Annotated in this window: 42 protein-coding genes; 23 read left to right on the top strand and 19 right to left on the bottom strand. The window is 61.7% G+C overall.

The window, feature by feature from the left end; genetic code table 11:
- The 4 genes from ACILRN_RS01475 to ACILRN_RS01460 all read left to right on the top strand — a co-directional run.
- A partial coding sequence (locus ACILRN_RS01475; protein WP_395684847.1) for a hypothetical protein occupies nucleotides 1–322 on the top strand: 322 nt, incomplete at its 5' end.
- 84 nt (nucleotides 323–406) lie between these two features.
- Nucleotides 407–799, top strand: coding sequence for an NADH:ubiquinone oxidoreductase subunit NDUFA12 (locus tag ACILRN_RS01470; RefSeq protein ID WP_395684846.1), 393 nt, complete (start codon nucleotides 407–409; stop codon nucleotides 797–799).
- Between the two features lie 44 nt (nucleotides 800–843).
- Nucleotides 844–1332 carry an outer membrane lipid asymmetry maintenance protein MlaD gene (gene mlaD / locus ACILRN_RS01465; protein ID WP_395684844.1) on the top strand — a complete coding sequence of 163 codons (489 nt, stop codon included), beginning with the start codon at nucleotides 844–846 and terminating at the stop codon, nucleotides 1330–1332.
- A 112-nt stretch (nucleotides 1333–1444) separates the two neighbouring features.
- Nucleotides 1445–1906 (top strand): DUF2155 domain-containing protein, encoded by a 462-nt coding sequence (locus ACILRN_RS01460; protein WP_395684843.1) that lies wholly within the window; start codon nucleotides 1445–1447, stop codon nucleotides 1904–1906.
- A gap of 137 nt (nucleotides 1907–2043) precedes the next feature.
- Here ACILRN_RS01460 and aat read toward each other — a convergent pair whose 3' ends face one another.
- From aat to ACILRN_RS01425, 7 genes are all read right to left on the bottom strand, one after another.
- Nucleotides 2044–2697 (bottom strand): leucyl/phenylalanyl-tRNA--protein transferase, encoded by a 654-nt coding sequence (gene aat / locus ACILRN_RS01455; RefSeq protein WP_395684841.1) that lies wholly within the window; start codon nucleotides 2695–2697, stop codon nucleotides 2044–2046.
- Entirely contained in the window at nucleotides 2697–4040 is a 1344-nt protein-coding gene (gene accC, locus ACILRN_RS01450) for an acetyl-CoA carboxylase biotin carboxylase subunit (RefSeq protein WP_395684839.1), read from the bottom strand. The genes aat and accC overlap by 1 nt, the downstream gene beginning before the upstream one ends.
- A 6-nt stretch (nucleotides 4041–4046) precedes the next feature.
- Nucleotides 4047–4562, bottom strand: coding sequence for an acetyl-CoA carboxylase biotin carboxyl carrier protein (accB, locus tag ACILRN_RS01445; RefSeq protein ID WP_395684837.1), 516 nt, complete (start codon nucleotides 4560–4562; stop codon nucleotides 4047–4049).
- Nucleotides 4563–4565: 3 nt separating this feature from the next.
- Nucleotides 4566–5021, bottom strand: a complete 456-nt coding sequence (gene aroQ / locus ACILRN_RS01440) for a type II 3-dehydroquinate dehydratase (protein WP_395684836.1) — start codon at nucleotides 5019–5021, stop codon at nucleotides 4566–4568.
- A gap of 91 nt (nucleotides 5022–5112) precedes the next feature.
- Nucleotides 5113–5874 carry a DsbA family protein gene (locus ACILRN_RS01435; RefSeq protein WP_395684834.1) on the bottom strand — a complete coding sequence of 254 codons (762 nt, stop codon included), beginning with the start codon at nucleotides 5872–5874 and terminating at the stop codon, nucleotides 5113–5115.
- A 62-nt stretch (nucleotides 5875–5936) separates the two neighbouring features.
- The gene (locus tag ACILRN_RS01430; RefSeq protein ID WP_395684832.1) at nucleotides 5937–7325 is read right to left on the bottom strand and encodes a M48 family metalloprotease; all 1389 of its coding nucleotides are present in this window, start codon (nucleotides 7323–7325) and stop codon (nucleotides 5937–5939) included.
- 83 nt (nucleotides 7326–7408) lie between these two features.
- Nucleotides 7409–10135: an Rne/Rng family ribonuclease gene (locus ACILRN_RS01425; protein WP_395684831.1), complete on the bottom strand. Its 2727-nt coding sequence runs from the start codon at nucleotides 10133–10135 to the stop codon at nucleotides 7409–7411.
- 567 nt (nucleotides 10136–10702) lie between these two features.
- On the opposite strand from ACILRN_RS01425, the gene ACILRN_RS01420 reads away from it, so the two are divergent.
- The 4 genes from ACILRN_RS01420 to ACILRN_RS01405 all read left to right on the top strand — a co-directional run bounded on the left by ACILRN_RS01420 (nucleotide 10703) and on the right by ACILRN_RS01405 (nucleotide 16775).
- Nucleotides 10703–11917, top strand: a complete 1215-nt coding sequence (locus ACILRN_RS01420; protein ID WP_395684829.1) for an N-acetylmuramoyl-L-alanine amidase — start codon at nucleotides 10703–10705, stop codon at nucleotides 11915–11917.
- An 82-nt stretch (nucleotides 11918–11999) separates the two neighbouring features.
- Nucleotides 12000–14558 carry a penicillin-binding protein 1A gene (locus ACILRN_RS01415; protein WP_395684827.1) on the top strand — a complete coding sequence of 853 codons (2559 nt, stop codon included), beginning with the start codon at nucleotides 12000–12002 and terminating at the stop codon, nucleotides 14556–14558.
- 34 nt (nucleotides 14559–14592) lie between these two features.
- A protein-coding gene (gene prfB / locus ACILRN_RS01410; RefSeq protein WP_395684825.1) for a peptide chain release factor 2 occupies nucleotides 14593–15724 on the top strand; the annotation gives its coding sequence in 2 pieces (ribosomal slippage) (nucleotides 14593–14661 and nucleotides 14663–15724; 1131 coding nt in all).
- A 46-nt stretch (nucleotides 15725–15770) separates the two neighbouring features.
- Nucleotides 15771–16775 (top strand): aromatic ring-hydroxylating dioxygenase subunit alpha, encoded by a 1005-nt coding sequence (locus tag ACILRN_RS01405; protein WP_395684855.1) that lies wholly within the window; start codon nucleotides 15771–15773, stop codon nucleotides 16773–16775.
- A 4-nt stretch (nucleotides 16776–16779) separates the two neighbouring features.
- On the opposite strand, the gene ACILRN_RS01400 is transcribed toward ACILRN_RS01405, so the two are convergent.
- The 3 genes from ACILRN_RS01400 to ACILRN_RS01390 form a co-directional block, all read right to left on the bottom strand.
- The gene (locus ACILRN_RS01400) at nucleotides 16780–17397 is read right to left on the bottom strand and encodes a 2,3-bisphosphoglycerate-dependent phosphoglycerate mutase (RefSeq protein ID WP_395684824.1); all 618 of its coding nucleotides are present in this window, start codon (nucleotides 17395–17397) and stop codon (nucleotides 16780–16782) included.
- A gap of 3 nt (nucleotides 17398–17400) precedes the next feature.
- Nucleotides 17401–18201 (bottom strand): 4-hydroxy-tetrahydrodipicolinate reductase, encoded by an 801-nt coding sequence (gene dapB / locus ACILRN_RS01395; protein WP_395684822.1) that lies wholly within the window; start codon nucleotides 18199–18201, stop codon nucleotides 17401–17403.
- 155 nt (nucleotides 18202–18356) lie between these two features.
- Nucleotides 18357–18644, bottom strand: coding sequence for a DUF1330 domain-containing protein (locus tag ACILRN_RS01390; protein ID WP_395684820.1), 288 nt, complete (start codon nucleotides 18642–18644; stop codon nucleotides 18357–18359).
- 179 nt (nucleotides 18645–18823) lie between these two features.
- On the opposite strand from ACILRN_RS01390, the gene ACILRN_RS01385 reads away from it, so the two are divergent.
- Entirely contained in the window at nucleotides 18824–22270 is a 3447-nt protein-coding gene (locus ACILRN_RS01385) for a DUF3971 domain-containing protein (protein WP_395684818.1), read from the top strand.
- Nucleotides 22271–22304: 34 nt separating this feature from the next.
- Here the strand turns inward: ACILRN_RS01385 and tyrS are convergent, their stop codons facing one another.
- Complete coding sequence (gene tyrS / locus ACILRN_RS01380; RefSeq protein ID WP_395684816.1) at nucleotides 22305–23546, bottom strand: tyrosine--tRNA ligase; 1242 nt, start codon at nucleotides 23544–23546, stop codon at nucleotides 22305–22307.
- Nucleotides 23547–23597: 51 nt separating this feature from the next.
- Here tyrS and ACILRN_RS01375 point away from each other — a divergent pair, with 51 nt between their 5' ends.
- Nucleotides 23598–24704: an anhydro-N-acetylmuramic acid kinase gene (locus tag ACILRN_RS01375; protein WP_395684814.1), complete on the top strand. Its 1107-nt coding sequence runs from the start codon at nucleotides 23598–23600 to the stop codon at nucleotides 24702–24704.
- Here the strand turns inward: ACILRN_RS01375 and ACILRN_RS01370 are convergent.
- Both ACILRN_RS01370 and ACILRN_RS01365 read right to left on the bottom strand, forming a co-directional pair.
- A complete protein-coding gene (locus tag ACILRN_RS01370; protein WP_395684812.1) occupies nucleotides 24675–25598 on the bottom strand; it encodes a DMT family transporter in 924 nt (307 codons plus the stop codon). The two genes, ACILRN_RS01375 and ACILRN_RS01370, sit on opposite strands and share 30 nt — an antisense overlap.
- A 58-nt stretch (nucleotides 25599–25656) precedes the next feature.
- Nucleotides 25657–26310, bottom strand: a complete 654-nt coding sequence (locus ACILRN_RS01365; RefSeq protein WP_395684810.1) for an alpha/beta hydrolase — start codon at nucleotides 26308–26310, stop codon at nucleotides 25657–25659.
- A gap of 207 nt (nucleotides 26311–26517) precedes the next feature.
- Here ACILRN_RS01365 and ACILRN_RS01360 point away from each other — a divergent pair, with 207 nt between their 5' ends.
- The 11 genes from ACILRN_RS01360 (at nucleotide 26518) to ACILRN_RS01310 (ending at nucleotide 35799) form a co-directional block, all read left to right on the top strand.
- On the top strand, nucleotides 26518–26988 hold the full coding sequence (locus ACILRN_RS01360; RefSeq protein ID WP_395684808.1) for an Rrf2 family transcriptional regulator: 471 nt from the start codon (nucleotides 26518–26520) through the stop codon (nucleotides 26986–26988).
- A 56-nt stretch (nucleotides 26989–27044) separates the two neighbouring features.
- Nucleotides 27045–28073 carry a cysteine desulfurase family protein gene (locus ACILRN_RS01355; RefSeq protein WP_395684853.1) on the top strand — a complete coding sequence of 343 codons (1029 nt, stop codon included), beginning with the start codon at nucleotides 27045–27047 and terminating at the stop codon, nucleotides 28071–28073.
- A 7-nt stretch (nucleotides 28074–28080) separates the two neighbouring features.
- Nucleotides 28081–29595 carry a Fe-S cluster assembly protein SufB gene (sufB, locus tag ACILRN_RS01350; protein ID WP_395684806.1) on the top strand — a complete coding sequence of 505 codons (1515 nt, stop codon included), beginning with the start codon at nucleotides 28081–28083 and terminating at the stop codon, nucleotides 29593–29595.
- Nucleotides 29596–29641: 46 nt separating this feature from the next.
- Nucleotides 29642–30397: a Fe-S cluster assembly ATPase SufC gene (sufC, locus tag ACILRN_RS01345; RefSeq protein WP_395684851.1), complete on the top strand. Its 756-nt coding sequence runs from the start codon at nucleotides 29642–29644 to the stop codon at nucleotides 30395–30397.
- A complete protein-coding gene (sufD, locus tag ACILRN_RS01340) occupies nucleotides 30394–31566 on the top strand; it encodes a Fe-S cluster assembly protein SufD (RefSeq protein ID WP_395684804.1) in 1173 nt (390 codons plus the stop codon). The genes sufC and sufD overlap by 4 nt, the downstream gene beginning before the upstream one ends.
- Nucleotides 31566–32786: a cysteine desulfurase gene (locus ACILRN_RS01335; RefSeq protein WP_395684802.1), complete on the top strand. Its 1221-nt coding sequence runs from the start codon at nucleotides 31566–31568 to the stop codon at nucleotides 32784–32786. Before sufD ends, ACILRN_RS01335 begins: the two co-directional genes overlap by 1 nt.
- Nucleotides 32787–32794: 8 nt before the next feature.
- Complete coding sequence (locus ACILRN_RS01330; protein WP_395684849.1) at nucleotides 32795–33163, top strand: SUF system Fe-S cluster assembly protein; 369 nt, start codon at nucleotides 32795–32797, stop codon at nucleotides 33161–33163.
- Nucleotides 33164–33175: 12 nt separating this feature from the next.
- Nucleotides 33176–33547, top strand: coding sequence for a Fe-S cluster assembly scaffold SufA (gene sufA / locus ACILRN_RS01325; RefSeq protein ID WP_395684800.1), 372 nt, complete (start codon nucleotides 33176–33178; stop codon nucleotides 33545–33547).
- A 194-nt stretch (nucleotides 33548–33741) separates the two neighbouring features.
- A complete protein-coding gene (locus tag ACILRN_RS01320; RefSeq protein ID WP_395684798.1) occupies nucleotides 33742–34167 on the top strand; it encodes a c-type cytochrome in 426 nt (141 codons plus the stop codon).
- A gap of 444 nt (nucleotides 34168–34611) precedes the next feature.
- Nucleotides 34612–35187 carry a hypothetical protein gene (locus ACILRN_RS01315; RefSeq protein WP_395684796.1) on the top strand — a complete coding sequence of 192 codons (576 nt, stop codon included), beginning with the start codon at nucleotides 34612–34614 and terminating at the stop codon, nucleotides 35185–35187.
- A 63-nt stretch (nucleotides 35188–35250) separates the two neighbouring features.
- Nucleotides 35251–35799, top strand: a complete 549-nt coding sequence (locus ACILRN_RS01310; RefSeq protein WP_395684793.1) for an HdeD family acid-resistance protein — start codon at nucleotides 35251–35253, stop codon at nucleotides 35797–35799.
- 30 nt (nucleotides 35800–35829) lie between these two features.
- Here ACILRN_RS01310 and ACILRN_RS01305 read toward each other — a convergent pair whose 3' ends face one another.
- The 6 genes from ACILRN_RS01305 to ACILRN_RS01280 form a co-directional block, all read right to left on the bottom strand.
- Complete coding sequence (locus ACILRN_RS01305; protein ID WP_395684792.1) at nucleotides 35830–36819, bottom strand: sugar-binding transcriptional regulator; 990 nt, start codon at nucleotides 36817–36819, stop codon at nucleotides 35830–35832.
- A 16-nt stretch (nucleotides 36820–36835) separates the two neighbouring features.
- A complete protein-coding gene (locus ACILRN_RS01300) occupies nucleotides 36836–37906 on the bottom strand; it encodes an E3 binding domain-containing protein (protein WP_395684790.1) in 1071 nt (356 codons plus the stop codon).
- A 1-nt stretch (nucleotide 37907) separates the two neighbouring features.
- A complete protein-coding gene (locus ACILRN_RS01295; protein ID WP_395684788.1) occupies nucleotides 37908–38900 on the bottom strand; it encodes an alpha-ketoacid dehydrogenase subunit beta in 993 nt (330 codons plus the stop codon).
- On the bottom strand, nucleotides 38900–39916 hold the full coding sequence (locus ACILRN_RS01290; protein WP_395684787.1) for a thiamine pyrophosphate-dependent dehydrogenase E1 component subunit alpha: 1017 nt from the start codon (nucleotides 39914–39916) through the stop codon (nucleotides 38900–38902). The genes ACILRN_RS01295 and ACILRN_RS01290 overlap by 1 nt, the downstream gene beginning before the upstream one ends.
- 406 nt (nucleotides 39917–40322) lie before the next feature.
- Complete coding sequence (locus ACILRN_RS01285) at nucleotides 40323–40667, bottom strand: Lin0512 family protein (protein ID WP_395684786.1); 345 nt, start codon at nucleotides 40665–40667, stop codon at nucleotides 40323–40325.
- Complete coding sequence (locus ACILRN_RS01280) at nucleotides 40667–41017, bottom strand: Lin0512 family protein (RefSeq protein ID WP_395684785.1); 351 nt, start codon at nucleotides 41015–41017, stop codon at nucleotides 40667–40669. The genes ACILRN_RS01285 and ACILRN_RS01280 overlap by 1 nt, the downstream gene beginning before the upstream one ends.
- A 277-nt stretch (nucleotides 41018–41294) precedes the next feature.
- Between ACILRN_RS01280 and ACILRN_RS01275 the strand changes: the two genes are divergently transcribed.
- Nucleotides 41295–42326, top strand: a complete 1032-nt coding sequence (locus ACILRN_RS01275) for an ATP-NAD kinase family protein (protein WP_395684784.1) — start codon at nucleotides 41295–41297, stop codon at nucleotides 42324–42326.
- A gap of 18 nt (nucleotides 42327–42344) precedes the next feature.
- On the top strand, nucleotides 42345–43343 hold the full coding sequence (locus tag ACILRN_RS01270) for a thiamine pyrophosphate-dependent dehydrogenase E1 component subunit alpha (protein ID WP_395684783.1): 999 nt from the start codon (nucleotides 42345–42347) through the stop codon (nucleotides 43341–43343).
- Nucleotides 43344–43365 lie beyond the last annotated feature (22 nt).

Below are 43365 nucleotides of genomic sequence, written 5' to 3'. Positions count from 1 at the left end.
GCTGCATGAGGGTCTGAAGGCGAAGCTGACGCTCACCCGTCCCGTGGCGGGTGACGATGCCGCGCGCCTCGTGCTGCGCTTCTATCAGACGCCGCTGGCCCTGGCGCAGGCCGATGTCTTCCGCCCGATCTATCTGGTCAGTCTCGGCCGCGAGGTGAGCAGCCATGGCCTCGGTCTCTATGCCATCCCCGCTGCGGTTGCCGCCACGCCGGAAGACGAGGCGCTGTTCCGCGCCTGGCTCAGGGATGCGGGCGGCCTGCGGAGCCTGGCATCGCGCCAGCGCGACGGAGCCGAACTCGACCTCATCACCGCCGCGCCCTAGCCCCGTGCTGCCGGCTGCCAATTCGGCACTGGACGGCACGCAGGGCTTCCGCCATATTCCACCGCAATTTCAAGGCAGGGTGACATGGTGTTCCTGAAACAGCTCTTTACCTGGTGGAACGGCCAGACGCTCAACACGCGCTTCTACACGTGGCGCAAGGGCGAATTCGTTGGTACCGATGAATTAGGCAACAAGTACTACCGTGCGCCGTCCGCCTTGCCCGAATCGATCGCCGAGCGGCGCTGGGTCATCTACAACGGCTATTCAGAGGCCTCGTCCATTCCCCCCGGCTGGCATGGCTGGATGCATCATCGCACGGATGTGCCGCCCTCCGGCGAGGTCTATGTGCCGCGTGAGTGGCAGAAGCCGCATCGTCCCAACATGACGGGAACGCCGGGTGCCTACCGTCCCAGGGGTTCGATTGTCTCGGGCCCGGCGCCGCAAGCGCCGGATTATTCTGCATGGCGGCCGGACTAGCGCTCCCGCGACGCATCCGCTGACGGCTCACAGGAGGTTCAGGCGTGAAGACTTCGATGGTGGAAACCCTGATCGGCGCGGCGGTAATCGTGATTGCCGCGGCGTTCTTCCTCTTTGCCTATCAGTCCTCCGGCAAGACGCATGCCACCGGCTCCTACCGCCTCAACGCCGAATTCGATAATGCGGAGGGCGTGAGCATCGGCACTGATGTGCGCGCGGCGGGTGTGAAGATCGGCTCTGTCGTCGACTTCACTCTCAACCCCGAGAATTTCATGGCCATGGTTGTCATGGAAATCGATCCGAAGGTGCAACTCACGGAGGATGCCACCGCCAAGGTCACGGCCGAGGGCCTGCTGGGGTCGAAATTCATCTCCCTCGAACAGGGCGGTGCTGACACGCAGCTGGCTGATGGCGGCGTCATCTCCAACACGCAAGGCGCAGTCGACATCTGGTCGCTGATCAGCGAGGCCATGTTTGCCAACAAGGGCGGCGGGGCCAAGGATGGTGCCGCCCCTGAAACGCAGATGCCGTGATGGCCGGGGAGGCACTGGCCGAAACCGTGGATTTGCTCAAGCCGCTGCTCTGTGATGCCGGGGGCCAGCGGACGTCCGATTATGTGCGCTTGCGGGTCGAGGCGGTGAAACCGTGAGATGTTCTGTTTTTGCACTCGGGTTTGCCGCGCTTGCCGCCTGCACCTGCAGTCCTGCCTGGGCTGAGCGCATCAGCAATCCCATTGCCGTGTTCGCTGGTCTCGACAAGATCAGCGGCGTCACCACCACCTTCGAGGTTCCGATCGGTGAAGAGCGCCGCTTCGGAAGCGTGATCGTTCGGCCAAAGGTTTGCTACACGCGGCCCGCCACCGAGGAACCGAAGACCACGAGCTTTGTTGAAATTGATCAGATCGAGTTCGGCAATACCCGCAAGACGATCTTCATTGGCTGGATGTTTGCCGAAAGTCCGGGGCTGAATGCGCTCGAGCATGCGACGTACGATGTCTGGCTGACGGGCTGCCGAGATCCAAATGCGCCGCCACCACCGGTGGAGACGGCGCCTGAAGTCGACGTGCCCCAGGATCAGATCAAGAAGGAAGGCGAACCGGAGGATTAGGGAAAGAAGCGCCCTGTCTCTTGATGGCCGCCGTAACGTCTGGCCTCCTCCCGGCGATGCCGAATCGAAACTGGCTCCGCCTGAAGTGGCCTTGCTCTTGGGTTGTCTTTGCCCGCTGGCTGAGGGGCCAGGTCGCGTCAGCGCCTGCCGCCTGAAGCCCAGTCCAGCACCGTTGCCGGATCGCTGTCAGTCCTGAACGCGTGGAAATCGGCCTCTTGCCCGAGAAGCGGTTCCATCATCCGTTGATAGGCCTCCCTGGCCACGGCATGCGCTCCGAGGCTTTCAAGGTGCGGGTTCAGGAACTGCGCATCGAGCAGCTTGAAGCCACCGAAATTCAGCCGTGCCACCAGATGCACGAGTGCCACCTTGCTCGCATCCGTTGCGCGTGAAAACATGCTTTCGCCAAAAAATACCGCGCCGATGCGCACGCCATAAAGTCCGCCTGCCAGTTGTCCGTCCTGCCAGCATTCGATGCTGTGGCAGCATCCCATGCGGTGGAGTTGGGTATAGAGCGCGGTGATGCGGCCATTGATCCAGGTGGAGCGCCGCTCCGGCGTCTTGGCGGCGCAGGCGGCGATCACGGCAGGAAAGTCATGGTCGATCTTGATCACGAAGTCGCGGTGGCGCAGGCGCTTGCGCAGCGAACGCGAGATCTGCAGCCCGTCCAGCGGTATGATGCCACGCTCCTCAGGCTCCACCCAGTACAGGGCGCTGTCTTCCGCGCTCTCCGCCATCGGGAATATGCCGGCCGCATAGGCGCGCAGCAGAACCTGAGGCGTGATGCTGCTCATCACGCCTGGCGGGCGAGGAAGTGCTCCAGCCAGTGGATGTCGTATCGGCCGTCGATGATGTCAGGCTCGGCCAGAAGCTGCTGGAACAGAGGAATGGTGGTCTCGATTCCTTCGATGACGAATTCGCCCAACGCACGCTTCAGCCGCATCATGCACTCGGTGCGGCTCTTGCCGGAAACGATGAGTTTGCCGATCAGGCTGTCGTAGTAGGGTGGAATGCGATATCCCGCGTAAAGGGCTGAATCCACCCGGCAGCCAAGGCCGCCCGGAAAATGAACCGCATCGACCCTGCCCGGTGAGGGCGCGAAGGTGGTCGGGTTCTCCGCGTTGATGCGGCACTCGATGGCGTGGCCGGAGAAGGATATGTCCTGCTGGTTGTAGGCGAGGTCGGCGCCGGAGGCGACACGCAGTTGCTCTTGCACCAGGTCAAGCCCGGTAATGGCCTCGGTGACCGGGTGCTCGACCTGCAGACGCGTGTTCATCTCGATGAAATAGAACTCGCCATTCTCGTAGAGGAACTCGATCGTACCCACGCCCTCGTAGCCCAACGTTTGCATGGCCTTTGCCACGCGGCTGCCGATTGCCTCGCGCTGTGTGGCGTTGAGGGCGGGTGAATGCGCCTCCTCCCAGATCTTCTGGTGGCGGCGCTGCAGCGAACAGTCGCGCTCGCCCAGATGGATCGCACGCCCCTTGCCGTCACCCAGCACCTGGATTTCGATGTGGCGCGGCTTTCCGAGATATTTCTCGATATAGACATCGCCGTTGCCGAAGGCTGCCTTGGCCTCGGCCTGGGCAGTGCTCATGGCAAGCTCGAGTTCGGCCTCGCTTCGCGCCACCTTCATGCCGCGTCCGCCGCCGCCGGCCGTTGCCTTGATGATCACCGGATAACCGATGTCGCGGGCAACCCGGCGGCCGTCCTCGATCGTGGCAATGCCGCCTTCCGAGCCCGGCACCACCGGAATCCCGAGGTCTTTCGCTGTCAGCTTCGCCGTGATCTTGTCACCCATGATGCGGATGTGTTCCGCCGAGGGGCCGATGAACTTGATGCCGTGTTCGGTCAGGATGTCGGCGAAGCGCGCATTTTCCGACAGGAAGCCGTAACCTGGATGCACGGCCTCGGCACCGGTGATCTCGCAGGCCGAGACGATTGCCGGAATGTTCAGGTAGCTGTCGCGGGCAGGCGGTGGCCCGATGCACACGCTCTCGTCAGCCAGCCTGACATGCATGGCATCAGCATCCGCGGTGGAATGCACGGCAACCGTCTGGATGCCAAGCTCGCGGCAGGCGCGCAAGACGCGCAGAGCGATTTCTCCGCGATTGGCGATGAGGACCTTATCGAACATATGTCCTCACTCGATCGCCACGAGGGCTTCGCCGAATTCCACGGGCTGGCCATTTCCCACGAAGATCTGGGTGATCCTGCCAGGTCGTGGCGCGTTGATCTGGTTCATCGTCTTCATCGCCTCGATGATGAGAAGGGTCTGGCCTTCCTTGACCACCGCACCGATCTCCACGAACGCGGGCGCCTCGGGTGAGGGAGCAAGATACACGGTCCCCACCATCGGCGATTTCACCGTGTTCGCAGCCTCCGAGGCAGGCCGTGCAGGCGCTGCGGCAGGTGGCTCTGTTGCCGGGGCCGCCACCGGCTGATGCTGGGGCGCATGGCCGTGGGCTGGCGCAGCTGCCGCCACCATCGTGGTGGTCGCCGCAGTCTTGGAGACGCGCACCCGGGTTCCCTTGCGATCCAGTTCGATGTCGGTAAGTCCGGTGGCGTTGAGGATTCCTGCAAGGCTCTGGATCAGCTCGAGGTCGGGGTCTTTGTGAGCGGGAGCAGGGGACTGTTTGGCGGACTTCTTGGTTGGCATGGGTCAACCCTTCTTGTTGGCCGAAATGAGGGCGGATAGCGCGGAGATGGCAAGCACGTAGCTGTCAACGCCAAACCCGCAGATCACGCCGTTCACCACCGGAGCGATGAAGCTCGTATGGCGGAACGCCTCGCGCTTGTAGACATTCGAGAGATGGACCTCAACGGACGGCAGGTTGACTGCCCGCAGGGCGTCATGCAGCGCAACTGAGGTATGTGTGTAGGCTCCGGCGTTGATAGCAATGCCGGAGGCTTTATCGCGGGCCTCGTGCACCCACCCGATCAGTTCACCCTCGGAGTTGCTCTGGTGGAACACGATCTCGAGGCCCAGCGTTGCCGCATGAGCGCGGCACCGCGTTTCAAGGTCCTGCAGCGTTGCTTCGCCATAGATGGCGCTTTCCCGCTGCCCCAGCAGATTGAGGTTGGGACCGTTCAGAACATACAGGGCTTTGCCGGACAACTTGCGATTCCCCCACCGTTTCCGGGAGTTATAAGGGTTAAGTGCGGCCGGTGGAAGCTCTGGCCTCCGGCTTTTAGCGTTCCGGCCTGCCTCAGCAGAGCTTGCAGCCGCCCTGGCTGCGCACATCCTGTATCATGCTGGCCAGGCCATCGGCGGGGAGGTAGCCCGGCGACACCGCCTGATCGACGATGAAGGCCGGCGTGCCGTTGATGGCCAGCGTCTGGGCAAGCGCGTGGGTTTGTGCGAGTGCGGCCGTCACCTCCGACGACTCCATGTCCGCCTTGAGCTTGGTCATGTCGAGCCCCAGCTTGGCGGCCAGCTCGTCGACGACTTCGGCAGTGACCTTGCCATCATGCTCGAACAGGGCGCTGTGCAACTCCCAGTACTTGCCCTGCTTCTTTGCAGCCAGGGCCGCCTTGGCGGCATGGTCAGAGTCGCCTCCGAAGATCGGGAATTCCTTGAGTACCACGCGCAGGTTCTTGTCGTCGGCGATAAGCTTGGTGAGTTCGGGGAAGCTCTTCTTGCACCAGCCGCAGTTGTAGTCGAAGAATTCCACGATTGTTACGTCGCCCTCCGGGTTTCCTGCTACGAAATCATTGGCTGAACGGAACACCTGGTCGGCATTTGCCGTCAGCGCGGCGATGCGCAGCTCGGATTCTGCTGCCTGCTGCTTGGCCTCGAGGGCCTTGCTCACCTCGAGAAGCACCTCTGGGTTGTCGAGCAGATACTGGCGGACGATCTCGCCAATCTCCTTCTTGCGAGCCTCCGAGAAGCCATCGTCGGCGGCGGCGAGGCTGGTCATGGCCAGCAGGCTTGCGGCTAAGGCGGCGGCGAGGCGGTTGCGGCGTATCATGAAGCTTATGTCCTGTGTCGTGGGTTCGGGTTTTCTGTGGCGTCTGTCAGGCGGTCATCCATTCAGTCACGGCCGGCGAAGGTGAGCACGTCATTGGCGCGGATCCATTCCGGCGTACCGGTCTTGAACTGGGCCTGGGCAGCCTTGGCCTTTTCCAGTGCCAGTTTCTTGTCGCCCCTGAGCAGCGCGGCCTCGGCCGTGGCCAGTTCGGCGCGGGCGAAGTCGCCGGTCTGGGCATAGGCGCGGGCAAGCAGCAGGTAGGTTTGCGGCGTGTCACCCTCCGAGCGCTGCGCCTGACGCAGAAGCTTGATCGCCTTCTTGGCATTGGCTGGTTTTTCAGTATCGACCAGCGCCTGCGCTGCAAGGATCTGGATCAGTCCATTGTTGGGCAGCAGCTTCTGCGCCTTCTCGAGCGGCGCGGCGGCCTCGGCGGCGCGGCCATTCTCGAGCAGGGCCTGGCCCTTGAGTTCCCAGAAATAGGGATTTTCCGGAAGCTCTGCCGTCAGGCTGTCGATGATTGGCAGGGCATTGCTGATATCACCCTTGCGGAACATGGCAATGGCGCGCGCATACCGGGCCGGCATCGACTGGTCCGTGGACGGATAATTTTGTGCCACTGCCTGCGACCCGCCGATGAAGCCGATCAGCTTGGCCTGTACCAGCTTGTGGCGAAGCACCAGGGCGGCAGGATCCTTCGTGTCGTAATAGGGAGACTTCTTGGCCGCGGTCTCGAGCGTCCGGATGCGCTCCATCGGCATCGGATGCGACATCACATAGGGGTCGACGTTGGCAAGCGTGGCGATATTCTCGCGCGCCAGCTTCTCAAACACCTCGATCATGCCACGGGCTGACTGCTTGGTGGCATAGAGATATTTGAGCGCTGCCTGGTCAGCCGAGGATTCCATGCCGCGTGCATAGGTGAGGAAGTTGCGCTGCGCCAGACTCTGCGAACCGGCCATGATGCCTTGGCCGGCCTGGGCGGCCTCTGCGCTGCCTGCCGCGATGCCTCCGGCGATCGCTGCCAGCCCCACCAGCATGCCGATGATGGTGGTGTAGTTTGCGGAATCGATCTCGACGCCCATCCGCGCCAGATGTCCGCCCGCGATATGGCCGGTTTCATGGGCCAGCACGCCGATCACCTGATTGGGCGTGGTCGATTGCAGCAGCAGGCCGGTATTGACGAAGATGCGCTGCCCGCCGGCCACGAACGCGTTGATGCGCCGGTCGTTGATGATGTAGACCTTCACCGACTTCGGGTTGATGCCCGCGGCCTTGAAGATGGGGCGGGTGTAAAGCCGCAGCAGCCCCTCGATCTCGGCGTCGCGGATCAGCGGCAGGCCGCGGCCTGGCGCAGTCTGCGCCAGCGCCGGTGCCAGCCAGATGCTCATCGCTGCGGTGAGCACGGCCATGAACCGCGCCGTTGCGCGAAACAGGACACTGGTTCTCTTCATCGGGTCATCGGCCTTTCGACCGTTCATTCATGCCAGAATGAGGCAGGTTTGAGGCCTGCCCCCGTCTGTCATGGCTTCCGCTGTCAGCCGCGCTTGCTCCACCAGCCGGCCTTGCGCTCGGAAGGCTCCACGCTCACCGTGGGCGCAGGCGGCTGCCAGCGCCGCGCCGGCTCGGCTGGCGAAGCGTCCGCCTCGGCGGGCGTGGGCTGCACCGCCGCCGGCGGTGTCGGAACGCTTGATGGCGATGGCTCGGCGTGCGTGGCCTCCGGCGCCGCATCTTCGCGTGGCGCGCGCGCCTCGTTGCGGTTGCGCTCGCGGCTGCGGCCCCAGCGGTCGCGCCGCGGCCGTCCGCTGCGTGGCTCGCGCTCGCTGGCTGCCGATTCGTCGGCAGGTGCAGGCCCGTCCTCGACTACCGCCGTCTCGGCTGGGGGCTGGTGCTCGGTGTCTTCGCCCACTGCTCCGGCAAAGCCGATCTCCGGCTGGTCGCCCAGTCCGGCCACGGTCTCGCCCGGCTGTCCCTCGCGGCCGCGGCCGCCCCGACGGCCCCGCCGGCGCCGCCTGCGGCGCCCGCCCTCCGGCCGCTCGCCCTGGCCGTGAGCCTGATCTTCCTCGCCGCCCTCCTGTTCGTCCTCGGCCTCTGCCTCGGATTCCTCGTCGGGCACGGCTTCGGCGCTTGGGGCTTCACCGGCATCGGCGCTGTCGTCGCTGGCGAAGGCGGAGTCGATCCGCACTGGCGCGGCAATTGCCCTGCGCGGCGGCAGGCTGCGGTCGGGCGCGCGCTCGATCAGGGCCTGAGAGCCCTTGAGATCGTCGCTCGGCACGATGAACACCGAGATGCCATAGGCGGTCTCGATGGCCAGCAGGTTGTCGCGCTTTTCGTTGAGGATGTAGAAGGCGATCTCGCGCGTGCACTTGACGGTGAGGTTCTCCGGCTTGCGGGCCATGAGATGCTCCTCGATCGCGCGCAGCACGGACAGCCCGCAGGAAGAGACCGAGCGCACGATGCCGCGGCCCTCGCAATGCGGGCAGGTGCGCGAGGAGCCCTCGAGCAGCCCCGGTCGCAGCCGCTGGCGCGACATTTCGAGAAGCCCGAAATGGCTGATGTGGCCGACCTGGATCCGCGCCCGGTCGTTCTTCAGCGCATCCTTGAGGCGGCGCTCGACGTTGCGGTTGTTGCGCTTCTCCTCCATGTCGATGAAGTCGATGACGATCAGTCCGGCAAGGTCGCGCAGGCGCAGCTGCCGGGCGATCTCGTCGGCGGCCTCGAGGTTGGTGCGCAGCGCCGTGTCCTCGATGTTGTGCTCGCGCGTCGAGCGGCCCGAGTTGATGTCGACCGAGACCAGCGCTTCCGTCTGGTTGATCACCATGTAGCCGCCAGACGGCAGGGTGACGGTGGGCGAATAGAGCCCGTCGAGCTGGCCTTCCGCCTGGTAGCGCGAGAACAGCGGCCGCGGCTCCTTGTAGAGCTTCACGTTCTTGGCGTGGCTCGGCATGAGCATCTTCATGAAGTCCTTGGCTTCACGGTAGGCGTCATCGCCCTCGACGATCACCTCGTCCACGTCCTTGGTGTAGAGATCGCGGATGGCGCGCTTGACGAGGCTTCCCTCCTCATAGACCAGCGCCGGCGCCTGCGATTGCAGGGTCAGGTCGCGCACGCTCTCCCACAGGCGCAGCAGGTAGTCGTAGTCACGCTTGATTTCGGTCTTGGTGCGCTGCGCGCCGGCCGTGCGCACGATGAGGCCCATGCCCTGCGGCACCTCGATCTCCTTGACCATCTCTTTCAGACGGCGGCGGTCGCCGGCTTCGGTGATCTTGCGGGAAATGCCGCCGCCGCGGGCGGTGTTGGGCATCAGCACGCAATAGCGGCCTGCGAGCGAGAGATAGGTGGTGAGCGCCGCACCCTTGTTGCCGCGCTCTTCCTTGACCACCTGCACCAGGATCACCTGGCGGCGCTTGATCACTTCCTGGATCTTGTACTGGCGGCGCTGCACCTTCCGGCGGCGCTGCGGCACCTCTTCCATCGCGTCCTCGGCGCCGATTGATTCGACCGGCGTTGACTCGGGATCTTCGCTGACTTCCTCGACGCCGTTGCCGAGTTCGCCCGGCATGCCGTGGGTGATGGCCGGAGCCGCGCTCAGCGGCGCCTCCTCGCTGTCCGGCGGTCTGGACGATTTGTCATCGCCGGTTTCCGGCGCGGCATCTTCCGAAAGGGTGGGAATGTCGTGGCTCACCACCATGGGCTCGGCCCGGGGCGGACGGGCCTTGTCTTCCGTCTCCGTGTCCGCCTCGGCCTCGGCCTCCATCATCTCCGGGTCTTCGCCGCCGTCATAAGGCTGCCCCGGTTGCTCTGGGTGCTCCGCGGTGTCCGGCTGTTCTCCAGCCTCGGAGGCAGGCTGGGAGTCCTCCCCGCTTGCGGCCTGATCCCTGCGGCGGTCGCGGTCGCGGCCACGGCCACGCCGCTCACGGCGTCGGCCGTGCCCGGACTCCTCATCCTCGTCCTCGTCATCGGCCTCGCGGGCCTGTTCTTCCTCCTCCGCCTGGATCAGCGCCATGCGGTCGGCAAGCGGGATCTGGTAATAGTCGGGATGGATTTCAGAGAAGGCAAGGAAGCCATGGCGATTGCCGCCATATTCTATGAAGGCCGCCTGGAGCGAGGGCTCCACGCGGGTCACCTTGGCGAGATAGATATTGCCTTTTAGCTGGCGGCGCGCCGCACTCTCGAAGTCGAATTCCTCGATCCGGTTGCCTTTGATGACAACAACCCGTGTCTCTTCGGCATGGCTGGCATCGATGAGCATCTTGCTGCCCATGGGTCAATTCCCCTGCGCAGGCATGCCGGCCCCGGTGGCCTCTCCGCTCCGGTGCGGAAACGCTGAATGGTGCTCGGTGTGCGGCTGCGCGCAAGGGGCATGTCGTTCAAGCCAGGAGACGGAGGCAAACAAGTGCCGCGAACCGGTCTCGTCCGGTCTGCGATCAGCGCGCTCGTCTTGGCTTGGGACATGCCCGTGATTTCCTTTGTGTTCCGGGTACCGGAACGGTTCCTCTCGGCGGACCCCCACCTTGGGGGTGCCGCACTCTACCGCGCCGGGCGGGGGGCGGCTTTACGCCTCCGGACCTCCGCTTCACGCGAAATTCTCCCGCCCGGTCAGGAGAGCCGCAGAATCATGGCTCTGACACTCGGGTGACGACACTGTCATATGGGCGGGGGTGTCAAAATGCAAGCTTTCCCTGCATGTGAGCCCCGCGGCAACCATTGATTAACTCTGCCCGTCCTAGCTTCAGCCATTGCCGAGCAACCAGGCCAGCCCTTCTGAACAATGCCCAATCAACCCGCCAGTAGCATTTTTGCGGCTGCCGCCCGCCTGTTGGCGGGGTTTGTGCTAGTGCTTGTGTGTCTGCTTGCGGGCCAGGCGCCTGCCGCGCTCGCCGGTGAGCTTCCCGCCGCAACCGCCATGCAGCTCTCCGGCGATGACAGCCAGACGCGGTTCGTCGCCGAGCTCTCGGCGCCGGTGGGCTACAGTGTCTATGTTCTTTCCAGTCCCTATCGGGTGGTGATCGACCTGCCGCAAGTTGATTTCGCGCTCCCCGTTTCCTCCGGGCAGGCGCCACACGGGCTGGTGCGGGCCTACCGCTTTGGTCCGGTTGACCAGGGGCGGGCACGGATCGTCCTTGATACCGAGGGGCCCGCGCTGATCGGGCAGGCCGCCATTCTGCCCGGTGCTGAGGGGCAGTCCGCAAGGCTTGTTGTTGATCTTGTTCGGGTGGGAGAGGAGGCCTTTGCCGCCAGGCTGAAGGCTGCGGGTGATGATCCCGGCGCCATGCCACTCGCGCCTCCTGTTTCCGATGCTGCTGCTGCAACGCCCGTGGGTGAAGGCCGCAAGCGCGTGGTGATCGATCCGGGCCATGGCGGCATTGATCCCGGCGCGATTGGCGTGAGCAAGACGCGTGAGAAGGACGTGGTTCTGGCCTTCGGCCTCAAGTTGAAGCGCATTCTGGAAGAGTCTGGCGCCGTTGACGTGGTCATGACGCGTTCGGATGATCGCTTCCTCAGCCTCAAGGAGCGCGTCCAGGTGGCCCGCGACAACAAGGCGGATCTGTTCATCGCCATCCATGCGGATATCGTGCGCGGGCAGGCGGCGCGGGGCGCCACCATATACACCCTGTCTGAAAAGGCCTCCGATGCGGAGGCTGAGGCCCTGGCCCACAAGGAAAATCGTGCCGATATCATCGCCGGAATTGATCTCGAGGCCGAAAATGAGGATGTGACCGATATTCTCATCGAGCTCACCCAGCGCGAATCGAAGATCCATTCGCTGGTCTTCGCCAAGAAGGCGGTTGCCTCGATGAAGACAGTCACCACCTTCACCGGCAAGCCCATGCGTTCGGCTGGTTTCGTAGTCCTGAAGGCCCCGGACGTCCCCTCCGTTCTCGTTGAGCTCGGCTACCTCTCCAGCCGAGAGGATGAGCGCCAGTTGACCTCGCCTGCCTGGCAGGAAAAGGTGGCGGCAGCCATGGCCAGGGCAGTCGAGTCCTATTTCGCTCAGCAACTTGCGGCAAAATCGGCTCAGGATCTTGCCACCGCAGGGCCATAATCGGGCGCTAGCGAATTCACTGTCCCTTGGCTGGCCGTCCGTGTTATCGGGCGGGCCTCAATAGACGGGTGTTGCGTTCGCAATGGTGCGATTTCTCGGTTATATCGTTGGCGTAGGATTTCTGGTGTTCGTGGTCGGTGCATTTGCCGCCGGCTATCTGATCCAGATGGCGTCGAAGGATCTTCCGGATTACACGCAGCTCGCCACCTACGAGCCGCCGGTGATGACGCGCATCTATGCCGCCGACGGGTCTTTGCTTGCCGAATATGCCGAGCAGCGTCGCCTGTTCGTTCCAGTCAGCCAGATGCCCAAGCGCCTGATCGAGGCTTTCATCTCGGCGGAGGACAAGACTTTCTTCAAGCACGGCGGTTTGGATTGGATCGGGATCGCCGCTGCTGCCTATCGCTATGCCCAGGTCAAACTCACCGGGCGTGGTCAGATTGTCGGAGCCTCGACCATCACCCAGCAGGTTGCCAAGAACTTCCTGCTCACCAATGAGCGTTCGCTCGAACGTAAGCTGAAGGAGGCGCTGCTGGTTCTGCGCATCGAGCAGACCTTCAGCAAGGACCAGATCCTTGACCTTTATCTCAACGAGATCTTCCTTGGCCTGAATTCCTACGGGGTTGCTGCGGCATCGCTCAATTACTTCGGCAAGTCGCTTGACGAGTTGACGCTGCAGGAGATGGCCTATCTTGCCGCCCTTCCCAAGGGACCAAACAATTACCACCCGGTGCGCCAGAAGGAGCGGGCCATAGAGCGCCGCAACTGGGTGCTGCGCCAGATGTATGAGAATGGCTACATCACCGAAGAGGAAATGAAGGAGGCCCAGGAAAAGCCTCTTGAAGTCAGCCCGCGTCCGTTTGGCGCGCAGCTCTTCGCTGCCGAAAGCTTTGCCGAGGAAGTGCGCCGTGAATTGGTTGCCATGTACGGCAAGTCGAAGCTCGAGCGCGGCGGACTGTCGGTGCGCACGACCCTCGATCCAAAGCTTCAGCTCTATGCACGCCAGTCCTTGGCGCGCGGCCTCATCAATCTCGACCGCAAGCGCGGCTATCGCGGAGCTATCGCCAACCGCAATCTGGCTTCTGCTCCGGACTGGGCTCTGCTGCTGAAGGATCAGCGCAGTCCGGAGGATATCGCACCATGGCGTCTCGCGATTGTTCTCGAGGTCGGTGATGGCGAGGCCACGCTTGGCCTGCAACCCAAGCTGCTGCCGGATGGCAAGCTGGGGCCGGAGCGGGAAAAGGCGAAGGTGCCGCTTGCTCTCATGTCCTGGGCCAGGGCCTATGTTGACGGAACGGAACTGGGGCCGGAAATCGCGAAGGTCTCGGACGTTCTCAAGCCAGGCGACATTGTCTACGTGGCGCCCAGCAAGGATCCGCTGCAATACCATCTGATGCAGATGCCGGACGTCGACGGCGCACTGGTGGCGATGGACCCGCATACCGGCCGCGTCTTGGCCATGGTGGGCGGCTTCTCCTATGGGCGCAGCCAGTTCAACCGTGCCGTCCAGGCGCTTCGCCAGCCGGGTTCGTCCTTCAAGCCCATCGTCTATGCCGCCGCTCTGGACAATGGCTATTCGCCCGCATCCGTGGTGCTGGATGCGCCCATCGAATTCAAGATGCCCGATGGCTCGATGTGGAAGCCGAAGAACTACCAGAACAAGTTTTTTGGTCCCTCGACGCTGCGGCGCGGCGTCGAGCAGTCGCGCAACGGCATGACCGTGAGGTTGGCTGACGAACTGGGCATGACCAAGATCATCGACCTCGCCACGCGGCTTGGCATTTATGACAAGCTGCCGCGCCAGCTCGCCATGGCCCTGGGGGCAGGTGAGACCACGCTGATGAAGATGGTCACTGCCTACGCCATGATCGACAATGGCGGCAAGCGCATCGAACCCTCCCTGATTGACCGCGTGCAGGATCGCTATGGCCGTACCGTCTTCCGCCATGACAAGCGTGACTGTGCGGGTTGTTCTGGCGTCGAATGGGCGCCAGACCTGCCGGAGCCGGAGCTTCTGGATGTGCGCGAACAGGTCATGAGCCCCTACACGGCCTATCAGATCACCTCGATGATGGAAGGCGTCATCGACCGCGGCACCGGACGGAAGATGAAGGTCCTCGGCAAGCCTGTGGCCGGCAAGACCGGCACATCCAACGAGGAGAGGGATGCCTGGTTCATTGGCTATACGCCCGATCTCGTTGTGGGAACCTACATTGGCTATGACAATCCCAGGCCGATGGGCAAGGGCCGTACCGGTGGCGAGCTTGCCGCGCCCATCGTGGCGGACTTCATGCGCCTTGCGCTGCGTGACAAGCCGGCTGCTCCGTTCCGCGTGCCGCGCGCCATCGAGCTCATCCCGATCGATGCCAAGACGGGCAAGCGGGCCATCTTCGGTCAGGAGGGCGTCATACTCGAAGCCTTCAAGCCTGGTGATGAGCCACCGGATTCGACCAAGATCATCGGCGAGGGCACGGTCACGGCATCCGCCCAGGATCAGGCTGAGGCTGAGGGTCTGGTTCTGGTTCCGCCAGCGGCCAGCGGCCAGGCTGCCTTTCCGCAGGCTCCCGCCGTTCCTGTCTCCCCCGAGGCGCCGCCCGCCACCGGCGGCGGGTTGACGGACGGCGGCAGCGGCCTCTATTGACACCTTCTGGTCACTGAAGAGTTGAGCATCCATTATGCGCGCTGAAATCTCGTCGCTGGTTGACGACATGAAGCAGTCCATCGGACTGCTGAGGAGGCATCTTTGACTGGGACAATGCGCTGCGTCGCCTTGCCGAGCTGAATGCCCGCTCCGAAGACCCCTCGATCTGGAATGATCCGCAGAAGGCGCAGGACATCATGCGCAAGCGCCAGGATCTGGACAACCGCATCAAGATGGTGCTCGAGCTTGAGCAGGCGATTTCCGACAACACCGAACTCATCGAACTGGGCGAGATCGACTCCGACCAGTCGATCATCGCGGAGGCCGAGAAGTCGCTTCTCGCGCTGAAGCCCAAGGTCGCCGAATACGAGATCGAAACCCTGCTGTCCGGCGAGGCCGACGGCAACGACACCTATCTCCAGATCAATGCCGGGGCCGGTGGAACCGAAAGCCAGGACTGGGCTTCGATGCTGATGCGCATGTACATGCGCTACGCCAACAAATACGGCTTCAAGGCGGAGGTGCTGGACGAGCACCCGGGCGAGGAGGCCGGCATCAAGTCCTGCACGCTGCAGATCAAGGGCCACAATGCCTATGGCAAGCTCAAGACCGAATCCGGCGTGCACCGGCTGGTGCGCATTTCGCCCTATGATTCGAATGCCCGGCGGCACACATCCTTTGCATCCGTCTGGGTCTATCCGGTTGTTGATGACAACATCGACATCGTGGTCGTCGACAGCGATCTGAAGGTCGATACCTACCGCGCCTCCGGTGCGGGTGGCCAGCACGTCAACACCACTGATTCCGCCGTGCGCATCACCCACATTCCTACCGGCATCATCGTCGCCTGCCAGGCCGAGCGCTCGCAGCACAAGAACCGCGCCACTGCGCTCAAGATGCTGAAGGCAAGGCTCTATGAAATGGAGCTGCAGAAGCAGCAGGAGAAGATCGACGCCGCCAATGCCAAGAAGACTGACATCGGCTGGGGCCACCAGATCCGCTCCTACGTCCTGCAGCCCTATCAGCTGGTGAAGGATCTGCGCACCGGCCATACCTCGACTGCGCCCGGCGATGTTCTCGACGGCGACCTTGAGGAGTTCATCCAGGCCTCGCTCGCCCACAAGGTGAAGGGCGGTGGCGATGGTGTCATCGAGGATATTGAATGAGCCCTGTCTCTGAGGCACTCTGCGGTGCTGAGGAGGTAGGTCCGTGATGCTCAATCTCGATCCCCGGCTCTATGTCGATCCCGCCGTTCTGCTGCGCGAGCGCGAGGAGATCTTCACCCGCACCTGGCAGCTCCTGGGGCCTGCCTCGCAGGTGGCCGAGCGCGGCGCCTATGTCGCAGCCGACCTTGCTGGCATCAAGGTCTTCGCCATTCGCGGCCGTGACGGAAAGCTGCGCGCCTTCCGCAATGTCTGCCGTCACCGCGGCGCCCGGCTCCTCGAGGATGGCGCCGGCCGCTGCGCCACCATCCGCTGTCCCTATCACCAGTGGGTGTTTGGCGATGATGGGCGGCTGCTCAATGCCCCCTGGTTCGGCGAGGAGCAGGGCTTCCGCATGGAGGACTGGCCGCTCGAGCAGATCCACGCTGCCGAGTGGCGGGGCCTCCTCTTCGTGGCGGTGAGCCCGGCCGAGGATTTGCTCTCCCAGCTCGGCGATCTTGTCGGCGAACTTGCCGGGGAGCCGATAGAGACCTATCAGCCGGTACGCGCCGAAACCGTCAACTTCGACGCCAACTGGAAGATCTACACCGACAATTTCGTCGAAGGTTATCACATACCGGGCATTCACCCGAAGTTCTTCGCCGCCATTGATTTTGAGGCCTTCGAAACAACGGCCCACAAGGGCTTCGTGCGCATGACCGCGCCGCCGCGCGAGGGTCTGTTCTATCGTGGCAAGTGGCTGTGGATGTGGCCCAACTGGACGCTCTCGCTGTTCGCGGGCGGCATGAACACCTCGCGCATCAACCCGCTGGCGGTTGACCGCACCGAGCAGCTCTATCACTTCTACTTTGCCGATCTGGCATCCTCGCTCGACGACACGCGCAGCGACACCATCGCGCGCAACCTTGCCGTGGTGCGCGAGGATTACGGTATCTGCGTGGCCACCCACAGGAACTACGAGGCGGGCAACTACCGCGCCGGCCCCCTGTCACCTCGCCACGAGCAGGGCGTCCACTACTTCCAGAAGCGGGTGAGGGAAAGTCTCGGCTCGTGAGGCCTCAGGCAAGCACCTCGGCCGAGGTGGGCCGCGAGTCCGCGCCCAGCCGGTAGACCACCGGCACGCCGGTGTCGAGCTCGCGCTTCAGGATCTGCTCAGGTGTCAGCCCCTCTATGGCCATGATCAGTGAACGGATCGAATTGCCATGCGCCGCCACCAGCACCCGCTTGCCTGACAGCACGTCGGGCAGGATGTGCGCCACGTAATAGGGCAGGGCGCGGGCCAGCGTGTCCTTCAGGCTTTCGCCGCCGGGCGGGGCCACGTCGTAGGAGCGGCGCCAGATGTGCACCTGTTCCTCTCCCCATTTCTTGCGCGCATCATCCTTGTTGAGGCCGGTGAGGTCGCCGTAGTCGCGCTCGTTCAGCGCCTTGTCGCGGGTGGTTTCGAGCCCGGCCTGCCCGAGTTCGTCCAGCATGATGGCAAGCGTATGCTGGGCGCGGGTCAATGCGCTCGTGTAGGCCTTGTCGAACTGGAAGCCCCTGGACTTGAGCTTGCGGCCCGCGTCATGCGCCTCGCGGATGCCCTGGTCGGTGAGCCCGGGGTCCTTCCAGCCGGTGAACAGGTTCTTCAGGTTCCATTCGCTCTGTCCGTGGCGGACGAGCACGAGAAGGCGATCCATGGCTTACTCCAGTCCGAGAACGTCGGCCATCGAATAGAGGCCGGGTGGCTTGTCCTTGCCCCACAGGGCCGCCCTGACCGCGCCGCGCGCGAACATGTCGCGGCTCGAGGCCTTGTGGGTGAGTTCGATCCGCTCGGTCTCGCCGGCGAACATCACCGTATGCTCGCCAACAACCGATCCGCCGCGCAGCGTCGCGAAGCCGATGTCGCCGGCCGCGCGGGCGCCCGTATGTCCGTCGCGCGTTCGCACCGCGCGCGAATGGAGCTCGACGCCGCGGCCCCGGGCAGCGGCCTCGCCCAGCATCAGTGCGGTGCCCGAGGGCGCGTCGATCTTGTGACGGTGATGCATTTCCACGATCTCGATGTCGTAGTCCTCGCCCAGCGTGGCGGCCACCTGCCGCACCAGCGAGGCGAGCAGGTTGACTCCGAGGCTCATGTTGCCGGACTTGATGATGCGCGCGTGCCGGGCGGCAGCCTTGATCTTGGCTTCGCCCGCCTGGTCGATGCCGGTTGTGCCGATCACGTGCACGATGCGTGCCTGGGCGGCGAGTTCGGCCAGAGCCAGCGTGGCGGCAGGCACGGTGAAGTCGATGATGCCGTCGATCCGGGTGAGCAGGCTCAGCGGATCATCGCTGATCGCCACGTCGAGCCGGCCGATGCCTGCAAGCTCACCCAAGTCGGCGCCCACATGCGGCGAGCCCTCCGGCTCAAGCCCGCCCGCCACCTCGGTGCCCGGCGTTTCATTGACGATGCGCGTCAGCACGCGGCCCATGCGGCCGGCGGCTCCGGCGATGGCGAGTTTCATTGTGTCATGTCCCTTGCGTTGGAGGTGGTCTTAGCAATGCGGCCGGGTTGTGCAAAGTGCCTGGAGCGCAATGAGCCCCGATGTGGCCAGTCGAGTCCTCCTCGCGACAGGGGCGAGGGAAACCTGAGCATGGCGAGAGCCAACGTCATCTTGCTCTAGACACCCTCCACCAGAACGATCTCGGCAACGCCGGCCCCCTCGCGCTTTGCCTTGGCGGCCTGGTACTCGGGTGAGGCATAACAGGCGCGCGCAGCCTCAAGGCTGGGGAATTCGATCACCACATTGCGTGGCCGCCCTTCGCCTTCCATCTGGTGGTGCGTGCCGCCCCGCGCCAGGATGCTGCCCCCGAATCTCTCGAATGCCTCGCGGGCGGCGCTGGCATAGTGCTGGTACCGGTCCGGGTCGGTGACCGTGACGCGGGCGATCCAATATCCCTTTGGCATTTCTCAACTCCTTGATAACCCACACTATAGCGGGCTTTGTGCCAGGGTCCAGCGCGGTGCGTCATGGCCATGCTTTGGCCCTGTTTGGCAGACAAGAGCGCTTGTGCCGCTTGCGCATTGCCTGAGGCGCGGCTTGATGGCACATGTGAACCCAGATTTATTGGTGAATCGGACAGATTTTGCGTCGAGTTGCTCGAATTGGCGGTGTTGGCCTGCTGGCGGTCCTGGCTGTTGTCCTGATCGTCGCCGGCTCATTTTACGTGCGGCTGGCACAGGGCCCTGTTTCGCTTGATTTCATGCGGGCGACGATCGAGAGCCGCATCAACCGGAGCCTCCCCGACATGGTGGTGAGCCTGGGCGGCGTGGTGCTGGAGCGGTCCGAGGAGACAGGCGTGCCCAACGTGCGCCTGCGCGACGTGGTGCTGCGGGACCGGCAGGGAAATCTGGTCGCCCGCGCCCCGCGCGCCGCCATTGGCGTGCGCGAGGGGGCGCTGTTGCGCGGCAGCCTCGTGCCCTCATCCATTGAGCTGATTGGTCCGCGCATGCGCCTGATGCGCAAGCTTGATGGCAGTCTCGAACTGGGTTTTGGCGATGCTGCACCAGAGACCGAGGCAGTCGCCATCGACTCCTTGTCGCCGGAGAGCCCTGACACTCCCGATGTTGCGGAGCAGTCTGGCGAGGCGGGTTTGTCGGGCTCCGTCCTTCTCCAGCTCCTGAGCGGCAGTGCCGAACATTCGGCGTCTTCGATCTCGGCGATCGAGACAATCCGCATCGCCGATGCGCAGATCACCATTCTCGATCAGGTCAATGACGCCGTCTGGGACATTCCGCAGGCTGAACTGGTGTTCCAGCGCATGCCCTACGGCTTTGCCATTGCCGCCAACGCCGCGGTCCTCAACGGCGAGGAAGCCGGCCGCTGGACGGCCGATCTTGCCGCCAATTACCGGCGGGATTCGCGCAGTTTCGCGATCAGCGTGCGCATCAATGACCTGGTGCCAGCCAACGTTTCGGATGAGATCTTCGCGCTCTCCAAGCTGGCGCGGGTCAAGGTGCCGTTGGCCGGGCACGTCGAACTCGAAGTGACCGATGCCGGCCTCGTGACCAAGGCCACGGGTGAATTCACGGCTGCCGCGGGTGAAATTGATCTGCCGGATTACCTCGCAGATCCGCTGGTGATCGACGAGGGTTCGTTGCGGGCTGACTATGATCCGGTAACAGGCAGCATCATCATCACCGACTCGAGCCTGCTGATTGGCAGGTCGCGCGCCCAGGTCAGGGGTAGTTTCCTGCCCGTGCGCAACGGCGAGGGCCGGCTTGCGGCCCTGAAGATCGGGCTGCAGGCAAAGAATGTGGCGATTGACACGCAAGGGCCGAGCCAGGATCCGGCTGCCGTTGATCGTGTCGAGTTCATGGGCAATGCCGCGATCGAGGAGGCCCGCCTCGATATCGACGATCTGATGATCATGTCGGGCAGTGCTGGCATCAGGCTGCGCGGTGCGATCACGGGTGGCAACGACTCGGCGGGCATCCTGCTGTCTGGCCGCATCAAGGATCTGTCGGCGCCCCTGCTCAAGCAGCTCTGGCCGCCGATCGTCACGCCGCGCACGCGAAATTGGGTGAATGAAAATGTGAGCGCAGGCGTCATCACCGATGGCGAACTCGTCATCAACCTGCCCGTCGATGCTATGGCCAAGGCCCAGCAGGCGCGCCGCCTGCCGCCAGGCTCGTTCAGCCTGTCCTTCAGGATGAAGGATGTGACGAGCGGCTATTTCAAGGATCTGCCGCCGGTGCGGGGAGCCTCGGGCGAGGCGAGGCTTACTGACAATGACTTTTTCCTCAGGATCGACGGCGCTGACATTGACTTGCCGTCCGGCGGAAAGGCCCGGTTGAAATCGGCGACAATGCGCAACACTGGCATTCTTGCGGTCGAGACCCAGGCCAACATCGATCTGGATGTGGCGACCGGCGTTCAGCCGTTGCTGGAGTATCTCGACCTTCCTGCGCTGAACCTGATTCAGAACAATGGTCTTGAAACCAAAGGCCTCAAGGGCGAGGTCGAGGCAGATGTGACGCTTGCCTTCCCGATGATCAAGAACCTGCCGAGAGACCGCCTCAAGATAGAAGCCACGGCCAGGCTCACGGAGATGTCGCTCAAGGGGGCGTTGACGGATGCCGATATCACCGACGGCACCTTCGACCTGAAGCTGGCTGATGGCGTGATCGTGGCAACAGGCCCGGCGAAGATCGACGGCATCGCGGCCACGCTCGAATGGACACGCGGCCCTGCGCCGCAATTCACTCAGTCTGCCGTTGTCAGGATCACGCTCGATGGTGAGCAGCGCCAGGCGCTTGGAATTGATCTTGGAACCTTCGCGCGCGGCCCAATCGCGGTCACGGCCAGTATTGCCGATCTTTCCGATCCCCAGGGCAAGCTCGCTGTCTCGGCCGATTTGAGCGAGGTTCAGCTCCGCATTCAGTCGCTTGGCTGGGTGAGGCCGGCAGTGGCCAGGACGTCGGCCCGCTTCACCTATTTCAGCAAGGGCGAGGGCGCGCCCCGCCTCGAAGACCTCGAGATCAAGGGCCAGGATCTGATGATCAAGGGCAGGCTGTCCCTGTTGCCTGGCCGACAGGGGCTGAGATCCGCGAAATTCAGCGAGATCAAGCTTTCGGAGGAAAACCGCTTCGCCGTGGCGATCAAGCCTGATAAGGGCGGTCTGAACATTGATGTGACCGGAAGCAGCCTTGATGCCAGGCCGTTGATCCGCGGCATGTTTGGAGCTCGCAACCGCGACGAGGCCGCGCAGCAGAAGGCAGCGATGGCTGGTGCGAGCGGGCCTGTCCGCATCAATCTTGATCTGGCCAAGGTGTATGCCAATCGTGGCGAGATCATCAAAGGCGTCAGTGGCTTTTTCACAACGCGCAAGTCTCTTCTCGAGCAGGCTGAGGTTTCCGGCACATTCCTCAGTGGTCAGCCGATCGTCTTCCGGGTTCAGCCGGTAGAAGGTGGGCGCGAGATGCGCATCAATGGCCGTGATGGCGGTGCCGCCATGCGTGCTGCAAATCTTTACTCCAAGGTGGCGGGTGGTCAGATCGAATTTTATGCGCTGCTGAGCAAGGATGGCGCATCGGTGCCACAAGGCAGGCTGGTGCTGCGAAATTTCGAGGTCCGCAATGAGGCGGCCCTGGCCGAGCTCGACTCCCGCGGCAAGCCGAAGCGTGACGGGCCGCGGCGCGAATCTCTGTCCTTTGCCAGGCTCAAGCTTCCGTTCTCGGCTGACAGCGAGTTCATCTGCATTGGTGAAAGCCTGGTGCGCGGCCCCGAGCTTGGCGCCAGTGCTGCCGGTCTCATCCGGAAATCGGATGGCGCCATCGACATCGCAGGCACGATCATCCCCGCCTATGCCATCAACGCTGCGGTGGGCGATATTCCACTCTTCGGCGACCTTCTCACGGGCGGGCGCGGTCAGGGGCTGATCGGCGTCACCTTCGCGCTCGGCGGCACCATCGACAAGCCGCAATTCCAGATGAACCCGATGTCTGCGGTGGCGCCCGGCTTCCTGCGCAAGTTCTTTGAGTACAGCAGCCGGTGTGAGCCGCGAAAAGCCGAAGCCGCCTCTGGCGACTAGGGCCGGAGCGGGCTCGACCCGGATATCTTCTTCGTCACTCTGCCTTCACCAGCACGTGCTTCTTTTTGCCCATCGACAGCTTGATCGCGCCATCGGCCAGCAGGGCCCGTGTCAGCACCAGTTTCTCGTCGGCGACGGGCTCGTCATTGACGCGCACTGCCCCGCCCTGGATTGAACGGCGCGCCTCGCCATTGGAAGATGCAAAGCCGGCCGCCACCAGTGCCGCCAGAAGCCCTGTGCCGCCGTCAAGATCTAGCGTCACCGTGGGAAGCCCGGCGGCACTCTGGCCCTCCTCGAATGTGCGGCGCGCGGTTTCGGCCGCGGCCAGGGCCGCCTCCCGGCCGTGCAGCATGGCGGCGGCTTCGGTGGCCAGCACCTTCTTGGCCTCGTTGATCTCGGAGCCTTCGAGCGCGCCCAGTCGCGCGATCTCATCCATCGGCAATTCGGTATAGAGCTTGAGGAAGCGCGTCACGTCGGCGTCTTCGGCATTGCGCCAGTACTGCCAGTAGTCATAGGGCGAGAGCATGTCGGCGTTGAGCCATACGGCGCCTGCTGCCGTCTTGCCCATCTTTGCGCCCGATGAGGTGGTGAGCAGCGGCGAGGTCAGCGCATAGAGCTGGCGCTGGTCACAGCGGCGTCCCAGTTCGATGCCGTTGACGATATTGCCCCACTGGTCGGAGCCGCCCATCTGCAGCACGCAAGCCTCGCGGCGCGAGAGTTCGAGAAAGTCATAGGCCTGCAGGATCATGTAATTGAATTCGAGGAAGGTCAGCGGCTGCTCGCGCTCCAGCCGCAGCTTCACGGAATCGAAGCTCAGCATGCGGTTGATGGTGAAGTGCACGCCATAATCGCGCAGGAAGTCGATGTAGTTCAGATGATCGAGCCAGTCGGCATTGTTCACCATGCGGGCATCGCCCGGTCCCTCGCCGAAGCTCAGGAACTTGCCGAACACCTGGCGGATGCCAGCAAGATTGGCGGAGATCTGTTCAACCGAGAGAAGCTTGCGCGATTCATCCTTGAACGACGGGTCGCCGATCTTGGTGGTGCCCCCGCCCATCAGCGCGATCGGGCGGTGGCCGGTCTTCTGCATCCAGCGCAGCATCATGATCTGCACCAGCGAGCCCGCGTGAAGGGAGCTGGCGGTGGCGTCAAACCCGATGTAACCCGTTATGGCGCCCGCTTTGGCGGCGGCGTCCAGTCCTTCGGGGTCGGAGATCTGGTGAATGAAGCCCCGCTCTGACAGGATGGCGAGGAAGTCGGACTTGAACTGGCTCATGAAACGGCAACTTTCGCGAAGGGCTGCGGGCTCTTACCACGGAGCATTCTGGTGTCAAAACCGCTGACCGCGCTGGGCCTGATGTCGGGCACCTCGCTTGACGGCATCGACGTGGCGCTGCTCCGCACCGATGGTGAGGACGTGGTGGAACGCGGGACCGCTGCCACCTATCCCTATCGGCCAGATCAGCAGGCCATGCTCCAGGAGGCGCTCGAAGTGGCCAGCACGCTCGAAACTCGCGAGGCCCGGCCTGGCGCGCTGGCCGAGACCGAGCGGCAGCTCACGGAGTGGCACGCCGAGGCCGTTACGCGGTTCCTCGCCTCACACGGCCTCGCGCCGTCTCAGGTCGATGTGATCGGCTTTCATGGGCAGACGGTCATTCATCGTCCGGAGCGCCGCCTCACGGTCCAGCTTGGTCTTGGCGCGCTGCTTGCCCGGCGCGTTGGCGTGCAGGTCGTGCATGACTTGCGCGCCGCCGATGTGGCGGCGGGTGGGCAGGGGGCGCCGCTCGTCCCGGTCTACCACCGGGCGCTCGCGGCCGGGCTTCCTGAGCGGCCGGTCGCCTTTCTGAACATCGGAGGGGTCGCCAATCTGACCTGGGTCGGGTCGGACGGCAGTCTCCTTGCCTTCGATACCGGGCCTGGCAACGCCCTCATCAATGACTGGTGCGCGCGACATACGGGGGTGTCATTCGATCATGACGGGGTTTTGGCGTCTCGCGGCCAGGTCAACGCGGATGTGCTCGGGCAGCTACTAAAAAACAACTTTTTTGCAACCGCAGCACCGAAGTCGCTCGACCGCAACACGTTCAGGACAACCTTGCTGGATGGCCTGTCACCTGCTGATGGTGCGGCAACGCTGACGCGTTTTACGGCAGCTGCCGTTGCGGCCGGCCTCGGGCTGCTACCGGAGCAACCGAAACGGCTGATCATTTGTGGCGGCGGTCGGCACAATCCTGTGCTCATGCAGGAGTTGAGAAAAAGTGTTCAAGAAACTGTAATAAAATCAGAAAATATAGGAATTGACGGTGACTCTCTGGAGGCCGAGGCATGGGCCTATCTCGCGGTCCGCAGCCTCAGGGGTTTGCCCATCAGCTTCCCCGGCACCACTGGGGTGCCTGCGCCGCTGTCAGGCGGCGTTCTTGCGACGCCTGAATAGCTGAAGCGCCCGGCCGTCGATGATGACGAGGGCAAAAACGATTACAATCGCGCCTGCAATCTCCCGGGGCTGAACAGTTTCACCGAGGAAAATCAGACCCAGGGCGATGGCGCAGGGAGGAATCATCATGGTTGCGAGCAGTACATTGGCGGCACCGGCCTGTTCGACGATTCGGAAAAAAACGATATAGGCCAATGACGTACAGACCAGTGCCAGCACCAGGATTGCCAACCAGCCCATCCATGGCGCGTGCAGCAGTTGGATTGGCTGGTCAAAGCTGAAGGCCAGCACCAGCATGATGCCGGATGACACCAGGAGCTGGCCGGTTGCCATGCTGAGAGGCGCCACGCCCCGGATCATGCGTTTTGCCCAGAGGCTGCCCATCCCGTAACTTGCGGCGGCGGCCAAACAAAGAAGGATTCCAATGCTTTGGCTTCCCTCTCCCAAAAGAGTTGCACCCTTCAGTATGGCCACCCCCAGAATGCCGATGGCGATGCCGAGCACCTTGCGCAGGATCAGCGGCTCCAGCCCTGCTGCAGCGATGAAGGCAACCCCGAACATCGGTGAGGTGGCATTGATCACGGAGGCCAGCCCGGCCGTGATCATGGTTTGGCCCGTGACGATCAACGTGAATGGTATCACATTGTTTAGAATGGACATTCCGACGATAGCCAGCCATGTCGACCGGTCCCGCGGAAGTCTGCCGATCAAGATCAGATGCACCGGCAGGAGTGCGATGGCGGCGAGTACGATCCGCGACATCACGATGAGCAGCGGCGAGAGGGACTGCACTGCAATCCCGATGAACAGATACGAGCAGCTCCAGATCAGCGAAAGCAGTACCAGCAGTCCCCAGTCGCGTAGATGAATGTGAGAAGCGGCAGCAGCCGGCATCTACTTATCCCTCTCGCGGTGCTGAAAAACACACCATTTCAATAAAATACCTGTCCGCCTACAACTGCCCTTCCGCCGCCAGCCGCTTGTCGAGGTAGGTCGAGCAGATCTTCGAGAGTTCGTCGATCTTGTCCTGGAAGAAGTGGTTGGCGCCGGTGATCACCTTGTGCTCGACGGCGATACCCTTCTGTGTCTTCAGCTTGGAAACCAGCGTATGCACCGCTTCCGGCGGGGTCACCGTGTCCTTCTCGCCGTTCACGAACAGCCCCGAGGCCGGGCAGGGCGCTAGGAAGGAAAAGTCATAATGTTTTGCCAGTGGTGCCACCGAGATGAAGCCCGAGATCTCAGGCCGCCGCATCAACAACTGCATCGAGATCCAGGCGCCGAATGAAATGCCGCCGATCCAACAGATCTTGGCCTCGCGGTTGAAGGACTGCAGCCAGTCCAGCGCGGAGGCGGCGTCGGAAAGCTCGCCGGCGCCATTTTCGAACACGCCCTGGCTTCGCCCAACTCCCCGGAAATTGAACCGCAGCACTGAAAATCCTCGGCTTTGGAACATCTGGTACATCGCATGAACGATGGGATTGTTCATGGTGCCACCAAAACTTGGGTGCGGGTGCAGAAGAATGGCTATTGGCGACCCGGGTGCTTTGGAGTGGTGGTAACGGGCCTCGATGCGGCCCGCTGGGCCGCCGAAAATCACTTCCGGCATAAAGCTTTAATCCTCATCGGAGCAACCGCGATGGAGTTATCCGGCAAAACCCAGTGCCGAATAATTGACTCCTGTACTCGGGTTTTCTATATCCTTGTTTAGAATTGTTCGAAACTTACCGGCCACAGCCATTCCTGAGCTTTGCCTTAGCACGGGAGAGGGGTGGAAAATCAAGGATTTCCTGCGCTTGGATTTGGACGGCGAATCATGAAGATGAGCACCAAGGGTCGGTATGCGGTGATGGCGATGATCGATATTGCCGTCCATTCCGGAGGCGAACCCGTTTCGCTTGCCGAGATCGCAGAGCGGCAGGACATAAGCCACGAATATCTCGAGCAATTATTCGGCCGTCTGCGCAAGGCGAAGTTGGTGGAGAGTGCCAGGGGGCCGGGTGGTGGCTACCGCCTTGCACGCGACAAAAGCATGATTCCGGTTGCCGAAATCATTGCTGCCGTTGACGAGGAGTTGCAGTTCACACGTTGTGAAGGTGATGCCGTCGAGGGCTGTGTAAAGGGCGAGCGCTGCAACGCCCATGACCTTTGGTCAAGCCTGGGCCGCCAGATGATGTATTTCCTGTCATCGATTTCACTCGAAGACGTGGTGGAGAAGCGCAACCTGGCGCTCGCCGCCACCATCAAGCAGGCCAAGGACCGCCACCCCGAGGGGACGGCGGCGTGAGAGTTTACCTCGACCATAACGCAACGGCGCCGCTGCGGCCCGAAGCCAAGGCAGCGATGCTGGCCGCCATGGCGGTGACCGGCAACGCCTCCTCGGTGCATGGCGAGGGCCGCGCCGCCCGCCAGCTGGCGGAGGAGGCACGCGAGCAGGTGGCCCGTGCGGTGGGCGTGATAGCGCCCATGGTGGTGTTCACGTCAGGCGGCAGCGAAGCCAATAATCTGGCGCTCAAGGGTGCCCCTGTGGAGCGGCTGATCGTTTCGGCGGTGGAGCACCCATCGGTGCTGGAGGCGGCCAGAGCCTCGGGCAAGCCGGTGGAAGTGCTGCGTGTGGATGGCCAAGGTGTTGCGGATCTGGCGGCGCTCGAACGGCTGCTGGCCAATGGCCCGCGCGCTCTGGTGAGCCTGATGCTCGCCAATAATGAAACCGGCGTCATCCAGCCGGTGGCCGAGGCCGCGCGCTTGGCCCAGGCCCATGGCGCGCTGATGCATTGTGACGCCGTGCAGGGGCTGGGCCGGATGCCGGTCAATTTCGCGCTGCTGGGTGTGGACATGATGACGCTGTCCGCCCACAAGCCGGGCGGTCCGGTGGGGGCCGGCGCGCTCATCGTGCGCGATGGCCTGGCGCTGACCCCGCTGATCGATGGCGGCGGCCAGGAATCGCGCCGCCGGGCGGGCACCGAGAATCTCATCGCGCTGGCGGGCTTCGGCGCCGTGGCGCAGGCGAAACTGCCCGATATGACCCTGTTGCGTGACCAGCTGGAGACGGGGCTCGATGGCGCCATGATCCTCGGCGCCGCCGCGCCACGCCTTCCCAACACCACCTGTTTCGCGCATCCCGGCATGAATGCGGAGACGTTGCTCATGGCCTTCGATCTTGAAGGCATCGCCGTTTCATCCGGTTCGGCATGCTCGTCGGGCAAGGTGGCGAAATCGCATGTGCTTGCCGCAATGGGGATGTCGCCTGAGATCTCTCATGCGGCAATCCGCGTATCACTAGGCTGGACAAGCACTCATCAAGACGTTGACCAATTCATCGCTGCGTGGCGCAAGATTATCGCGCGCCACAAGGCAAGGGCCGCCGCCTGAGGGAACCATGGCAGACACCGAGACCATCGAACTCGTCAAGGACATCGACGTCGACAAGTATAAGTACGGCTTCACCACCGATATCGAAGCCGAGTTCGCGCCGAAGGGCCTGAGCGAGGATATCGTCCGCTTCATCTCGGCGAAGAAGAACGAACCTGCCTGGATGCTGGAGGCGCGGCTTGAGGCCTATCGCCGCTGGCTCACCATGGAGGAGCCAACTTGGGCCAAGGTGAGCTACCCCAAGATCGACTTCCAAGACCTTTATTACTACGCCGCGCCCAAGGGCACCGCCGCGCCCAAGAGCCTGGACGAGGTCGATCCGAAGCTGCTCGAGACCTATGCCAAGCTCGGCATTCCGCTCAAGGAGCAGGAAATCCTGGCCGGAGTGCGCAAGCAGGGCGAAAAGAGCGAGCTCGACGAAGCAGGCGGCGAATATGCCTCCGGCAAGGTGGCGGTTGACGCGGTGTTCGATTCCGTCTCGGTCGTCACCACCTTCAAAGCGGAGCTCGCCAAGGCCGGCGTCATCTTCTGCGCGATCTCGGAAGCTTTGCGTGAGCACCCGGAACTGGTGAAGAAATATCTGTTCTCGGTGGTGCCGCAGGCCGACAACTATTACGCCGCGCTCAATGCGGCGGTGTTCTCCGACGGCTCGTTTGTTTATGTGCCGCCGGGCGTGCGCTGCCCGATGGAGCTGTCCACCTACTTCCGCATGAACGCCAAGAACACCGGCCAGTTCGAGCGCACGCTGATCATCGCCGACAAGGGCTCCTATGTGTCCTATCTCGAAGGCTGCACCGCGCCGATGCGCGAGGAAAGCCAGTTGCATGCCGCGGTGGTCGAACTGATCGCGCTCGACGACGCGGAGATCAAATATTCCACCGTGCAGAACTGGTATCCGGGCGATGCCGAGGGCAAGGGCGGAGTCTACAACTTTGTCACCAAGCGCGGCGATTGCCGCGGTGCGCGCTCCAAGATTTCCTGGACGCAGGTCGAAACCGGCTCGGCCATCACCTGGAAATATCCAAGCTGCATCCTGCGTGGCGAGGAATCGCGCGGCGAATTCTACTCGATCGCCATTTCCAATGGCCGCCAGCAGGTCGATTCCGGTACCAAGATGATCCACCTCGGGCGCAACACCTCAAGCCGCATCATCTCCAAGGGCATCGCCGCGGGCCGCTCGGACAACACTTACCGCGGCCTGGTCTCGGCGCATCGCAAGGCCACCAATGCGCGGAACTTCACGCAATGCGATTCGCTGCTGATCGGCGACAAATGTGGCGCCCACACTGTGCCCTATATCGAGGCCAAGACCTCGACCGCCCAGTTCGAGCACGAGGCGACGACATCGAAGATTTCTGATGACCAGATGTTCTACTGCATGTCGCGCGGGCTTTCGCAGGAGGAGGCGGTGGCCCTCATCGTCAACGGCTTCGTGCGCGACGTGATCCAGCAGCTGCCGATGGAATTCATGGCCGAGACGCAGAAGCTGATCGGCATTTCGCTGGAAGGAAGCGTGGGGTGATGCCCGCACCGAATTCCTCAAGACAAGGTGAGACAAAACCGTGAACCTGCTCGATATCCAGAACCTGCACGTCAAGCTCGAAGACGAAGACCGCGAAATCCTCCGTGGGCTGACGCTCTCCGTGAAGCCCGGCGAGGTGCATGCCATCATGGGCCCCAATGGCTCCGGCAAGTCGACGCTGTCCTATGTGCTGTCGGGCCGCGAGGGCTATGAGGTGACGGAAGGCTCCGTCACCTATAGGGGCGAGGACCTGCTGGCCATGCCGCCCGAGGAGCGCGCGGCCAAGGGCGTTTTCCTCGCCTTCCAGTATCCGATCGAGATTCCGGGTGTGGCCACCATGCAGTTCCTGAAAGTGGCGCTCAACGCCCAGCGCAAAGCGCGCGGCGAGAAGGAGCTCTCGACGCCTGATTTCATGCGGCTCGTGAAGGACAAGGCGGCGAAGCTCAATGTCAGCCAGGACATGCTGAAGCGCCCGGTGAACGTGGGCTTTTCGGGCGGCGAGAAGAAGCGCGCCGAAATCCTGCAGATGGCGGTGCTGGAGCCGTCCCTTTGCATTCTCGACGAGACCGATTCCGGCCTCGACATTGACGCCCTGCGAGTGGTGGCGGACGGCGTCAACGCGCTGCGCTCGCCCGACCGGGCGATGATCGTGATCACGCACTACCAACGGCTGCTGGAGTATATTGTGCCGGATTATGTGCATGTGCTTTCCGCCGGGCGCATCGTGAAGTCGGGCGACAAGAGCCTGGCGCTTGAGCTTGAAGAGAAGGGCTATGCCGGCTTCACGAAGGATGCGGCATGAGCCAGGCCATCGCCAGGACGGAGGCTGAACGGGCGCTGGGACTTTCCCTGCCGCACCGGCGCATGGAGGACTGGCGCTGGACCGACCTGCGCCAGCTGATCGACCAGCCCTATCCGCCGCGCCAGCAGGTCAGCGCCGCTCCCGCCGATGTCGAACGCCTCATGGCGCGATCGCCTTTCAAAGGCATTCCCGCTAGTCGCATGGTGTTTGTCAACGGCCACTATGATGCCCAGCACTCGAAGCTCGCCAATGGCTGGGTCGAGTCGAAGGCCGAAGCCGATGATCCGCTGCTGCAGATGAACCTGGCCTTCGCCACCGATGGTGCAAGGCTGAGGCTTCAGGGCAATGAGGGTCGGCCGCTGGAACTTCTGTTCATCGCCACCGATGCCGCGCCGCGCACCACCGCCACTCACAATGTGATCGAGGTCGTGGATGATTCCTCGGCCACCATCATCGAAACCCACATTGGCGAGGGCAGCTATCTGTCGAGCAGCGTCACCGAAATCCGCATTGGTCACAACGCCAGGCTGGACCGCGTGAAGGCCGAGATCGAGGCCCCGGGCGCCACTCATCTGGCCCATGCGCATGTGACGCTCGCCCACAGCGCCACGCTCAGGGACTTCACGGTGACGGCGGGCGCGCGCCTCAACCGCCAGAACGGCACCTATCGCCTGAACGGCGAGTTCGCCGATGCGCGGGTGTCGGGCGCCTATCTGCTCGGCGGCCGCCAGCATGCCGACACCCGCCTCGTGGTCGATCACCAGCTTGCCAATTGCGTGAGCCGGGAACTGTTCAAATGCGTGATGGACGGCCAGGCGCGCGGCATCTTCCAGGGCAAGGTGATCGTCCGGCCCGGCGCCCAGAAAACCGACGGCAAGCAATCAAGCCATGCGCTGCTGCTGTCTCCCACGGCTGAATTCGATGCCAAGCCGGAACTCGAAATCTACGCCGATGACGTGGTGTGCGGCCATGGCGCCACGGCGGGAGAGCTGAACCACGATCATATGTTCTATCTCATGTCGCGCGGCATTCCGGAGGCCGAGGCCAAGGCGTTGCTGATTTCAGCTTTCGTGGGCGAGGCCTTCGAGGCCATTCACGACGAGGGCATCCGGGCCGCACTCGCCGACTATGCCGAGGCGTGGCTTCTGCGCCAGGGGAGGGCAGGCTGATGTCCCTCGATGTTGCCGCCATCCGCCGCGATTTTCCGATCCTGTCGCGCGAGGTTTATGGCAAGCCGCTGGTCTATCTCGACAACGCCGCCTCGGCGCAGAAGGCGCAGCCGGTGCTCGATGCGATGATGAAGGCCTATACGGAGGACTATGCCAACGTCCACCGCGGCCTGCACTATCTCTCGAACGCCGCCACCCAGGCCTTCGAGGACGCGCGCGAGAGCGTGCGCCGCTTTCTCAACGCCGCCTCCACCGAGGAGATCATTTTCACCCGCAACGCCACTGAGGCCATCAACCTGGTGGCGCAGAGCTTTGGTGGCATGGTGCTGGGCGAGGGCGATGAGGTGGTGCTGTCGATCATGGAGCACCACTCCAACATCGTGCCGTGGCATTTCCACCGCGAGCGGCGGGGCGTGGTGCTGAAGTGGGCGCCCATCGACGAGGATGGCAATTTCCTGATCGAGGAATTCGAGAAGCTGCTGACGCCGCGCACCAGGATCGTGGCCATAACCCAGATGTCGAATGCGCTCGGCACCGTCGTGCCGGTGGCGGAGGTGATCCGGCTGGCGCATGCGCGTGGCATTCCGGTGCTGGTCGACGGCTCGCAGGCGGCTGTCCACATGGCGGTGGACGTGAGTGCGCTGGATGCCGACTTCTATGTCTTCACCGGCCACAAGACCTACGGGCCCACCGGCATCGGCGTGCTCTATGGAAAGAAGGCGTTGCTCGACCGCATGCCGCCCTATCAGGGTGGTGGCGAGATGATCTCCGAGGTCACCACCGAGGCCGTCACCTACAATGAGCCGCCGCATCGCTTCGAAGCAGGAACGCCGGCGATCGTGCAGGCGATCGGCCTTGGCGCGGCGCTGGATTACATGCGCGGCATCGGGCTTGAGAACATTGCCGCGCATGAGGCGAAGCTGCGCGACTACGCCACCGAGCGGCTTTCGGCGATCAATTCGCTGCGGATCTTCGGCCGTGCCCGGAACAAGGGCGCCATCGTCTCCTTCACCATGGAAGGGGCGCATGCCCATGACGTGGCGACCGTGATCGACCGGGCGGGTGTGGCGGTGCGCGCCGGTACTCATTGCACGCAGCCGCTGCTGCAGCGCTTCGGCGTCACTGCCACTTGCCGTGCGTCATTTGCCATGTACAACACGCTTGAAGAAGTGGATGCACTGGCTGAAGCGCTGATTTCCGCCCGGAGGATATTCGGATGAGCGAGGCTATGACCGAAACCCCGGCCGAGGCCGGAACCGCGCCCAACCCGTCAGCCATTCCGCCGGACGAACTGGCGCGGCTCACGGATGACATCGTGGCGGCGCTTAAGACCGTTTATGACCCCGAAATCCCGGTCGACATCTATGAGCTGGGCCTGGTCTACAAGGTCGACATCGACGATGAGCGCAACGTGGCGATCGAGATGACGCTGACGGCACCCGGCTGCCCGGTGGCCGGCGACATGCCAGGCTGGGTGGAGAACGCCGTCTCCGCTGTGCCCGGCGTCAAGAGCGCCAAGGCCACCATCGTCTTCGATCCGCCGTGGGACCACAGCCGCATGTCGGATGAGGCCCGCGTTGCCATGAACATGTGGTAAGGAGGCTTTGTGATGACATCCGCCGCAGCACGTCCGCGCCCGCAGATCATGAAACTTACCGACGCCGCCGCAGACCGCGTGCGCGAGATCATGGCCAATGCAGGGAAGCCGGTGGCGGGCCTGCGCATCGGGGTCAAGAACGGCGGCTGTGCGGGCATGGAATACACGCTGGAATGGGCCGAGGACCAGAAGCCCTTCGACGAGGTCGTCGAAGACAAGGGCGTGAAGATCCTGATTGACGCCAAGGCGATGATGTTCCTGCTCGGCACCGAGATGGATTTCCAGACCTCGACGCTGAAATCCGGCTTCGTGTTCAATAACCCGAACCAGGTCTCGGCCTGCGGCTGCGGCGAGAGTGTGCAGCTGAAGCCTGCGTCAGCGTAGGGCCGGGTAAGCGGTTGACGTTCCTCTCATCCACCCCCGGGCTTGACCCGGGGGTCCTCTTTGATGGCTGGCAAGAAAGAGGATGCCCAGATCAAATCCGGGCATGATGACTATGTGCGTGGAACATGATCTTGCGGATCAGCGCCCCGCCGCCCTAAGCTCGTTTCCGGCGCAAGATCGAAAGTGAGGTTCGCATGGTCAAGTCACGCATCTCTGCGGTCATCCTGGCATTGGCGTTGGCTGCCGGCTCCGCGCAGGCCGCCGATGTTTCCAACGGGCTTATCTCCGGCGAGGCTGATTTCAAGATGTATTGCGCCAGCTGCCATGGCGAGACCGGCAAGGGCGATGGCCCCAAGTCCTTCGGCCTCAGCACGCCCGCGCCGGACCTCACCACCCTTACCGCCCGCTACGGCGCATTCCCGCGCGAGCGGCTGGCCGAGCTGGTCGACGGGCGCGCGCCGCTTGCCGGCCACGGCACCCGCGAAATGCCGGTGTGGGGCGTGTGGTTCAAAGAAGAGGCCGCTGACGGGCTCGGCGGCGCTGAGGGCGATGACAGCACGGTGGCCCGCCGGGTGGCGAACCTGATCGACTATATCGCGACGCTTCAGGGCCTCAACTGACCAGAATGATAGCGGCAGGGTGACCCTCCCGCGGCGTAATGAATTTCGACGTGCGTGGTGACTATTGGCTGATATGCCAGTGTCCTCTATGGGATTCGATGACACCGCGTCATGGACATTGCAGCTTGTTCACTTATGTGGGGAGAGTTTGACGGTCCCGCGGTTCGCCGCCTTCCGGCGGGACGTTGCCGGAAGACACGGGAGGTGCATGCCGCGAAACGCTTCTGCGCTGGCCACTAAAGGCCTTGCCAGTGAACTGGATGTCTCGGGTTGAATCAGGCCCGATCCCGGGGGTTGGCTGCAGACTAATCTTCCTTCTTCTCTGGGCAGATGAACGTATCAATCATCGTTGCGAAGCGCAAAAACACCCAAAAGCGCCGGCACTGCGTGTCTTTACGGATGCCGCCACAGGTGTCGCCTGTGCTCAGATCAACTGGTGATTGGGTGATTCACGAAAAAGGTGTTGGGATGCTGGCAAGGGTGTGGATGGTGGGTATCGTCGTTGCGTTCGGTCTGGCTCTGGCCGGCTGTGCGGGCGTGGCTGTCGAGGGAGCCAGCATAGCGCGCGACAAGGCAGAGGCCGAGATGAACATGGCAGCTGCAGAGTCTGGAAACGCCGAAGCCCAGTACAAGGTCGGAAAGTCGATGTGCTGCGCCTTGGACAACGATGGACCAAGCTTTTACAATACTCAGCAATCGGTTGCATGGTTGTGCCGGTCAGCTGCTCAGAATTATGGTCCAGCTGCTTTGAAGCTGGCGGAGATCTATTCCGGCGACATCGTGTCGGGGCCTCGCATGATGCGGCGGGTGGCAGCCAAGGTTGCGGATCCCCGCACCAATCTGCCGGTATCCTATGCATGGTATCAGCGTGCGGCCGCGCTGGGTGAGGTCGACGGGGGCAAGGCGGCGGCCAAGATCTGGACACAGATGACGCCGACCCAGCAGGCGGAAGCTGAAGGGCTTGCCAAGGGACAATCGCCGCTTGCCTGTGAGTGGTCACAGGTGATCGGTGCCAGTTGATAGGATTTCCCGGACCGTCGGGTTTCTGCTAGCCTGAGTTCATCGAGACGGGAGACCGAAGCCATGGCCATGCGAACCTTCTTCACATCCTTGTGGCGAACCATTCTGCTCCGGGGATTGGCCAGCCTTGCCTTTGGCATCTTGGCGTTTATCTATCCCGGCATTACGCTTGGGATTGTTGTCACGATTTTCGGTATCTATGCGCTGGTTGACGGGGCGCTCGCCTTGTGGGGCTTGTTCAGGGGGCAGGCGGCGGAACGCTCGGTGACCGGTCTGCTCACGGCCCTTGCAGGCATAGCGGCGGGCTTGGTTTGCCTGTTGTTCCCTGGCTTCGCCGTTGTCTACGTGGTGTTGCTCATCGGTCTGTGGAACGTTGCTGCTGGTCTGCTGCAGCTGATTGGCGCGATCGCGCTCCGGAAAGACATAGAACACGCAGGGCTTCTCGCGTTGTCTGGCGTGATCGGAGCCGTGCTGGGTCTGCTGATTGTCTTCTATCCGGCAGATGCAACGATCAGCATCATCTGGATTATTGCTGGCACTGCCGTCATCGTTGGGATGGTGTTGCTGGTCTTCGGCTGGAAGCTGCGGGCTGCAGCGAAGCGCATTGGCTGAGCCGACCCGTAGCTCAATGGTGACGTCGACCTATCGCTTGAGAAGTTCCTGTGCAGTCCCCTCGTCGGTGATGAGAACGTTGCAGTCAATGAGCTTGATGGCGCCCATCAGGCTTTCGACCTTTTCGAGGCCGCCTGAAGCGATGATGCGGATTGGAGTCTTGCGCAACTGCTCGATTGGCACCGACATCACCCGCCGGTTTACGGGATGATCAACGAGGTGCCCCTCAGCATCGAAAAAATTGTACAGAAGGTCGCCAACCGCCCCAAGATCGAGAAGCTCTTGCCGTTCCTCCGCGCTGATCAGATCAAATCGGAATGCCGTTGACGTTGGCGACATAGTTCCCACGCTCAGCAGGGCAAGATCGAGACGTTCGGCGCGGCGCAGAATGTCATACAGGCCGCATCGCTCTATCAGCGTTTCCCGAGTAGTGGCTGAGTCTACGACGGCTGGCGCCTGAAACAAATAACAATCCGCATCCATCAGGCGCGCGAATTGCCAGGCGAACTCGGCTGGATTGAATCGCCTGGCCTGAACAATGCCGCCAAGCAGCGAAATCACTTCCATGTCAGAGGTTTCGCGCGGCGCAAGGGTGGCGAGCGATTCATAGAGGGTTGCTCCCCAACCCACACCAACCGTCATGCCGTTTTCGATGATATCGGAAACATGGATTCCGGTGGCCACACCGATTGATTTCGTCGCGTTATCGGAGTTCACCGGGCTTGGAACAACAACCGCATCCTTGAGCCCAAAGCGACGCTTCAGATCGGATTCAAGCGAGAAGCATTCCGAGACATCCCCATCAATCCAAATCTTGACCTCACGTTGGCGGATGGCCTCATTGAGGTTACGTACGACCGTGACACGGCCAATACCTAGCCGCTCGGCGATTTCATTCTGCGTCAGGCCCTCAACATAATACATCCAAGCAATACGCATGCGATTGCGGGCGATACGACCAGAGCCGCGCTCGGATTTGGGCTGAGAGCGGACTGTACGAGCAGGGGACTGGTCAGTCATGGTGTAGAGTAAGTTCTCATGCCAGCATCAATAGTGGATCTTCCAAGAACCGCCGGAATGCCGATAGGATTTCCGTTGCCGCTGGAACTCCAAGAGTATTGGGATCTGCGAGGAGCGTACAATTGGTTTCGCGCACTGTAATTACCTTGCCATCTACAATTGCGACACGCTCAGAGAGTGCTCCAACTGAGATGCTCAACATAGTTGGTGGATCAAATGGCACGGTAAACTGCTCGATACCAACGCCATCGGCAAGGAAGGTCCAAAGCATAGCTGCTGGCGACGCAGGGGCTGAATGTAAGGGGTTTTCCAATGCTTCAGCTATCCTTGCCAGTGGTTGGCGCGCAGCATGATGAATGATGCCGGCTGTACCGCAACTAACCACCAGTTCGCTGGAACGAAGTGTTGTCATATCGGGACCCTGGTGTAGCGCCAAGGCCAGCGCCTTTACAACAAGTGCATCGATCGGGATCATCCACTGCGGCGTGCCATCAGGGTTCTTGGGCGCAGAATCATTAATCCGCACAAGTAATTCGAGTAACCGGTCAAGTCTGCAGACCAGACTCATCATCATAGGCAGTGGGCGATTGCGGCCCGCCTGTCCAGCAAGGCGAACGTCATCCGCGGTAATGCGGCCAGATGGCCCACTGCCGGCAATTGCATTTAGCGCCAAGCCTGCCTCACGGGCCATTCGGCGTGCAAGCGGGGTAGCGCGGATTATGGTTTCTTGATCTGGCCGCGTTGCGATCAACTGAGGCTGCGGTGCAGGTTGGAACGTAACGAGATCAGGCTGGATGGCATCTGGAGGCGAACGAGAGGGCAGGGCAAGGTGTGTCTCGGGAGTTTCACCTTCTTCGAAGATATACGCTACAGCAGATCCGACCGGTGCCATACCGCCTGCTGGAACAAGAATGGTTCCGAGGATGCCGTCGGTAGGCGCGTCGATTTCCATTGCAGCCTTGCCGGTTTCGATTTCAAAAAGTGCAGCACCGCGCACCACTCTGTCACCTTCGCGGGCATACCACGTTCTGATGGTACCGTTCGTCATGTCCATGTCGACGCGGGGCAGGATGACTTCAAAAGCCACGTCAGATACGTCCTCGTACCAGGGCTCGCAGTCCGGCGACGATATCGGGGACTTGCGGCACTGCGGCCTTCTCAAGGACGGGATTGTAGGGAATAGGTGTCTCGGCGCCGCCAAGCCGAAGGATCGGTGCATCCAGATGATCAAACGCCTCACTCTCGGCAATACGCGCGCTAATCTCGGCTCCGATACCGAGCGTCTTCACGCCCTCATATACGCATGCGAGTCGGGTGGTCTTCTTGACACTCTTGACGATGGTGGCGGTGTCGATAGGCCTGAGGCTGCGGAGGTCAATTACCTCGGCCTCGATACCTTCTGCTGCAAGATGTGTCGATGCCTCAAGAGCACGATGGACCATGATGCCCGTCGCGACGACAGTGACATCAATCCCCTGGCGTGCGACATCGGCTTTTCCGATGGGCACGCGATAAGGTTGCTCTGGGACCTCGCCTTTCATCTTGTAGAGCAGCTTATGCTCAAAGACCATGACAGGGTCGGGGTCGTCGATTGCAGAAAGCAACATGCCTTTTGCATCCGCTGGTGTTGCGGGCTGAATTACCTTGAGGCCAGGTACATGTGCGAACCAAGCATCAAGGGACTGAGAGTGCTGAGCGGCTGCACCTGTCCCGGATCCCGCCGGGAACCTCATAACCAGCGGTACATGCACCTTTCCTCCCAGCATGAAGCGCAGCTTTGCCGCCTGATTTACGATCTGCTCCATTGCAAGTGTGGCAAAGTCCGAGAACTGAAATTCGAGCACCGGCTTGCAGCCAGCAAGAGCAGCGCCTACCGCAACACCGGCCTGGCCCAGTTCCGAAATTGGAGCATCCATCACACGCTCTTCACCATAGCGATGCACCAGGTCGCCGGTCACCTGGAACGCTCCACCATAGATGCCGATATCTTCGCCCATCAGAAACACGCTCGGGTCGGCATCCATGGCTTGAGCCAATGCCTCCTGAACGGCTTGTGCGTAGGTTAACTCACGCGCTGTCATCAAGCCGCCTCAGGCGAATGAACATCACGACCGAGATACTCCGGGCTTGGATCTGTGCCCTGTCTGGCAAACTCAATGGCATCCGCAATTTCTGCCTCTGCTGACTTGCGCACAGCAGCGATTGCCGGTTCATCAGCTATGCCATATGCCATGAGTTCTGCTTCAAAACGGGGTAGGGGGTCCTGGGCTTTCCAGGCCTCAATCTCTTCCTTACTGCGGTAGCGGTTGCGGTCAGAACGTGAGTGGCCACGAGTCCGATAGGTCTTGCACTCTATCAGGCTTGGACCTTCGCCCAGTCGGGCCCGTTCCACGGCGTGGGCGGCCGCTTCCTCGACGTCGGCTACCGAGTTGCCGTCCACGATAACACCTGGCATGTTGTAGCCAGATGCGCGGTCAGCGACGTTTGCGACTGCCATTGATCGCTCGGTTGAAACCGACATACCATACTTGTTATTCTCGCAGACAAAGATGACAGGCAGCTTCCAAAGGCTCGCCATGTTGAGGGCTTCGTGAAATGCCCCCTCATTGGATGCGCCGTCTCCAAAAAAGCAGAGGGCGACATTGTCGCGTTTCTGCTTGCGAATGGCGAGTGCAGCACCCACTGCAATTGGCAGTCCCCCGCCTACGATGCCGTTAGCACCGAGATTGCCAGTCGAGACATCGGCAATGTGCATGGAGCCACCACGCCCGCGACAATAACCCTCCTCCTTACCGAAGAATTCAGCGAACATCAGTTTCGGATCAGCGCCTTTGCCGATGCAGTGGCCGTGGCCGCGGTGGGTGGAGGTAATGTAGTCAGACCGGCGCAGTGCCATGGTTGCTCCGACGGCGCTGGCCTCCTGCCCAATCGAGAGGTGCATGGTACCGTGGATGAGGCCTCGCATATAGGCTTCCTCCGCTCCCTCTTCAAAACGGCGGATCAGATGCATTCGATGGAGTGCAGCCAGTAACTCGTGACGGTTGTGCCGTTGGTAGAACGGACGGGCGTTTGCCTTGATGCTGCCGAAGGCGTTCATGGCACTGTTCCTCGCGGGCGTGGCAGAATGCCAGCCATAATCTGAATTATATGATACTTTTGTTCTCGTGATTATCAATAAGTATTAGAAATGGTTGAATTTTGAGATGTTGCGGCGCACACTTGCTTCTATTCTGAGTCAACTAATGCGAATTCTTCCTCGGTGTTCTCGTTTTGGTTGTAAATCATCCAGGGGCACATCATCCAGAACATCGGTTGGAAAATTGGCCAAGACAATTGTCCGGTCGTGCTCATGATTCTGTAGTACGACCATCATCTGGTTTCAGAGCCTGGCAAAACCAGGCGAATTGAATGAGTTCAAGAATTTCAGCGGTGGATGAGACGTTCTCCAAGGAGCCAGTTTGCTACCTAACCTGCAACCGGAAAACCCAACATGTCATGGATTGTCAAATTGAAAGAGGTATGCGGACTGCCACCGCTGCGGTGGCAACGACTGATGCTCCGCCGCGCTCGTCATCCGGTACGTCAAGCCCTCCCCTGACCACTTTCACGGTTACTTGGCCATGTGGCAGGCTCTTGGCGACTGCTGTGGTGTCTACTTTCTCAGGCTCTTGGACGCCGATCGTGACCTCGATCTGCATTTCCGAAGGTGCGATGTTGAGGGTCCGAAGAAAAGGCAGGGAAGAGTGGTGGATGCAATCCTGGACGGCGCGTATTGCCGCCTTTGTATAGTCACCTCCGTGCATGTCATTGCCGTGGCCCATCTCAAGAATAATGCGCTTCAGGACCATCAGGGTGTCTCCGGCATGTCGAGATAGACGATGGCTGCTGCATTTGCGATCACAGTCAAGTTTGTGCCCTCATCATTCATGATCTCGAGACCTCCTTCGGTCACATCAACGGATGACGTTCCATAGGGGAGCACCGCCGCTACTGCCGCCTTATCCACACTCTCGGGTTTTGGTACGCCAATCAGCACCTTCACATGCATTTCCTGCGGTTTCCTGCCAAAGGCTGGCGCAATGGTAAGGGAGTTGTGCCAGAGCGCATCTTTCAGCGCACGAATGGCAGCCTTGGTGTAGTCTGCCCCCGTCAGGTCAGTACCCATACCCAGTTCCACGATCACGCGGGTGAGAGCCATTTTGAATCCCATGAAATTCAAGACTTGACGTTGTCATCATCTCGTAGACCGAGGTTGGCTGCAAGCTATGTTTGCACATCAAGTTCATCCTGAATTCTTTTTCCGATGAATTCCTTCGCATCCGCAAAACAATGGCGTAGATGGTTGGATTGATATGCAGAAAACCTTATTGCTCTTTGGGGCAAGTGCTGCTTTTCTGCCTCTTCGAGGCGAGGACAGATTAGGCCTTACCGCTTGGCGGCTCAGCTACGCGGTTGCCCAGGATTGAGGTAGGTTCATGGCCGTCGCCATTGGCATCATAGCGAACCCCGTGTCGGCGCGCGATATCCGCCGGGTGATCGCCAACGCCACCGCTCTTCAGATCACGGATCGAGCCAATATCGTGCTGCGGGTTTTATCCTGCGTTAAGGCCTGTGGCGTCGACCACGTGTACATGATGCCTGAAAATGGTGGCATACGACATCATGTTCGCCGCGGCATTGACCGCGCTGAGAACCAGGGGCTCAAGCATTTCCCGCAGATCGAGTATCTTGATTTCAAAATCTCCGGAACGGTTGAGGATACGCTCAAGGCCGCCCGGTTGATGAAGGAGAAGGGGGCAAAGGCTATTGTGGTGCTTGGTGGCGACGGTACGCACCGTGCCGTCGTGACCGCTTGCGGCGATGTTCCTATCGCGGGGATATCCACCGGAACAAACAATGCGTTTCCAGAGCACCGGGAGCCGACCATCACGGGATTGGCAGTTGGGCTTGCCGTAACTGGCAAGGTACCGCCGTCCGAAGCGTTTCTACCGAACAAGAAGATCGTCGTACGGGTCAATGACCACGATGAAATTGCGCTCGTCGATGTAGCGGTTGTAACCGAACGCTATATCGGTGCCCGTGCTCTATGGCGCACGGAAACCTTTCGCGAGCTGTTTGTTACCTTCGCTGATCCCGAGGTCATTGGCATGTCTGCGATTGCGGGTCTGCTGAGTTATGTCTCAAGGCTTGATCCAGGCGGATTGCACGTTAGGCTCGGACCCGAAGACGAGGCCAATATCCTCCTCGATACACCGATTGCACCGGGCTATATGCGAGGCATCGGCATTCGTGATTTTGAACCGATGGTAGCTGATGTAAAATACAGGCCTTCCATAACGGATGGCTCAATTGCCCTTGATGGCGAGCGTGAACTGGCCTTTAGTAGAGATGATCGTGTCACTATCGAGTTGTTGCAGAATGCTTTCAAGACCGTGAACGTGAGAGGCTGCATGCACTATGCGTCCCGCCACGGACTGATGCGCCTTGAACCCAAGATAAACGCCTAAACCACAGGGAGGATGGCTATGACGGCTCCGAACAGTACTGCGGGAATTTTCCCACTGGACAAGAAGGGTTTGCTGAAGGCCTATCGCACGATGCGGACAATCCGCGAATTCGAGGAACGCCTGCATGCCGACTTCGCCAAGGGCGATATACCCGGCTTTGTTCACCTATATGCCGGTGAGGAGGCTGCTGGCACGGGCATCATGATGCATCTCGAGGATAAAGATCGAATCGCTTCCACCCACCGCGGACATGGTCATTGTATTGCAAAAGGGGTTGATCCCAAGGAGATGATGGCAGAAATTTATGGCAAGGCAGCGGGCTCCTGTCGTGGCAAGGGTGGGTCGATGCACATTGCCGATCTCTCCAAGGGAATGATGGGTGCCAACGGCATTCTTGGTGCAGGTGCCCCTCTGGTGTGCGGGGCGGCTCTTGCCGCCAAGTATCGAGGCGATGGCGCTGTGGCGATCTCCTTTGTCGGAGACGGAGCCTCTAATCAAGGGACATTCCTTGAAAGCCTAAATCTTGCTGCAGTTTGGAATCTCCCAGCAATATTTGTCGTCGAAAACAATGGCTATGCAGAATCCACATCCCGTGACTATGCAGTTGCTGTCGATTCGTATGTCGACCGGGCTGCGGGTTTTGGTCTTCCCGGGGTCACTGTAGACGGGTTAGACTTTTTCGCCGTTTACGAAGCGGCGGGCGAGATTATCAAGAGAGCTCGCGAGGGTGGCGGTCCGGCACTGCTCGAATGCAAGATGATCCGCATGTATGGTCACTTTGAGGGTGACCAGCAAACTTATCGTGGCAAGGGCGAGCTTGAGGATATCCGTGCCAATAAGGACTGTATAAAGATCTTTTCCAGCCGCGTGATGGAAGCCGGAGTTATCAATCGTTCCGAGCTTGAGCTTATTGACCGCGAGGTCATATCCGAAATCGAGCAGGCTGTGGCTTTTGCCAAGTCTGCGCCGTTACCAACGGCAGCAGATCTCGTCACCGACGTATATGTCAGCTACTGATCCGAAGGAGATACAGATATGG

The sequence above is a fragment of the Aestuariivirga sp. genome (assembly GCF_044238155.1).
In the GTDB taxonomy this organism is placed as follows: Bacteria; Pseudomonadota; Alphaproteobacteria; order Rhizobiales; family Aestuariivirgaceae; genus Aestuariivirga.
The sequence above is the reverse complement of the archived record's forward strand: the minus strand, read 5'-3'. Positions and strand labels throughout refer to the sequence as shown.

Coding starts and splice junctions, on each gene's coding strand:
- ACILRN_RS01290 (WP_395684787.1), bottom strand. CDS start 39,916: ATGAACGCCTTCGGCAGCATCAAGGCAAACGCCCGTCCGTTCTACCAA.
- ACILRN_RS01365 (WP_395684810.1), bottom strand. CDS start 26,310: ATGCCGGAAGTGATTTTCGGCGGCCCAGCGGGCCGCATCGAGGCCCGT.
- tyrS (WP_395684816.1), bottom strand. CDS start 23,546: ATGAGCCAGTTCAAGTCCGACTTCCTCGCCATCCTGTCAGAGCGGGGC.
- ACILRN_RS01405 (WP_395684855.1), top strand. CDS start 15,771: ATGCTCAATCTCGATCCCCGGCTCTATGTCGATCCCGCCGTTCTGCTG.
- ACILRN_RS01470 (WP_395684846.1), top strand. CDS start 407: ATGGTGTTCCTGAAACAGCTCTTTACCTGGTGGAACGGCCAGACGCTC.
- ACILRN_RS01320 (WP_395684798.1), top strand. CDS start 33,742: ATGGTCAAGTCACGCATCTCTGCGGTCATCCTGGCATTGGCGTTGGCT.
- ACILRN_RS01360 (WP_395684808.1), top strand. CDS start 26,518: ATGAAGATGAGCACCAAGGGTCGGTATGCGGTGATGGCGATGATCGAT.
- accC (WP_395684839.1), bottom strand. CDS start 4,040: ATGTTCGATAAGGTCCTCATCGCCAATCGCGGAGAAATCGCTCTGCGC.
- ACILRN_RS01310 (WP_395684793.1), top strand. CDS start 35,251: ATGGCCATGCGAACCTTCTTCACATCCTTGTGGCGAACCATTCTGCTC.
- ACILRN_RS01295 (WP_395684788.1), bottom strand. CDS start 38,900: ATGACAGCGCGTGAGTTAACCTACGCACAAGCCGTTCAGGAGGCATTG.
- ACILRN_RS01390 (WP_395684820.1), bottom strand. CDS start 18,644: ATGCCAAAGGGATATTGGATCGCCCGCGTCACGGTCACCGACCCGGAC.
- ACILRN_RS01270 (WP_395684783.1), top strand. CDS start 42,345: ATGACGGCTCCGAACAGTACTGCGGGAATTTTCCCACTGGACAAGAAG.
- dapB (WP_395684822.1), bottom strand. CDS start 18,201: ATGAAACTCGCCATCGCCGGAGCCGCCGGCCGCATGGGCCGCGTGCTG.
- ACILRN_RS01425 (WP_395684831.1), bottom strand. CDS start 10,135: ATGGGCAGCAAGATGCTCATCGATGCCAGCCATGCCGAAGAGACACGG.
- ACILRN_RS01400 (WP_395684824.1), bottom strand. CDS start 17,397: ATGGATCGCCTTCTCGTGCTCGTCCGCCACGGACAGAGCGAATGGAAC.
- ACILRN_RS01275 (WP_395684784.1), top strand. CDS start 41,295: ATGGCCGTCGCCATTGGCATCATAGCGAACCCCGTGTCGGCGCGCGAT.
- ACILRN_RS01370 (WP_395684812.1), bottom strand. CDS start 25,598: ATGCCGGCTGCTGCCGCTTCTCACATTCATCTACGCGACTGGGGACTG.
- sufB (WP_395684806.1), top strand. CDS start 28,081: ATGGCAGACACCGAGACCATCGAACTCGTCAAGGACATCGACGTCGAC.
- accB (WP_395684837.1), bottom strand. CDS start 4,562: ATGCCAACCAAGAAGTCCGCCAAACAGTCCCCTGCTCCCGCTCACAAA.
- ACILRN_RS01355 (WP_395684853.1), top strand. CDS start 27,045: ATGCTGGCCGCCATGGCGGTGACCGGCAACGCCTCCTCGGTGCATGGC.
- ACILRN_RS01335 (WP_395684802.1), top strand. CDS start 31,566: ATGTCCCTCGATGTTGCCGCCATCCGCCGCGATTTTCCGATCCTGTCG.
- ACILRN_RS01430 (WP_395684832.1), bottom strand. CDS start 7,325: ATGAAGAGAACCAGTGTCCTGTTTCGCGCAACGGCGCGGTTCATGGCC.
- ACILRN_RS01330 (WP_395684849.1), top strand. CDS start 32,795: ATGACCGAAACCCCGGCCGAGGCCGGAACCGCGCCCAACCCGTCAGCC.
- ACILRN_RS01280 (WP_395684785.1), bottom strand. CDS start 41,017: ATGGCTCTCACCCGCGTGATCGTGGAACTGGGTATGGGTACTGACCTG.
- sufD (WP_395684804.1), top strand. CDS start 30,394: ATGAGCCAGGCCATCGCCAGGACGGAGGCTGAACGGGCGCTGGGACTT.
- ACILRN_RS01285 (WP_395684786.1), bottom strand. CDS start 40,667: ATGGTCCTGAAGCGCATTATTCTTGAGATGGGCCACGGCAATGACATG.
- ACILRN_RS01435 (WP_395684834.1), bottom strand. CDS start 5,874: ATGATACGCCGCAACCGCCTCGCCGCCGCCTTAGCCGCAAGCCTGCTG.
- sufA (WP_395684800.1), top strand. CDS start 33,176: ATGACATCCGCCGCAGCACGTCCGCGCCCGCAGATCATGAAACTTACC.
- ACILRN_RS01305 (WP_395684792.1), bottom strand. CDS start 36,819: ATGACTGACCAGTCCCCTGCTCGTACAGTCCGCTCTCAGCCCAAATCC.
- aat (WP_395684841.1), bottom strand. CDS start 2,697: ATGAGCAGCATCACGCCTCAGGTTCTGCTGCGCGCCTATGCGGCCGGC.
- ACILRN_RS01415 (WP_395684827.1), top strand. CDS start 12,000: ATGGTGCGATTTCTCGGTTATATCGTTGGCGTAGGATTTCTGGTGTTC.